The organism is Sphingomonas sp. ACRSK (assembly GCF_022346685.1).
Classification (GTDB): Bacteria; Pseudomonadota; Alphaproteobacteria; order Sphingomonadales; family Sphingomonadaceae; genus Sphingomonas; species Sphingomonas molluscorum.
On record NZ_JAKRNR010000005.1, the window covers coordinates 1 to 55,144 of the forward strand.

55 protein-coding genes, 1 other RNA gene and 1 pseudogene (1 of these 57 cut by a window edge) are annotated in these 55,144 nt (G+C 68.3%); 23 read left to right on the forward strand and 34 right to left on the reverse strand.

The annotated features are described in order from the left end of the window. Both argJ and MHZ35_RS03835 read left to right on the forward strand, forming a co-directional pair. A partial coding sequence (argJ, locus tag MHZ35_RS03830; protein WP_239434462.1) for a bifunctional glutamate N-acetyltransferase/amino-acid acetyltransferase ArgJ occupies positions 1–1,200 on the forward strand: 1,200 nt, incomplete at its 5' end. Positions 1,201–1,204: 4 nt separating this feature from the next. After that, positions 1,205–2,002: an inositol monophosphatase family protein gene (locus MHZ35_RS03835; protein WP_239434463.1), complete on the forward strand. Its 798-nt coding sequence runs from the start codon at positions 1,205–1,207 to the stop codon at positions 2,000–2,002. 33 nt (positions 2,003–2,035) lie between these two features. On the opposite strand, the gene trxA is transcribed toward MHZ35_RS03835, so the two are convergent. The 10 genes and pseudogenes from trxA to MHZ35_RS03885 all read right to left on the reverse strand — a co-directional run bounded on the left by trxA (position 2,036) and on the right by MHZ35_RS03885 (position 18,863). Then, complete coding sequence (gene trxA, locus MHZ35_RS03840; protein ID WP_125959739.1) at positions 2,036–2,356, reverse strand: thioredoxin TrxA; 321 nt, start codon at positions 2,354–2,356, stop codon at positions 2,036–2,038. A 51-nt stretch (positions 2,357–2,407) separates the two neighbouring features. Continuing rightward, positions 2,408–5,851 (reverse strand): double-strand break repair helicase AddA, encoded by a 3,444-nt coding sequence (gene addA / locus MHZ35_RS03845; RefSeq protein ID WP_239434464.1) that lies wholly within the window; start codon positions 5,849–5,851, stop codon positions 2,408–2,410. Further along, entirely contained in the window at positions 5,838–8,804 is a 2,967-nt protein-coding gene (addB, locus tag MHZ35_RS03850) for a double-strand break repair protein AddB (RefSeq protein WP_239434465.1), read from the reverse strand. Before addB ends, addA begins: the two co-directional genes overlap by 14 nt. After that, positions 8,797–9,558, reverse strand: coding sequence for a nucleotidyltransferase family protein (locus MHZ35_RS03855; RefSeq protein WP_125959742.1), 762 nt, complete (start codon positions 9,556–9,558; stop codon positions 8,797–8,799). The genes addB and MHZ35_RS03855 overlap by 8 nt, the downstream gene beginning before the upstream one ends. Further along, entirely contained in the window at positions 9,555–10,526 is a 972-nt protein-coding gene (locus tag MHZ35_RS03860; RefSeq protein ID WP_239434580.1) for an aminoglycoside phosphotransferase family protein, read from the reverse strand. Before MHZ35_RS03860 ends, MHZ35_RS03855 begins: the two co-directional genes overlap by 4 nt. 12 nt (positions 10,527–10,538) lie before the next feature. Beyond that, positions 10,539–10,976: pseudogene (gene tsaE / locus MHZ35_RS03865) on the reverse strand (tRNA (adenosine(37)-N6)-threonylcarbamoyltransferase complex ATPase subunit type 1 TsaE); the annotation flags it as partial. Continuing rightward, entirely contained in the window at positions 10,973–13,318 is a 2,346-nt protein-coding gene (locus MHZ35_RS03870; protein ID WP_239434466.1) for a sensor histidine kinase, read from the reverse strand. The gene MHZ35_RS03870 and the pseudogene tsaE, both read right to left, overlap by 4 nt. 195 nt (positions 13,319–13,513) lie before the next feature. Then, entirely contained in the window at positions 13,514–16,543 is a 3,030-nt protein-coding gene (locus MHZ35_RS03875; protein ID WP_239434467.1) for a TonB-dependent receptor plug domain-containing protein, read from the reverse strand. Between the two features lie 212 nt (positions 16,544–16,755). Beyond that, on the reverse strand, positions 16,756–18,198 hold the full coding sequence (ahcY, locus tag MHZ35_RS03880) for an adenosylhomocysteinase (protein WP_239434581.1): 1,443 nt from the start codon (positions 18,196–18,198) through the stop codon (positions 16,756–16,758). Between the two features lie 104 nt (positions 18,199–18,302). Next, positions 18,303–18,863, reverse strand: a complete 561-nt coding sequence (locus MHZ35_RS03885; RefSeq protein ID WP_239434468.1) for a YqgE/AlgH family protein — start codon at positions 18,861–18,863, stop codon at positions 18,303–18,305. A 111-nt stretch (positions 18,864–18,974) separates the two neighbouring features. Here MHZ35_RS03885 and MHZ35_RS03890 point away from each other — a divergent pair, with 111 nt between their 5' ends. From MHZ35_RS03890 to MHZ35_RS03900, 3 genes are all read left to right on the forward strand, one after another. Then, complete coding sequence (locus tag MHZ35_RS03890) at positions 18,975–19,457, forward strand: peroxiredoxin (protein WP_132882129.1); 483 nt, start codon at positions 18,975–18,977, stop codon at positions 19,455–19,457. Between the two features lie 136 nt (positions 19,458–19,593). Continuing rightward, the gene (locus tag MHZ35_RS03895; protein WP_239434469.1) at positions 19,594–19,968 is read left to right on the forward strand and encodes a hypothetical protein; all 375 of its coding nucleotides are present in this window, start codon (positions 19,594–19,596) and stop codon (positions 19,966–19,968) included. Positions 19,969–20,089: 121 nt separating this feature from the next. Further along, on the forward strand, positions 20,090–21,526 hold the full coding sequence (locus MHZ35_RS03900) for an AMP nucleosidase (RefSeq protein ID WP_125959749.1): 1,437 nt from the start codon (positions 20,090–20,092) through the stop codon (positions 21,524–21,526). A 249-nt stretch (positions 21,527–21,775) separates the two neighbouring features. On the opposite strand, the gene MHZ35_RS03905 is transcribed toward MHZ35_RS03900, so the two are convergent. From MHZ35_RS03905 to MHZ35_RS03915, 3 genes are read right to left on the reverse strand one after another with little or no spacing between them, the layout of a single operon-like run. Then, entirely contained in the window at positions 21,776–23,620 is a 1,845-nt protein-coding gene (locus MHZ35_RS03905; protein WP_239434470.1) for a M2 family metallopeptidase, read from the reverse strand. 56 nt (positions 23,621–23,676) lie between these two features. Beyond that, positions 23,677–24,438, reverse strand: coding sequence for an alpha/beta fold hydrolase (locus tag MHZ35_RS03910; RefSeq protein WP_239434471.1), 762 nt, complete (start codon positions 24,436–24,438; stop codon positions 23,677–23,679). Then, positions 24,419–24,862, reverse strand: a complete 444-nt coding sequence (locus MHZ35_RS03915; protein ID WP_239434472.1) for a GFA family protein — start codon at positions 24,860–24,862, stop codon at positions 24,419–24,421. Before MHZ35_RS03915 ends, MHZ35_RS03910 begins: the two co-directional genes overlap by 20 nt. Before the next feature lie 117 nt (positions 24,863–24,979). On the opposite strand from MHZ35_RS03915, the gene MHZ35_RS03920 reads away from it, so the two are divergent. Continuing rightward, the gene (locus tag MHZ35_RS03920) at positions 24,980–26,647 is read left to right on the forward strand and encodes a M28 family metallopeptidase (protein ID WP_239434473.1); all 1,668 of its coding nucleotides are present in this window, start codon (positions 24,980–24,982) and stop codon (positions 26,645–26,647) included. 148 nt (positions 26,648–26,795) lie between these two features. Next, positions 26,796–27,422 (forward strand): YitT family protein, encoded by a 627-nt coding sequence (locus MHZ35_RS03925; RefSeq protein ID WP_239434474.1) that lies wholly within the window; start codon positions 26,796–26,798, stop codon positions 27,420–27,422. Between the two features lie 42 nt (positions 27,423–27,464). Here MHZ35_RS03925 and MHZ35_RS03930 read toward each other — a convergent pair whose 3' ends face one another. The 4 genes from MHZ35_RS03930 to trmD form a co-directional block, all read right to left on the reverse strand. Beyond that, complete coding sequence (locus MHZ35_RS03930) at positions 27,465–28,493, reverse strand: aspartate-semialdehyde dehydrogenase (protein ID WP_239434475.1); 1,029 nt, start codon at positions 28,491–28,493, stop codon at positions 27,465–27,467. Positions 28,494–28,557: 64 nt separating this feature from the next. Next, positions 28,558–30,813 carry a S9 family peptidase gene (locus tag MHZ35_RS03935; RefSeq protein ID WP_446741011.1) on the reverse strand — a complete coding sequence of 752 codons (2,256 nt, stop codon included), beginning with the start codon at positions 30,811–30,813 and terminating at the stop codon, positions 28,558–28,560. Positions 30,814–31,016: 203 nt separating this feature from the next. After that, on the reverse strand, positions 31,017–31,403 hold the full coding sequence (rplS, locus tag MHZ35_RS03940) for a 50S ribosomal protein L19 (RefSeq protein ID WP_125959757.1): 387 nt from the start codon (positions 31,401–31,403) through the stop codon (positions 31,017–31,019). 1 nt (position 31,404) lies between these two features. After that, positions 31,405–32,136, reverse strand: a complete 732-nt coding sequence (trmD, locus tag MHZ35_RS03945; protein ID WP_239434477.1) for a tRNA (guanosine(37)-N1)-methyltransferase TrmD — start codon at positions 32,134–32,136, stop codon at positions 31,405–31,407. A 28-nt stretch (positions 32,137–32,164) separates the two neighbouring features. Here trmD and MHZ35_RS03950 point away from each other — a divergent pair, with 28 nt between their 5' ends. Further along, a complete protein-coding gene (locus MHZ35_RS03950; protein ID WP_239434478.1) occupies positions 32,165–33,094 on the forward strand; it encodes an NAD(P)/FAD-dependent oxidoreductase in 930 nt (309 codons plus the stop codon). On the opposite strand, the gene MHZ35_RS03955 is transcribed toward MHZ35_RS03950, so the two are convergent. The 6 genes from MHZ35_RS03955 to ffh all read right to left on the reverse strand — a co-directional run bounded on the left by MHZ35_RS03955 (position 33,091) and on the right by ffh (position 38,724). Continuing rightward, entirely contained in the window at positions 33,091–34,299 is a 1,209-nt protein-coding gene (locus MHZ35_RS03955; protein WP_239434479.1) for a sulfotransferase, read from the reverse strand. The genes MHZ35_RS03950 and MHZ35_RS03955 overlap by 4 nt on opposite strands. Before the next feature lie 163 nt (positions 34,300–34,462). Continuing rightward, on the reverse strand, positions 34,463–35,953 hold the full coding sequence (locus MHZ35_RS03960) for a phospholipid carrier-dependent glycosyltransferase (protein WP_239434480.1): 1,491 nt from the start codon (positions 35,951–35,953) through the stop codon (positions 34,463–34,465). Between the two features lie 87 nt (positions 35,954–36,040). Continuing rightward, a complete protein-coding gene (gene rimM / locus MHZ35_RS03965) occupies positions 36,041–36,502 on the reverse strand; it encodes a ribosome maturation factor RimM (RefSeq protein WP_239434481.1) in 462 nt (153 codons plus the stop codon). A gap of 31 nt (positions 36,503–36,533) precedes the next feature. Next, entirely contained in the window at positions 36,534–36,683 is a 150-nt protein-coding gene (locus MHZ35_RS03970; RefSeq protein WP_165889952.1) for a hypothetical protein, read from the reverse strand. A 74-nt stretch (positions 36,684–36,757) separates the two neighbouring features. Continuing rightward, on the reverse strand, positions 36,758–37,141 hold the full coding sequence (rpsP, locus tag MHZ35_RS03975; RefSeq protein WP_183947807.1) for a 30S ribosomal protein S16: 384 nt from the start codon (positions 37,139–37,141) through the stop codon (positions 36,758–36,760). 77 nt (positions 37,142–37,218) lie between these two features. Next, the gene (ffh, locus tag MHZ35_RS03980; protein WP_239434482.1) at positions 37,219–38,724 is read right to left on the reverse strand and encodes a signal recognition particle protein; all 1,506 of its coding nucleotides are present in this window, start codon (positions 38,722–38,724) and stop codon (positions 37,219–37,221) included. Positions 38,725–38,941: 217 nt separating this feature from the next. Here ffh and MHZ35_RS03985 point away from each other — a divergent pair, with 217 nt between their 5' ends. Then, positions 38,942–40,597, forward strand: coding sequence for a putative bifunctional diguanylate cyclase/phosphodiesterase (locus tag MHZ35_RS03985; protein WP_239434483.1), 1,656 nt, complete (start codon positions 38,942–38,944; stop codon positions 40,595–40,597). Here MHZ35_RS03985 and MHZ35_RS03990 read toward each other — a convergent pair. Next, positions 40,572–41,150: a DUF924 family protein gene (locus MHZ35_RS03990; protein WP_239434484.1), complete on the reverse strand. Its 579-nt coding sequence runs from the start codon at positions 41,148–41,150 to the stop codon at positions 40,572–40,574. The two genes, MHZ35_RS03985 and MHZ35_RS03990, sit on opposite strands and share 26 nt — an antisense overlap. Here MHZ35_RS03990 and mtaB point away from each other — a divergent pair. Genes mtaB through MHZ35_RS04005 form a run of 3 tightly spaced genes read left to right on the forward strand, consistent with a single transcriptional unit; the run spans position 41,149 to position 43,963 of the window. Continuing rightward, positions 41,149–42,396: a tRNA (N(6)-L-threonylcarbamoyladenosine(37)-C(2))-methylthiotransferase MtaB gene (gene mtaB, locus MHZ35_RS03995; protein WP_239434485.1), complete on the forward strand. Its 1,248-nt coding sequence runs from the start codon at positions 41,149–41,151 to the stop codon at positions 42,394–42,396. The genes MHZ35_RS03990 and mtaB overlap by 2 nt on opposite strands. Then, on the forward strand, positions 42,393–43,328 hold the full coding sequence (gene ftsY, locus MHZ35_RS04000) for a signal recognition particle-docking protein FtsY (protein WP_125959767.1): 936 nt from the start codon (positions 42,393–42,395) through the stop codon (positions 43,326–43,328). Before mtaB ends, ftsY begins: the two co-directional genes overlap by 4 nt. Further along, positions 43,325–43,963: a septation protein A gene (locus tag MHZ35_RS04005; RefSeq protein ID WP_239434486.1), complete on the forward strand. Its 639-nt coding sequence runs from the start codon at positions 43,325–43,327 to the stop codon at positions 43,961–43,963. The genes ftsY and MHZ35_RS04005 overlap by 4 nt, the downstream gene beginning before the upstream one ends. Before the next feature lie 66 nt (positions 43,964–44,029). Here MHZ35_RS04005 and MHZ35_RS04010 read toward each other — a convergent pair whose 3' ends face one another. From MHZ35_RS04010 to pspF, 5 genes are all read right to left on the reverse strand, one after another. Then, positions 44,030–44,167, reverse strand: coding sequence for a hypothetical protein (locus tag MHZ35_RS04010; RefSeq protein ID WP_239434487.1), 138 nt, complete (start codon positions 44,165–44,167; stop codon positions 44,030–44,032). After that, the gene (locus tag MHZ35_RS04015) at positions 44,164–44,367 is read right to left on the reverse strand and encodes a hypothetical protein (RefSeq protein ID WP_239434488.1); all 204 of its coding nucleotides are present in this window, start codon (positions 44,365–44,367) and stop codon (positions 44,164–44,166) included. Before MHZ35_RS04015 ends, MHZ35_RS04010 begins: the two co-directional genes overlap by 4 nt. Before the next feature lie 59 nt (positions 44,368–44,426). Then, entirely contained in the window at positions 44,427–44,639 is a 213-nt protein-coding gene (locus tag MHZ35_RS04020; RefSeq protein WP_239434489.1) for a cold-shock protein, read from the reverse strand. A gap of 241 nt (positions 44,640–44,880) precedes the next feature. Beyond that, positions 44,881–45,492 carry a superoxide dismutase gene (locus tag MHZ35_RS04025; RefSeq protein ID WP_239434490.1) on the reverse strand — a complete coding sequence of 204 codons (612 nt, stop codon included), beginning with the start codon at positions 45,490–45,492 and terminating at the stop codon, positions 44,881–44,883. A gap of 128 nt (positions 45,493–45,620) precedes the next feature. Beyond that, the gene (pspF, locus tag MHZ35_RS04030) at positions 45,621–46,658 is read right to left on the reverse strand and encodes a phage shock protein operon transcriptional activator (RefSeq protein WP_239434491.1); all 1,038 of its coding nucleotides are present in this window, start codon (positions 46,656–46,658) and stop codon (positions 45,621–45,623) included. 171 nt (positions 46,659–46,829) lie between these two features. Between pspF and MHZ35_RS04035 the strand changes: the two genes are divergently transcribed. The 9 genes from MHZ35_RS04035 (at position 46,830) to MHZ35_RS04075 (ending at position 50,055) form a co-directional block, all read left to right on the forward strand. Further along, complete coding sequence (locus tag MHZ35_RS04035; RefSeq protein WP_165889951.1) at positions 46,830–46,976, forward strand: hypothetical protein; 147 nt, start codon at positions 46,830–46,832, stop codon at positions 46,974–46,976. A gap of 73 nt (positions 46,977–47,049) precedes the next feature. Next, a complete protein-coding gene (pspA, locus tag MHZ35_RS04040; RefSeq protein ID WP_125959773.1) occupies positions 47,050–47,715 on the forward strand; it encodes a phage shock protein PspA in 666 nt (221 codons plus the stop codon). A 1-nt stretch (position 47,716) separates the two neighbouring features. Continuing rightward, positions 47,717–47,986 carry an envelope stress response membrane protein PspB gene (gene pspB, locus MHZ35_RS04045; RefSeq protein ID WP_239434492.1) on the forward strand — a complete coding sequence of 90 codons (270 nt, stop codon included), beginning with the start codon at positions 47,717–47,719 and terminating at the stop codon, positions 47,984–47,986. Position 47,987: 1 nt separating this feature from the next. Continuing rightward, positions 47,988–48,368 (forward strand): envelope stress response membrane protein PspC, encoded by a 381-nt coding sequence (gene pspC, locus MHZ35_RS04050; protein WP_125959775.1) that lies wholly within the window; start codon positions 47,988–47,990, stop codon positions 48,366–48,368. Between the two features lie 34 nt (positions 48,369–48,402). Then, on the forward strand, positions 48,403–48,693 hold the full coding sequence (locus MHZ35_RS04055; RefSeq protein ID WP_125959776.1) for a hypothetical protein: 291 nt from the start codon (positions 48,403–48,405) through the stop codon (positions 48,691–48,693). A 22-nt stretch (positions 48,694–48,715) separates the two neighbouring features. After that, positions 48,716–49,042: a hypothetical protein gene (locus MHZ35_RS04060; protein ID WP_125959777.1), complete on the forward strand. Its 327-nt coding sequence runs from the start codon at positions 48,716–48,718 to the stop codon at positions 49,040–49,042. 10 nt (positions 49,043–49,052) lie between these two features. Further along, positions 49,053–49,319, forward strand: coding sequence for a hypothetical protein (locus MHZ35_RS04065; protein ID WP_239434493.1), 267 nt, complete (start codon positions 49,053–49,055; stop codon positions 49,317–49,319). A 33-nt stretch (positions 49,320–49,352) separates the two neighbouring features. After that, the gene (locus MHZ35_RS04070; protein WP_125959779.1) at positions 49,353–49,592 is read left to right on the forward strand and encodes a hypothetical protein; all 240 of its coding nucleotides are present in this window, start codon (positions 49,353–49,355) and stop codon (positions 49,590–49,592) included. A gap of 52 nt (positions 49,593–49,644) precedes the next feature. Next, positions 49,645–50,055, forward strand: coding sequence for a SufE family protein (locus tag MHZ35_RS04075; RefSeq protein ID WP_132882104.1), 411 nt, complete (start codon positions 49,645–49,647; stop codon positions 50,053–50,055). A 12-nt stretch (positions 50,056–50,067) separates the two neighbouring features. Here MHZ35_RS04075 and MHZ35_RS04080 read toward each other — a convergent pair whose 3' ends face one another. From MHZ35_RS04080 to MHZ35_RS04090, 3 genes are all read right to left on the reverse strand, one after another. Then, entirely contained in the window at positions 50,068–51,165 is a 1,098-nt protein-coding gene (locus tag MHZ35_RS04080) for a hypothetical protein (RefSeq protein WP_239434494.1), read from the reverse strand. Between the two features lie 73 nt (positions 51,166–51,238). Continuing rightward, positions 51,239–51,568 carry a (2Fe-2S) ferredoxin domain-containing protein gene (locus MHZ35_RS04085; RefSeq protein ID WP_239434495.1) on the reverse strand — a complete coding sequence of 110 codons (330 nt, stop codon included), beginning with the start codon at positions 51,566–51,568 and terminating at the stop codon, positions 51,239–51,241. Then, on the reverse strand, positions 51,565–52,101 hold the full coding sequence (locus MHZ35_RS04090) for a J domain-containing protein (protein WP_129340341.1): 537 nt from the start codon (positions 52,099–52,101) through the stop codon (positions 51,565–51,567). The genes MHZ35_RS04085 and MHZ35_RS04090 overlap by 4 nt, the downstream gene beginning before the upstream one ends. A gap of 197 nt (positions 52,102–52,298) precedes the next feature. On the opposite strand from MHZ35_RS04090, the gene MHZ35_RS04095 reads away from it, so the two are divergent. Continuing rightward, positions 52,299–53,837 carry a SulP family inorganic anion transporter gene (locus MHZ35_RS04095; protein ID WP_239434496.1) on the forward strand — a complete coding sequence of 513 codons (1,539 nt, stop codon included), beginning with the start codon at positions 52,299–52,301 and terminating at the stop codon, positions 53,835–53,837. After that, positions 53,834–54,469 carry a carbonic anhydrase gene (locus tag MHZ35_RS04100; RefSeq protein WP_239434497.1) on the forward strand — a complete coding sequence of 212 codons (636 nt, stop codon included), beginning with the start codon at positions 53,834–53,836 and terminating at the stop codon, positions 54,467–54,469. The genes MHZ35_RS04095 and MHZ35_RS04100 overlap by 4 nt, the downstream gene beginning before the upstream one ends. Before the next feature lie 163 nt (positions 54,470–54,632). Here the strand turns inward: MHZ35_RS04100 and rnpB are convergent. Together rnpB and MHZ35_RS04110 are read right to left on the reverse strand one after the other, a co-directional pair. Next, positions 54,633–55,007, reverse strand: an RNA gene (rnpB, locus tag MHZ35_RS04105) — RNase P RNA component class A. 41 nt (positions 55,008–55,048) lie between these two features. Next, positions 55,049–55,144, reverse strand: the end of a protein-coding gene (locus tag MHZ35_RS04110; protein WP_239434498.1) for an N-acetylmuramoyl-L-alanine amidase. The gene runs 594 nt beyond the window's last position; the window shows 96 of its 690 coding nt (coding positions 595–690); its start codon lies beyond the right edge, outside the window; its stop codon occupies positions 55,049–55,051.

Sequence of the window (55,144 nt, forward strand, 5' to 3'; positions counted from 1 at the left end):
GCCGCCTTCCCCGCCCTGCCGCCGATCGCGGGTGTGACCCCGCGTGTCGCCCGCGCGCGCTACAAGGCATGGGATCGCTGCGACCTCACCTTCGTCACGCTGGAAGCCGGCACCTCCGTCGCCGGTGTGCTGACGCAGAGCCGCTGCCCGTCGCCCGAGGTCGAATGGTGCCGCAAGGCGCTGGTGCTCGGCCAGGCGCGCGCGCTGGTGGTGAATGCGGGCAACTCCAACGCCTTCACCGGCCACCGCGGCCGTGAGGCGGTGGAGGCCGTCGCCGCCCGCGCCGCCGCGCACCTCGGCTGCCAGCCCTCGGACGTGTTCGTCGCCTCCACCGGCGTGATCGGCGTGCCGCTGCCGATCGACAAGGCCGAGGCCGGACTCGACGCCGCCTTCGTCGCGGAGCCGTGCAGCTGGGAAGCCGCGGCCGAGACGATCATGACCACCGACACCTTCGCCAAGGCCGCGACCGCCACCGCGATCGTCGGCGGCCGCACGGTGACGCTGGTCGGGATCGTCAAGGGTTCGGGCATGATCGCGCCGGACATGGCGACCATGCTTGGCTTCGTCTTCACCGACGCGGCGGTCGATCCGGCCTTTCTCCAGTCGGCGCTTTCGGCGGCCAACACCAAGAGCTTCTCGTGCATCACGGTCGATGGCGACACCTCGACCAGCGACACGGTGCTGGCGTTCGCGACCGGCCAGGCCGGCAACACGCCGCTGGTGGATGCCGACAGCGACGGCGCCGATGCGTTCGCCGCCGCCCTCTTCGACGTCTGCCTGAGCCTCGCCCAGCAGGTCGTGCGCGACGGTGAGGGCGCGTCGAAGTTCATCCAGATCGATGTGGAGGGCGCCGAGAGCGACCGCAGCGCCCATCGCATTGCGATGAGCATCGCCAACTCGCCGCTGGTGAAGACCGCGATCGCCGGCGAGGACGCGAATTGGGGCCGCGTCGTCATGGCGGTCGGCAAGGCCGGCGAGCCGGCCGAGCGCGACAAGCTCTCGATCCGTTTCGGCACCACGCAGGTCGCGCGCGACGGCCTTGCCGTCACCGGCTACGACGAGGCACCGGTTGCCGAGCATCTGAAAGGCCAAACGGTGGAGATCGGCGTCGACCTCGGCCTCGGCGAGGGCCGCGCGACGGTTTGGACCTGCGATCTCACCCACGGCTATATCTCGATCAACGCCGACTATCGGAGCTGACCCCATGACCGACGCCCGCCACACCGCCGTCTGCACGTTGCTGCGCGAGGTGGCGGCGGCGGTCGTCCTGCCGCGCTTCCGCCACCTCGACGCCGCCGACATCGAGGAAAAGGCGAAGGACGACCTGGTCACCATCGCCGATCGCGAGGCGGAGGTGGAGCTTGCCCGCGGGCTCGCCGTCATCGATCCGGAAGCGCGCATCGTGGGCGAAGAGGCGTGCGCGGCAGACCCGACGCTGCTCGACACAGTGGGCAGCGGCCGCGTGTGGCTGATCGACCCCGTCGACGGCACCAACAATTTCGCGGCCGGCAAGACGCCGTTCGGGATGATGATCGCGCTGGTGGAAGATGGCGCCCCGCAGGCCGGCTGGCTCTACGATCCGGTGGCGGACCGCATGTGCCACGCCGTGCGCGGCGGCGGCGCCTTCATCGACGGAGAGCCGGTGACGGCGCGCGCGACGGGTGCGGCCGAGCCGGTTGCGGCGCTCGCGACCTACTTCATGTCGGACGAGGATCGCGCGGCGCTTACGGAACGCGTCGCCGGCAAGCTCACGCTGGTGGAGATCCCGCGCTGCGCTGCCGAGCAATATCCGCGGCTGGTGCTCGGCGAGAACGACCTCGCCCTGTTCCAGCGCACCCTGCCCTGGGACCACGCGGCGGGCGTCCTCTTCCTGGAGGAAGCCGGCGGGCGCGTCGCGCGCGCAGATGGCTCACCGTACCGCGTCGGCGACAATCGCCGGGGCATGCTCAGCGCCGCTTCGCCGGAGCTATGGGAACAGGCCGCGCCGCTGATATTCGGATAAAAGAAGGGCCGGCGTGTGCCGGCCCTCCTATGCTTAGAGCTCGCCCTGGAGCCAGCCCTTGATCTGGCCCTTGGGCGCGGCACCCACCTTGGTGGCGGTGGGCTGGCCGTTCTTGAACAGGATCATCGTCGGGATGCCGCGCACGCCGTACTTGCCGGGTGCATCGGGGTTCTCGTCGATGTTGAGCTTGGCGATGGTCACTTCCTCGCCGAGTTCCTCGGAGATTTCCTCGAGCGACGGGCCGATCATCTTGCACGGGCCGCACCATTCCGCCCAGAAGTCCACCAGCACCGGCTTGCCCGCATCGAGGACGTCGGCCTGGAAGCTGCTATCGGTGATCGCCTTGGTCGCCATTGTCGTAATCTCCTTTGTCGCTGCGTTACCTAGGTTCGGGCGGGCGCGGTCTCAACCGTCCGAGGCCAAGCTTTGCTCCCGAGCGGCCAAGCGCGGCTTGTGCTGGTCGAGCAGTTCGTCCGGCAGCTCGATCAGCCGCGGCACCGCCGTATAGAGCAGCGCCGCCTCGATCCTGCGGCCGGGAAAGATCACCGCCAGCGCCGCCGCATAGGCCGCCATCTGCCGCAGGTGATAGGTCGGCGCCTCCGCCGCCGTCTCCGGCGCGCGCCGCCCAGTCTTGAAGTCGACCACCAGCACGCGGTCCTCCTCGATCAGCAGCCGGTCGACCGTACCCGACACGACCGTGCCGCCGATCGTTGCCGCGATCGGCGCCTCCGCAAGCGCGTCCGGTCCGAACAGCGGTGCAAACCGCGGCACCTCCAGGATCGCGAGCGCATCGCGCACGATCCGCCGGCGCTCGGCCGCATCCTCGACCTGCGCCGCGCCCGCCAGCCAGCGGTCGCCGGCAGCGGCGCGCTCGGCGGGCGGCAGGCTCGGGAGCCGTTCGAACATCTGGTGGAGCAGGCGCCCGCGCTGTGCGGCGGCGCGCATCGCCGGGGTCGGCGGCGGATCGGCGACCTCGTCCTCGCCCAGCGACGACGGCGCCAACGGCCTCGGCGGACGCGCCTCCTCGGGCGCTGGCGCACGCAACCATGCGGGGTCCGGCTCGCCCACCGCGCCGACCGTCTTGGAGCCACCGCTGCGTTGCGGGATCGGCTTGACGGGGGTGCGGCCGCGGAACACGCGCGTGCCGTCCTCCTCGGTGCCCACCTCCAGAGCGTCGAGCGCAGCCGCGGCGGCGGCATGCCAGCTGAGCGGCGGCGCCACGCCTTGCGCACGCGATCCCGGCGCCCCCGCGATCACCAGCCGTTCCTCGGCGCGCGTGGCCGCGACGTAGAACAGCCGCCAATGCTCGGCGAGTTCCTTGGCATCCGCCTCGGCCAGTGCAGCGTCGAGCGGCCCGTCGCGCTCGCCTGCGCGCGGGCGGAACACCGGAAAGGCCGGACCGTCATACCCCTCGGGCGTCCACAGCAGCGTCTCGCGCCGGTTCTGGCTCGGATCGATGCAGGCATCCGCCAGGATGACCAGCGGCGCCTGCAATCCCTTGGCGCCATGCGCGGTCATCACCCGCACCGCGCCGCCGCCCTGCGACGGATCGCGCTTGATCTCCACGTCGCCTCGATCGAACCAGTCGAGGAAGCGTTGCAGCGACGGCGTCGAGACCTGCTCGAAGCTAAGCGCGGCGTTCAGCAGTTCCTCGATCGGATCGCGCGCCTCCTCGCCCAGCCGCAGCACCAGCTTGCGGCGTCCCTCCAGTGGGCCCGACAGCAATTCCTCGAGGAACCGGTACGGCGTCGCCACGTCGGCGCGTCGCAAGATCTGGTGGAGCGGCGCCAGCGCCTCTTCCGGCTGGGTCAGCCGCAGGTGCCGCCACAGGCTCCCACGCTCGCGCAACGCCGCCGTCATCAGCTGCTCCTGGCTCCAGCCGATCAGCGGAGATACCAGCAGATTGGCAAGCGAAAGGTCATCGTCCGGCTGGAGCGCGAACCGGATCGCGGACAACAGGTCCTGCACCGCCAGCGGCGCGTTCAGCCGCAGCCGGTCGATGCCCGCGACCGGCACCCCTTCCGCGTAAAGCCGCGCGACGATCAGCGAGGCGAGTTCGCCGCGGCGCTTGACCAGCACCATGACGTCACCCGCGCCGAGATTGCGCCCCTTGCTCTCCAGCGGCAGCGACCCGATCCATTCGCGGATCTGGCGCGCGATCCTGCCGGCGAGAGTGCGGGTGGCATCCGCGATCCACTGCTCCTCGCCCTCTTCCCCCTCGCCCCCTTCCTCGACGGTCGGCGCCCACAAGGTGACGGTGCCCGGCCCGGCCACGCGGCTGGCGTGCTGGAGCCGTTCCTCCATGTCGCCCATGCCCGGCTGCGGGAAGGCGTCGATCGCGGCATCGACGAACTCCAGCACCGACGCGGTCGAGCGGAAGCTTTCGGTCAGCGACAGCGTATCGAGCGGCTGCGCCTCGGTGTCATACTCGGGCGCGACCGCCGCGCGCTGGTCGAACAGCTGGTGTGCCGCCCGGAAATACACTGGGTCGGTGCCCTGGAAGCCGAAGATCGCCTGCTTGTAGTCGCCCACCACGAACAGCGTGCGCAGCCCGGCCACCCGCGCGCCTTCGCCCGCGAAGAACTCGTCCACCAGCGCGCGGACGATCGCCCATTGCTCGGGGTTGGTGTCCTGCGCCTCGTCGATCAGCACATGCTCGGTTGCAAGGTCGAGCTTGAAGCGCACCCACTCGCCGATGCCCGGCTGGGCGAACAGCGCCAGCGTGCGTGCGATCAGGTCGTTGAAGTCGACCGCGCCCGCCCGCCGCTTCGCCTCGGCATAAGCGGCGGCATAGCGGCGCCCGGCCTCCAGTGCTGCGGCGAGCAGGTCGGCATAGGCGGCGCGGCGGCGCATCGCGACCAGCTCGGCACAGCGGCTGCCGATCGCTTCCGCCGCCAGGTCATAGTCGGGCATCGCCGCCAGCACCTTGGCGGACGCCTTCTTCAGCGTGTCCTTCTGGGTGAAGAACTGGCCGTAAAGCGTGTCCAGCGCGTCGGCACGGGCGGCGGAATCGCCCGCCAGCCACGCTTCGATCGCGGCCGCCACCTTCAGGCCGGTGGCGGTGCCCCAGGCGCGGTTCGCCTCCATCAGGTCGCGAAGGGCATCGACGTCGAACGCGTCGTCGCAGCAGCCGTCGCAGATCGCGCTGTCGAGATCGCCGTGCGGCAGGTCGAACGCGTCGCGCAGAAAGCCGGCGAGATCGGCCGGCATCGCCGCCATCGCCTCCGGCCGGCGCGCGCATTCGGCCAAAAACGCCTCCGCCCGCCCCTCGCCCAGCCGCAGGCTGAGCGCGGCGATCGCATCGCCCAGCGTCACCCGCCCCTGCCGCTGCTCCTCCACCAGCATGGCCGCGAGCGCCTCGCGCGCCATCGCCGACTCCTCGCGTGCTTCCAGCGGACGAAAGCCCGGGACCAGCCCCGCCTCGACCGGAAAGGCCGACAGCAGCGTCTGGCAGAAGCTGTGGATCGTCTGGATGCGGATGCCGCCGCCCGGCGCATCGAGCACCCGTGCGAACAGCGTGCGGGCGCGGGCGATCAGCCCCTCGTCGTTCGGGTCCTCGCCCAGCGCGAACAGGTCCTTCCTCAGGTCCTGCTCGGGCAGCCGCACCCAGCGCGCGAGCCGCGCATTGACGCGCTCGGCCATTTCGGCGGCACCCGCCTTGGTGAAGGTCAGGCACAGGATCGCCGAAGGCTCGACCCCGCGCAGCAGCAGGCGGAACACGCGCGCGGTCAGCACCTGGGTCTTGCCAGTCCCGGCCGAGGCGGAGAGCCAGACGTGGCGGCTAGGATCGCTCGCGCGCGCTTGGTTGCCGCGCAGTTCGGGAAGCAGGCCGGCGCTACTCACGGCCATACCATTCGTCGCGGCGCATCAGCTGGTCATACTCGGCAAAGGGGGCGTACTCGGGCTTGAGCTTGGCGGTGAACGGCGCCTCGCCGGTCAGCCAGTTGGCGGCAGCCTCGGTAAAATGATGGAGCGCGAGCGCGACGAAGCGGTCGGTCGGCACCCGGTTATACTTGCCCGCCGGATCGACCGGCGTCGCGACATAGCCGAACGCCTCGCCCTTCTTGGCGAGCGACCAATATTCGAATGCGGTGGCGGTGCCGGCGATGTTCTCGAAGGCGCCTCGCTCGGCCATGATGCCGAGCAGCCCCAGCTGGAGGCTGAAGCCGTCGCGCACCGCGCGGGTCGAGGGCGGCTGGCCGGTCTTGTAGTCGACCACCGCGAGGTCGCCGTTCTCCAGCCGGTCGATCCGGTCGAACTTGCCGCGCAGCTCGACGCCGGCGAGGTCGATGGTGCCCTCGCCCTCCACGCCCAGAATGCGGCGGCCGCCGGCCATCTGCGCCGCGACCTGCCCCGCGATCCAGTCGACCGCCTCGCGCAGCCGCGGCACCCAGAGCGCGCGGAGCAGCGGATGGGTGCGCGGATCGGCGGCCAGCTGCTCGACGCGCGCGGCGAGCCTGGCCGGATCGAAGCCATCGTGGCGCGCCCATTCCTCGAGCACATTGTGTACCGCCGTGCCGCGCCACGCCGCGCTGGGATCGGCGTCGACCGGGTCGAGCGCCGCAAGCCGCAGCATCCGCCGCGCGTAAAAGGCGAAGGGGTCCGCCTTCAGCCGGTCGACCTCGGTCACCGAAATCTGACGCGGCCGCAGCGTCACCGGGGGGCACGGCGCCGGCCGCGACGCCGGCGCATAACCGCCGGGGTCGTCGATCGCGTGCGTCCAGCGGGCCAGCGCCTGGGCGCGCGTGAGCCCCCCGGACAGCGCCTCCAGCCGCAGCCAGAAACGCGAGGCGACCGTCGGCCCGCTCGCGTCGCGATGCGCGCGGGTCAGCAGCACCTCCTTTGCGCCCAGGCTGTTGGCGAGATCGTGCGCGGCGAGGCCAATGCGGCGTTCCAGACCCGGCAGGCCTAGCTCGGCGCGGATGCGCGGCGCCAGCCACGGATCGGGCGCGGGAAGCCCCGGCCACACGCCCTCGTTGAGCCCGCCCAGGATGGTGAGATCGGACGTCTGGAGCTGCGCCTCGAGCAGGCCGTAGATGGCAAGCCGGGGGTGTCCGCCATGCGGCGGTCGCACGGCAACCTCATCCATCAGCGTGCGCAGCATCGGGCCGATCGACTTCGGCTCCACCAGCGCAGGCCCGTGCACCGCCTCCTGCTCCAGCGTGTCGAGCAGCTCGGCAGCAGCCCGGCCTTCGGGACGCGACCAGAGCGCATCGCCACCCAGCGCCGTCGCCGTCGCCCGCAATGCTCCAAGCAGTTCCGGTAGCGGGCGTGCGCGCCCGGCATAGGCCTCGGCAAGTGGCGCCAGCAGCGGCCGGGTCTTCTCCCACCACGGTGCCGCCGCCCGCCGAAACGCACCCTCGCGCCCTTCCGCATCCGCCAGAAACGCGTCGAGGCCGGCGAGCCCCGGCGCCGGTCGCGGCCCCCGCAGCGCGCGGTCGAGCCGCCGCACGCCCTCCAGCCATTCCAGCCGTCCCTCCTCGGCACAAGCGAGCGGATGCTTGAGCAAGGCGAGCAGCGGCAGCGGCGCAAAGTCCTGTGCCGCCACATCGGCGAGCGCGAGCAGCATCGTACCCGGCGGCAGTACCGACAGCGGCTGGCCGGCGGTGTCGTCGACGGTGATCCCCCAGCGCGCGCAATGCGCCGACACGCGGCGCGCAAGCGCGCGGTCGGGCGTCACCAGCGCCGCGGTCCTGCCCTCTGTCTCCAGCGCCTGGCGCAGCGCGATGGCGATCGCCTGCGCTTCCTCGGCCGGGGTCGGCACGTCCAGCGCTTGCACGCCTGCCAGGCTCCGGCGTTCGGCCGGCAGGTCGATCCAGTCATGGGTGCGCTCGGCCGGGGCCAGCGCGCTCTCGATCGTGCGGCTGCGCGCGGGGCGCGCGTCATGCTCGCTGCCGGCCCGCCACGTCTCGAACTCGCGCCGGCCTACCCCCATCCGATCGAGCAGCAGCTTCAGCTGGAATTGCGGGTGGGTCTCCAGCGAGCGCCGGCGACGGCCGGTGACCGGGTCCGGCTCGTGCGGGCCGAGCAGATCCCACTCAGCATCGTACATGTCGATGGCGAGGCCGGAGAGCACGACGCTCCCCTGCGGAAGCTCGGCGACGGCGCGCAACAGCCGGGCGATCACCGGCGAGGCGCTGGCGATGCCGGCGGCACAAACGAAGCTCGGCGGCGGCGTCGCCCGCCAGCGCGCGATCAGCCGGTCGAGCAGGCGCCTGCGCCGCACCGCCAGGTCGATGCGGCCGAGCGCCGCCAGTTCCTCGGGCCAGCGAACCAGCACCGTCTCGAACATCGCGAGCGAACGCTCCCAATGCGTCTGGAGCGGTTCGTCGAACGAGATCCGCTTGAGCGCGTCGGGCTCGACTTCCTCCACCAGCAGCTGGTCGAGCGTGCGGGCGAGGTCGCCGGCAAGCCGCACAGCTTCGGCCGCATCCACCGGGCGCCCGGCGCGCGCCCGCTCCTCCGCCACCAGCCGCGACAGGATCATGCGGCGCGCGAGCGGCGCGACCGCAGGCGGGATCGGATCGAGATCGTCCGCAGGGTCGGCGAACGGCCCCACCGCCTCGTCGATTTCCGGGTCGCCGACCGCCACCAGCCGCGGCATCAGCAGGCCGCCGTTGCTCGCGCGCACGAAGGCATCGGTGATCGCGCGCTTGGCCCGGTTGTTGGGCAACAGCACGAAGCCGCGCGCCAACGCCATCGGGTCGCGCCCGTACTGGCGCAGCAGACCGTTCGCGAGCGCGTCGGCGAACGCCCGGTGCGGCGGAATGGAGAAAAGCCGAAGCCGCGGGGCCTCAGCCATCGGCGAGCGCCGCCTCGGTCTCCTTGATCGCTCCCGGCGTGCCGACGTCGAACCACAGCCCCTCATGGACCAGGCCCCACAGGCGGCCAGCCTCCAGCGCGCGCTCCCAGAAGAGGTTCGTGGAGAACGGCCCTTCCGGCCAGTCGGCGATCACCCGCGGCGACAGGATCTGCACGCCGGTGAAGACGAACGGCGCAAGCCGCCCCGGCTGCCGGCGACGGGTGATGCGCCCGGTCGGATCGAGATGGAAGTCGCCATGGCCGCTATGGCTTGCCGCGCGGGCAAGCGGCACCAGCAGCAGCAGCGCGTCCATTCGCGCATCGTCCCACGCCTCGGCCAGCAGGCGAATGGCGTCTACGGGCCCGTCGACCCACAGATTGTCGCTGTTCACGCAAACGAACGGCTTGTCGCCGATCAGCTCGCGCGCCTGGACCAGGCCGCCGCCGGTTTCCATCAGCTGGGCACGCTCGTCGGAGACGAGCACTTCCATGTCCTTCACCCGCGCGCGCAGGTGCGCCTCCAGCACGTCGGCCAGATAGTGGACGTTCACCACCGCGCGCTTGACGCCGGCCGCGCGCAGCCGGTCGAAGACGTGGTCGATCAACGGCTTGCCCGCGACACTCACCAACGGCTTGGGCCGGGTGGCGGTCAGCGGCCGCATGCGCTTGCCGAGGCCCGCGGCCATCACCATCGCGGTCTCCGGCACCGCCACGTCCGGGTTCGGGCGCAGCGACAGCGTCATGGCCTTGCTCATGCGCGCACCTGCATCGGATCGCCCCGCAGCTCGGCGGGGATGTTGGCGTCGAACCAGGCTGCGACCGGCGCCAGCACCGGCTGGGCGAGATCCCGCTCCAGATACCGCCAGACGCGCGGGCAGAGCGCCGCGTAGCGCGGCTTGCCATCGCGCTGCCACAGCCGCGCGAAGATGCCGACGATCTTGGCGTTCCGCTGAGCGCCCAGCACGTGATAGGCGTCGAGGAAGTCCTCCCCCACTCCGGTGGTACGGCGGTACCGATCGAGCATCGCCTCTTCCAGCGCGGGTGCTACGTCGCGCCGCGCGTCCTGGAGCAGCGAGACGAGGTCATACGCCGGATGCCCCGCGAGCGCGTCCTGGAAATCGAGCAGCCCCAGCGTCTCCGCCTCGCCCTCGATCAGCATCAGGTTCTCGGCGTGATAGTCGCGCAGCACCGTCACCGCCTCGCCGCCGTCAACGGTGTCAAGCACGGCCTCCCAGGCGGCACGATAGCCCGGCACGTCGACCTCCAGGCCGATCGCGGGGCAATACCATTCCGGCAGCAGCATCACTTCGCGCAGATAGACGCTGCGGTCATAAGCCGGCACCGGCGCCGCCGGGTGGTCGCGCAGGCGGATCAGCACGTCGACCGCGTCCCCGTAGAGCCGCAGCTCGCTCTCGGGCGCGGCGTCCGCGGTCTCCCGCAACCGCGCGTCGCCGAAGTCCTCCAGCAGCACCAGCCCCTCGGCCGGGTCCTCGGCCAGGATCGCCGGCGCGCGAAAGCCGCGCTCCGTCAGCCAGCGAGCGAGTTCCACGAAGGGGCGCTGGTCCTCCAGCTTGGGCGGCGAGTCCATCAGCACGGCGCTGCGGCCGGCATCCAGCGCACGGAAGTAGCGGCGGAAGGACGCGTCACCGGCGAGCGGGACCACCTCGGCCCCTCCCCATCCATGTGCTGCGAGAAAGGCGGGCGCCGCGGCGGGCGGGTTCATGTCAGCGGCCATTCGTGCTTTCCATGACGGCGGCACCTTCGCTGTCAAGCGGCGGGTGCCATCCGCTTCGGGGGTAAGGGTGAGCCAGAGCGCGTCTTCCCAGGCGCTGTCCGGCAGCCGCTCGGGCCATTCGACCACCAGCAGCGCGTCGAGCCGCGCCTCGTCCAGGCCAAGCTCCTCGGCCTCGTCGGCATGCTCGATGCGATACAGGTCGACGTGGAGCACGGGAAAGCGCGTCTCCGGCGGCTCATAGGGCTGGACGATCGCGAAGCTGGGTGACGGCGCCTCCTCCATCAGCCCCAGCGCCGCAAGCAGCCCGCGCGCGATGCTGGTCTTGCCGGCTCCCAGCGGCCCGGACAGCGCAATCGCGTCGCCGGGGGTGGCGACCCGCGCGAGCGCGGCGCCGAACGCATGAGCCTCTTCGGGGCTATGCAGCAGCACGTCGTTCATCCTCGCGGCACCTCGATCGTGACCAGCGTGCCCGCACCCTGTTCCGACACCAGCGCGATGGTGCCGCCGTGCGCCTCGACGATGCGCCGTGCGAGCGGCAGCCCCAGCCCTAGGGCGCGCTCGCCCCGGCGCAGGGCACCACCCGGCGCGAACCGGTCGAGCGCATGCGCGGCCGTGTTCGCGTCCATCCCGGGACCGTCATCCGATACGATGATGCGGGCCGCCTCGGCATCGCCGTCCGCGTGCAGCAGCACCCGTCCCCGATCGCGGGTGCCGGCGATCGCGTGGTCGAGCAGGTGGGCGATCGCCTGGCCGATGCGCCGGGCATCGCCGACGATGCTCCCGACGGACGGGTCCACCTCCACCACCAGTTCGATCCGCTTGGCGGCGGCGGCCGGCAGCATGTCCGCGGCCATCGCCTTGGCAAGCGGGGCGAGGTCGACCTCCGCGCGTTGCAGCGGCGCACCTTCGCTAGCGGTCAAGTCGAGCACGTCGTCGATCAGTTCACCGAGCCGGTCGACGGATTCCAGGATCGCGCCGGTATAGCGCGCACCGTCTTCGCTGAGCGCGCCGGCATAGCCGCCGTGCAGCATCTCGGTGAAGCCCTTGATCGACGTGAGCGGCGTGCGCAGCTCGTAGCTCATCGCCGCCAGGAACGCCGTCTTGGTGCGGTCCCCCGCCTCCAAGGCCTCGTTGCGATCGCGCAGGGCCTGCTCGATGCGTCGGCTGTCGGAGATGTCGAGCATCGTCAGCAGTGCATTACCGTCCGGCAGCGGCACGGCGCCGAACTGATAGTGCCGCCCGTCCGCCATCGCGAAATGACCGCTGCGCTGGATGCGCTGGACGGTGGCAAAGCGGATCAGTTCGGGGATCAGCACCGCGCGCGACGGGTTGGCCAGCATCGGCGCCGCCTGCTCCGCCAGCACGTCCACGCGCGGATGGTCGTTGAGGAACGCTTCCTCCAGGCCCCACAGCTGCCGGAACTTGCTGTTCCACAGCTGCAGCCGCCCGTCGGCCGAAAAGACGCCGAGCGCCTCGAACAGATTGTCGAACGTGGCGGTGCGCACCCGCAGCAGCGTGTCGCGCGCGCTCGCCAGCTGCACCTGCTCGGTGCGATCCTCGAAGATCAGCAGCAGGCCGCCTTCCGGCATCGGCTGGGCGACGACGCGTAGATAGGTGCCGCCCGGCAGGTGCCAGGGCTCCTCCACCGCCTCCGCCGCGCGGAACCACGCGCGCCGCTCCTGCTTCCAGCCGGGGAAGTCGCGTACTTCCGGCAGGCGCTTCGCCTCGCGCATGCGTTCGAGCACGCGGTCGAACTCGGGACGATCGGCGAGCCACTCGCCGCGCATCCCGAAGATGCGGCGGAATGGCTGGTTGCAGAACTCCAGCGACCGGTCGGCGGAGAATTGCACCACGCCTGCCGAGAGCCGATCGAGCACCGCGCGCTGCGCAAGGCGGAAGCGCTTCATGCCCGCCCGCATCTCCTCGACGTCATGGATGTCGACCGCGAAGCCAGCGATGCCCCCCTCTGGCAGCGGCACGTCGTGGACGCGCAGCATGCGCCGCGCGCCGCCGATCGTCGCCGGCATGACGCTTGCCTGCGGTTGGCCCGTGTCTCGCGCGATCAACGCACTGCCGAGCGGCCCGCCCATGCCGTCGCCGTCGACCAGTTCCGCCTGACGGGCCAGCACTTCGCGGGCGTCGAACGCATCCACCGCGCGCACATAGGCGCTGTTGACCATCGCCAGCCGGAGATCGCCGTCGCGATACCACATCGGCATCGGCGCCGCCTCGATCAGCCCCGATAGCGCATCGAAGCCGCTGCGATATTCCTCGATCTCGCGCGACAGCGTGCCGATCTCGGTCTGGAACTCGGTCGCGTCGAAGAACCAGACGAGCGCACCACCGTGCGGCTCCAGAGACGCAGGTGCGCGCTCGCCGCTCGCCGTCAGCGTCCGGGCCGCACCGCGCGCGCGGACCTCGATCCGGAACGGCCGCGCGGCGCGTTGCGCACCGCCGATCTCGCGCAACAGCGCCTCGGCACTGGCGGGATCGAGCCCCTCGTCCATCCCCGTCAGGTCGGCAAGCGTCTGCGGCATCGCCGACAGCCCCAGCCATTGGGCGAGCTGCGGCGGCATCTCCACGCGACCGTCGGCGCGCACCAGCATCGCCTGCGCGGGCGAGGCCTGCACCAGCGTCGCGTCGATGCCCGCCGCCGCGATTCCGGCACGCGCGCGCCTGCGCAGCCACAGCCCGGCGCCAAGCGCCCAAACCGCCCCCACCAGCACCAGCGCCAGGACCGCCCCGGCCAGGATCGCCGAGACGGGGTTCAGAATGATCATCGCCGCGTTCGTCCCCGCGGCCGTGCGAATGCCCTCATCGCCGGCGGTTTAGGCGATCTCGTCGCCCAGCGCCATTCGCACCGCAGCACGGGCGCGTCGCTTTGTCGCCCGGCCCACGGACACTCACCACAAGAAAGAGGGGGCGGCGCCATCGGCACCGCCCCACTCCTGCACGTCATCCTGTACGGATCGCCGTTACCGATCGCCGAACTTCACGCGGGCACCGGCAAAGATATACCGTCCGACGGACGAAACCGGGTAGCTGCTCGTCGCGAGCTCAGGCTTCTGGCCGAACACGTTGTTCACACCACCATAGAACTGGAACGAGTCCCCTACGTCGACGCTGGCGTAGATATCGTGCTGCCACAGTTCCTTCAGGTACAGATACTCGGGAGCCACCACATCGGGGTTGCTCTGGGTCACCAGGTTGGTGAAGCGCAGGGTCTTGTCGAACCAGGTCAGACCATAGTTGAGCGTCACCGGCCCCATCGACCAGGTGAGATCACCATTGAACGTGTACTTTGGCGCTAAGGTCTCGCCGCAGCTATTGGTTGCGTCGGCACCCGGAGTTCCGAAGAACTCCAGCTTGTCCAGATAATTGGCAACTACCCGCAGATTGAACCGGCCGAAGGATCCCGTGTCGAATTGATAGTTGGCGTTGATGTCGAGACCGGCAGTCTGGAACCGTGCCACGTTCTGCGGCAACACCGTGAACGAAGTGATGTTGCCGCGATCCGCCGTGCCCGTGTCCACGTTGGTTCGGGTGATGAGATCGCAGAACTGGTTGTCGGTCGTCGGCTGGTCGACGCACAACTGGGCTAGCTCCGTGGCCGTTACGGTGTTGATCGCACCCTTGAGCTTGATGTCGTACCAGTCGGCACGGAACGACAGGCCGGGAATGAAGCGCGGCTGTACGACAAAGCCCGCAGTCCACGCCCGCGACTTTTCGGCATCCAGATCGGGATTGCCGCCTGAGAACCCTGGGATGTTGCTGGAACGCGCATCCACATAGTTCGCAGGGTCCGTAACGCCCAAGCCGCTCAACAAAGCCTGGCAGTTCGCCGCCCGATACTGGGTGCCGTTCTGGATCTCGGCCCGGTCACAAGGGTCCGTGATGAAGTCGAAGGTCTGCGACAGACCGCCAAACAGTTCGCCGATGTTCGGCGCACGGACCGCCTTGGAGTATGTCCCGTTGAAGGTGATGTCCCGCACCGGCGCCCAGCTGGCGTTGGCCTTCCAGGTCGTCGTCGAACCGATCGTGGAGTAGTCCGAAAAGCGGATGGCGGCGCCGAGTTCCAGGCGGTGGAAGAACGGGCGGTCGCGCAGCAGCGGCACGTTCAGCTCCGCAAAGGCTTCCTTGACGTCGAACTCGCCTTCTTCACGCCCAAGGGCATTGGTGAAGGTCAGCCCCTGCGCCGCCAGTTCGTCCGGCACGAAGCGGCTCTCTTCCTTGCGGTACTCGCCACCCAGCGCGAAGCCGATCGGGCCACCCGGGAGCTCGAAGTACTTGCCGAAGTCACCCGCCAGGCTGGCGGTGACAACATGCTGGCGCAGTCGCGAGCGATCGCGCGTGTTCGCCCGCACGAAGTCCAAGGCAGCCTGGCTGGGCGCACCGTCACCGAACAGGTTCAGCGGCACGCACTCGCCGGGTGCAAACGTCGCCGGCGCGCCAGTGTAGCGGTCCGTGTACGGCTGGTTGGGCAGCCAGCTCGGATCCAGGTTGACCCGGCAGGTGATCTGTCCATCCGGTCCGCGCACGGCGTCGATCGCCGCCAGGAAACGATCGTCAAACACGTCGTTCACGTAATCAGACGTGATCTTGCTCTGGCCGAAGGTGTACGACACTTCATAGTTGGCGTGGGAACTCAGGTCCCCGCGCGCGCCGACGACCGTGCGGATCGTCTCACGCGTGATGCTCTCGCCGCGCTGGCCAATATCAAAGTTGTCGCGGGTGACGAGCACGCCGTCGCCGCCAGCAAGGGCCCCTGGCAGGAACGCGTTGTCGCCTTCCTGAAGCAGATAGTAGTCGAAGGAGGGCTGACCCAGCGAGAACGCCTTGTTGTTGGCGTATTTGCCCTCGAGGAACAGCTCGAGCGCCGGCGACACTTCGAACCGCGCGATGGCGTTCACCACGTGACGCTTGATGTCGGGCAGCAAGTCGTTCTGGTAATCAGCGACACGCGTGCCACTGCCACCGGTCGAATAGCCAGGCTGCACGACGGTACCGACGTCGAACGGCACCAGTTGGCCCCGACCATTGACCAGCAGGTCCGGCACGCCGTCGAAGTCGACGTCAATGGCGCCCTCACGCGCAGTATCATTGTACCGGATGTCGGTCGTGGGGACGCGGTCCGGAATGCCGTTGCTCGCCCCGCCGGTGTAGCCGGACTGGAACTCGGGATCTGCCGGGTTTCGATAGAATCCGGTCAGAGCTGCGCCGCGGAGGTTCTTGCGGTCCCGCGACTCCAGGCGGCTTTCTTCTCCATATTCGTACGCCACTGCGATGTTGCCGCGACCGTCGGCAAAGTTCTTGCCGGCCGTCACACTGAATAGACGCTTGCCGGCATCGCCGTACTCGGAAATGCCGGCCTGCGCCCGCGCCGTGATGCCTTCGAAGTTCTTCTTCAGGACAAAGTTGACGACGCCCGTGACCGCATCAGCACCGTAGATCGCCGACTCACCACCGGTTAGGATGTCGATGCGCTCGACCAGGTCGTTAGGGATGGTGTTGATGTCGATCGCCTGCGTACCGGGAACAGTCGCCACCTGCCGACGACCATCGATCAGCACTAGCGTGCGCTGCGTGCCGAGGTTGCGCAGGTTGAGCAGGTTCAGCCCCGTATACCCGATGCCGGCGCCCGACCCCGAGTTGTCTGCCGAGGTAGAGGAGCCCTGGAGCGCAGGAAGTCCCGTCAGGAAGTCGGTGAGGTTGGTCGTGCCGGACTGCTGCAGCGTCGCCGCACCAATGGTGACCACGGGACTCGGCGATTCGAAATCAGGACGACGGATGCGGCTGCCCGTTACGACGATGTCACCCGGGGCGTTGTCCGCGCCGTCCGCACCGCGCGTCTCTGCCTGCGCTTCCGGAACGCTGGGTATCGGGAGATTGTCCGTCTGACCGCCAGGGGCGGCATTCTGCGCGGCGGCACCAGGCGCCATGAACAACCCCATCAGCATAGCACCGTACGCGACGGTGGCACGAAAGCTGGAATGAGACTGGCGCATGTGGATCCCCCAATAAACAATATGCTTTCTGGCGGACACAAGTTGTGGCTCTGTTTTTCAAGCCTTTTAATCGGCTTACGTGATAGTTGGCGGCACTTGTTGCCGATCGGCAACAGCCCGACAGGCGCAACCTTGTTGAAATTGCATGAGAAAGGGCGAGGCGCCTGTCGGCACCCCGCCCTTTCATGCCTTCCGCAGTGCGGCGGCGTTGCTTAGTAGCGGTAGTGGTCCGGCTTGAACGGGCCTTCGACCGGCACGCCGATGTAGTCGGCCTGCTTCTGGCTAAGCTTGGACAGCTTCACGCCCAGCTTCTCCAGGTGCAGCGCCGCAACCTTTTCGTCGAGGTGCTTGGGCAGGACGTACACTTCGTTCTTGTATTCGTCCGACTTGGTCCAAAGCTCGATCTGCGCCAGCACCTGGTTGGTGAAGGACGAGGACATCACGAACGACGGGTGGCCGGTCGCGCAGCCCAGGTTCACCAGGCGGCCCTTGGCGAGGACGATGATCTTCTTGCCGTCGGCGAACTCGACCTCGTCGACCTGCGGCTTGATCTCGGTCCACTTCAGGTTGTTGAGGCCCGCGATCTGGATCTCGCTGTCGAAGTGGCCGATGTTGCACACGATCGCCATGTTCTTCATCGCGCGCATGTGGTCGAGCGTGATGACGTCGGCGTTGCCGGTCGCGGTCACGAAGATGTCAGCGCGGGTGGCCGCGTCCTCCATCGTCACGACCTCATAGCCTTCCATCGCCGCCTGCAGCGCGCAGATCGGGTCGACTTCGGTCACCAGCACGCGCGCGCCGCCGTTGCGCAGCGACGCGGCCGAGCCCTTGCCCACGTCGCCGAAGCCGGCGACGCATGCGACCTTGCCGGCGAGCATGACGTCGGTGGCGCGACGGATCGCGTCGACCAGCGACTCCTTGCAGCCATAGAGGTTGTCGAACTTCGACTTGGTCACCGAGTCGTTGACGTTGATCGCCGGGAACGGGAGCTTGCCCTGCTTGGCGAGCTCATAGAGGCGGTGGACGCCGGTGGTGGTCTCTTCCGACACGCCCTTGATGTTCTGGACGGTCTTGGTGAGGTAGCCCGGACGCTCCTTCAGGAAGCGCTGCAGCGTGGCGACGAAGATCTCTTCCTCTTCGTTGCTCGGCGTGAACAGCGTCTCGCCCGCCTCGACGCGCGCGCCCCACAGCGCGAACATGGTCGCGTCGCCGCCGTCGTCCAGGATCATGTTGCAGGTGGTGTCCTGACCCCAGTCGAAGATGCGGGTCACGTAATCCCAATATTCTTCCAGAGTCTCGCCCTTCACCGCGAACACCGGAATGCCCGACGCGGCGATCGCGGCGGCGGCATGGTCCTGGGTCGAGAAGATGTTGCACGACGCCCAGCGCAGCTCGGCGCCGAGCTTCGCCAGCGTCTCGATCAGCACGGCCGTCTGGATCGTCATGTGCAGCGAGCCGGTGATGCGCGCGCCCTTCAGCGGCTGCGACGCGCCGAATTCCTCGACCAGCGACATGAGGCCGGGCATCTCGGTCTCGGCGATCTCGATTTCCTTGCGGCCGAAGCCGGCGAGGCTGATGTCCTTGATGACATAATCCTGGGTGTCGAGCACGGTGGCCACGAAGTATCTCCTGTCGAACCGGTGCGCGCCCAACATGGCGCGCGGCATGCCGCGCCAGTAGCCGAGCCCCCGCGCGGGCGCAATCAGCTATATAAAGAGTTCTTTATATGTCGCGTCCGAAGCGGTGCCGAACCGGGCGCTCAAGCGGTACCGGTCGCCGACACCAGCAGGCGCGGATCGATGCCGGCGGCAACGAAGCAACGCTCCCACCGCTCCCCCGCCGGCACATCGTACAGGAGGTCGGTTTCCGAAGGCGTGTTGAACCAGCCGTGGCGCGACAGCTCGCCTTCGAGCTGCCCCGATTCCCAGCCGGCGAAGCCCAGCGCCACCAGGAACCGCTCCGGCCCCGTTCCTTCCGCGATCGCGCGCAGCACGTCGATCGTGCCGGAGAGCGACCAGCGCCCCGCGACGTCGATCGTGTCCTGCCCGCCCCAATCCTTGCTGTGGAGCACGAAGCCGCGGCGGGGCTCCACGGGGCCGCCGACATGGACCGGCAGGTCCGCCACCAGGTCCGTCCGCAGCTCGAACTGGCGCAGCAGGTCGTGCAGGCCCAGCCCGTCCACGGTTTCGCCGACGCCAACCCCCATCGCGCCCTTTTCATCATGGGCGCAGATCGCGATCACCGCATGTTCGAACCGCGGGTCGCCGATGCCGGGCATCGCCAACAGGAACTGACCGACCAGAAACGCTGCTTTATCCATAGGTTGGAAACATAGCGCCGGGTCCGCCGTTCCGCCACTGCTTGAAAAGCCCCTCCGACGCACCCTAGCTACGCGCGCGCATCCGGCCGGGCGCGCAACAGGGAGAATTTCATGACCATCCAAGTGGGCGACCGCCTGCCCGACGCCACTTTTGCCAAGGTAACGGCCGACGGCCCCGAGCAGGTCGACACCGCCAGCTTCTTCCAGGGCCGTCGCGTCGCCCTGTTCTCGGTGCCCGGCGCCTTCACCCCCACCTGCTCCGCGCGCCACCTGCCGGGATTCGTCGAGAAGGCGGCCGAGATCCGCGCCAAAGGCATCGACGAGATCGCCTGCACCGCCGTCAACGACGCCTTCGTGATGAAGGCCTGGGGCGACGCCAACGGAGTGGGCGACAAGGTGACGATGCTCGCCGATGGCAACGGCGCCTTCGCTCGCGCCGTCGGGCTGGAACTCGACGGGTCGAAGTTCGGCATGGGCACGCGCGCGCAGCGCTATGCCATGGTGATCAACGACGGCGTGGTCGAGGCGCTTCACGTCGAGCAACCCGGCGAGTTCCGGGTAAGCTCGGCCGAGCATTTGCTGGAGACGCTGTGAGGCCGGCACTGCTTCGCTGACGCGTGGCACGGGAACGGCGGAGCAGCCGTTCCCGCACCTCCCCACCGGAACCGCCGCAAGGGCCACGAGTTGGTTTCTCGTTACGCGACCACATTGACCGATGGGAGGCACCCCGATGAACGCAACCACGTCGACCAACACGAACGGCACCACCGAGGCCGAGAAGACCAGCTTCGCCGACAAGGCGCACGTGCAGCTCGACAAGAGCAAGGAAGCGATCGCTGATGCCGCCGGTCGCAGCAAGGAAGCGATCAGCGGCGCTGCCAAGAGCACCACGGCCGCGGTCAAGAAGAAGCCCGGCACCACCGCTGCGATCGTCGCAGGTGCGGCCGCAGCCATTGCCGGCGCAGCGTTCGGTGCGTCCAAGCTGATCGACAAGAAGAAGACCGGCGCAAAGACCAAGTCGGCGAGCGGCACCGGCAGCACCTCGGGCGGGAAGTCGGCTTCCAGCAAGAGCGGCAGCACCGCCAGCAAGTCCAACAGCAAATAAGCCCGCGGGCGGCGAAGCCGCGTCCCGCGCGCCGCCGGTGCCTGCCAGGGCACCGGCGGTCTTTGCCTCCGTCCTTGCGCCTGGGCTTGCGCGCTGGCGCCGAACGCTTTAGCGGCAGAGGATGACGCAAGCTTCAGACATCGTCGATCGCCTGGATCGACTCTACAATGCCTCCGTGGATCGGCTGCGGAGCGCCCTCGACACCTATCTTCGCGATCGTACGCCGCCGCCGAGCTCCTCCCGGCTGGACGGCACCTTCGCCTATCCCGAGCTTCGGCTGAGCTATCGCGGCGGCGGCGACCTGCCGACGCCGATGCGCTCGTTCGCCCGCCTGAACGTGCCCGGCGAGTACCGCATCACGGTGACCAAGCCGGCGATGTTCTCCGACTATCTCCAGGAACAGCTGTCGCTGATCATGGAGAGCCACGACGTCGAGGTGAGCGTCGCGCAAAGCCGGCAGGAAATCCCCTTCGCCTATGTGCTCGACGCCGGCCACGCGCTGAGCCTCGACCAGGTGACCGCCGCCGAACTCGCGCGGCACTTCCCGGCGACCGAACTCGCGCATATCGGCGACGAGATCGCCGACGGCCTCTGGATCCACGAGGACGGGAACCGCCCGCTCGCGCTATTCGACGCGCTGCGCACCGACTTCTCGCTCGCGCGGCTACGCCACTATACCGGCACCCCGCCCGAGCACATCCAGCGCTACGTGCTGTTCACCAACTACCACCGCTATGTCGACGAATTCGTCCGCTGGGCCTGCTCTCAGCTCGGTGAAGGCAGCCGCTACACCGGGGTGTCCGGCGCCGGCGGGCTGATGATGTCCGCGGGCGACGACGTCGACAAGCTGGTGACGGACAGCGCCTGGCGGCGGCACCAGATGCCCGCCTATCACCTGATGGCGCCGGATCGCAGCGGCATCACGCTGGTCAACATTGGCGTTGGCCCGTCCAACGCAAAGACGATCTGCGATCACCTGGCCGTGATGCGGCCGGAGGCATGGCTGATGATCGGCCATTGCGGCGGCCTGCGCCCCAGCCAGCGGATCGGCGACTATGTGCTGGCCCACGCCTATCTGCGCGACGACCACATCCTCGACGACGTGCTGCCGCCCGAAATCCCGGTTCCGGCGATCGCCGAAGTGCAGCAGGCGCTCGCCCGCGCCGCGGAGACGGTGTCCGGCCAGTCGGGCGACGAGCTCAAGCGGCGGCTACGCACCGGCACCATCGTCACCACCGACGACCGCAACTGGGAGCTGCAATTCTCCCGCTCGGCGCTGCGTTTCTCGCTCAGCCGCGCGGTCGGCATCGACATGGAGTCGGCGACCATCGCGGCGCAGGGCTATCGCTTCCGCGTCCCCTACGGCACGCTGCTGTGCGTCTCCGACAAGCCGCTCCACGGTGAGCTGAAGCTGCCCGGCCAGGCCAACCGCTTCTACGAACGCGCGATCAACGAGCACATGCGGATCGGCATCGAGACTTGCGAGGAACTGCGGCGCGAAGGCAACCGCCTCCACAGCCGCAAGCTGCGCGCGTTCAACGAACCGCCGTTCCGGTAAGGGGCAACGACGTTTCGCAACCCCGTTCGTCCTGAGTAGCCACTGAGCGAAGTCGAAGTGGCGTATCGAAGGACCGTCCCAGGTGCTTCGATACGGGGCTGCGACAAGCTCAGCCCCTACTCAGCACAAACGGGGTCATTTGCGGCCATCCCGCTCTAGCGAGGGGCTTTCGCCAGTCACCGCGCGCATTCACAGTAGCGCATGTCAGCGACGAAGAACGGGGGCGGCAGCGTCGCCGCCCCCCTCAGCTCACCACCCCTTGGGCTTGCCCTTGTTCTGCTGGTCGAGCCACGTCTTGAGCGGCGCGAAATAGTCGACCATCGCCTTGCCGCTCATCTCGCGGGTGCCGGTGAACGCCTGCAGCGCCTCCGGCCAGGGCTTGGACGCGCCCATCTCCAGCATCTTGTTCAGCCGTGCGCCGACCTCCTTGTTGCCGAAGAAGGAGCAGCGGTGCAGCGGGCCCTTCCAGCCGGCCTGGTCGCACGCCGCCTTGTAGAACTGGAACTGGAGGATGCGCGCCAGGAAGTAGCGCGCGTACGGGGTGTTGCCGGGGATGTGGTACTTGCCGCCCGGATCGAAGCGGCTCTCGTCGCGCGCCACCGGCGGTACGATGCCCTGGTACTGGAGGCGCAGCGCGTCCCAGCCCTTCTGGTAGCCGCCGGTCGGGATCTGGCCGGAGAAGACACCCCAGCGCCACTTGTCCATCAGCAGGCCGAACGGCAGGAACGCGACCTTGTCCATGGCCTGGCGGAGCAGCAGGCCGATGTCCTTCTCGGCGCCCGGCACCTGCGCGCGATCGAGCAGGTTGATGTTCACCAGATAGTCCGGCGTGATCGACAGCGCGACGAAGTCGCCGATCGCCTCGTGGAAGCCGTCGTTGGCGCCGTTCATGTAGAGGAACGGCTGCCGGTTGTAGGCGCGCTGGTAGTAGTTGTGCCCAAGCTCGTGGTGGATCGTGACGAAGTCGTCCGAATTCACCTTGGTGCACATCTTGATGCGAATGTCGTCCTTGCTGTCGATGTCCCAGGCGGAGGCGTGGCAGATCACCTCGCGGTCCGCCGGCTTCACGATCTGCGAACGCTGCCAGAAGGTCTCTGGCAAGGGCGCGAAGCCGAGCGAGGAGTAGAAGCCCTCGCCCGCCTTCACCATCTTCACCGGGTCGTAGTTCTTGGCCTTCAGCAGGTCGCCGATGTCGTAGCCGAGGTCCCCCGTGCCCGCGGGGGCGACCACGTCATAGATGTTGCCCCATTCCTGCGCCCACATGTTGCCGAGCAGGTCGGCGCGGATCGGCCCGGTCTTCGCCTGGACGGCGTCGCCGTACTTCTCGTTGAGCTTCCAGCGGACATAGGTGTGGAGCGACAGGTAGAGCGGCTCGACCTCCTTCCACAGCTTGTCGGCCATCTGCGCGAACTGCTCGGGCGGCATGTCGTAGCCCGAACGCCACATCGCGCCGACGTCGGAGAAGCCGAGCTCCTTGGCGCCCTCATTGGCGATGCCCACCATCTGGGCATAGTCCTTGCGCATCGGCGCGCCGACATTGTCGTGCCAGCTGACCCACATCTCCTTGAGCTCATTGGGGTCGCGGCTGCTGCCCATCGCCGCCTCGATGTCCGATCCGTTGATCGGCTGGCCACCCTTGGTGCCCCGGCCCTTGCCGTAGGAGGATGCCATGCGGGTGCTGATGTCGGACAGCTGCTGGGCGGCACCCGGCCGGGTCGGGGCGGGCAGCGTGAGGCCGTTCTTCAGGATGTCGAGCTTGCGGCGGGTGTCGTAGGACAGGCCCTTCACGCCGTCGAACTTCGCCGCCTCGAGTGCGTAGCGCACGCCCATCTCGGTGCCGATCGCGCCGGACTTCGCGGCCAGCGCATCGGTGTCGTCGGTGATGTAGGTCGCGTTCACCCAGGCGATGCGCGAGGCATCGAGCGAATAGTCGGCAAACTCCTTCTCGGCGCGCGCGACCAGCGCGTCGGCATCGGCGGCTGTCGGAGCGGCAGTGCTGGCGGCCGGTGCAGCGGGTGCGGCTTGCGCGAACGGCGGTGCGGCAGCGGCAAGCGAGAGGGCGACGGCAAGCGTCGAGGCAGCGGTACGGAACATGGAACCCCCGGGTACGGAACGAATGCGCGCAACCTGCGCGCCCGCCCCGCCCGCGGTCAAGCGCCCAGGAAGTCCGCGATCGCCTCGCCCAGCTCCGGCTTGGTCACCGCGCTCATGTGCCCGCCCGGGACTTCGCGCAGCGTGGCGTTCGGCAGCAAGTCCGCGAGCGCGGCATGGCTGCCGTTGTCGCTGTCCTCCTCGCCCGCGACCACCAGCGTCGGCTGCCGGATCGCGGCGATTTCCTCGCGAGACGTATCCACGAAGGTGTCGAGGATGCCGAGCAGCGCGATCGGGTCGCCCTTGGTGGTCTTCAGGAAAGCCTCGGCCAGCCACTCGGGGGTCCCGCGTTCGTGCTTGCCGAGATTGGTGAGGATATTGCGGAAGTGATCGGCCCGGCCGCTGGTGCCGGTCAGCCCCTCAAGTCCCATGCCCGCGACCACCAGCTTGGCCGGTGCAGCACCACGCGCGACCATCCGCACCGCGGTGCGCCCGCCAAGCGAATAGCCGGCGAGATCATAGTCGCTGAGGCCAAGGTGCCGGACCAGCGCCTCGCCGTCCTGCGCGAGCGCGTCCGCCGGATAGGCGGCAGCGTCGTGCGGACGGGCGCTGTGTCCATGCGCACGCAGGTCCGGCATGATGACCCGATAACCCTTGGCCGCGATCTTGGCGGCGTGTCCGTAGCGGATCCAGTTGGTATAGGCGTCGCTGAAATAGCCGTGGATCAGCAGCAGCGGACGGCCCTCGCCGCCCTCATGCCAGGCGATCTCGGTGCCGTCGAAGCTCTGGAAGCGGTGCGTCTCAGTCGGGAAGTCTGCCAACGATTTTCATCCACCTGTCGCGCGTGTTCGGGTTCTCGTCGGCGCGATATTCGGGGAGGCCGCGCGTGTCGAGCCATTGCGGGTGCCAGCTCTCCACCCCGAAATGATGACGCGGCTGGAAGCGGCCCGGAGAATCGAAGCTGCCGACGGTCAGGTCCAGGTTCTCGCTGTCCGGGAACTCGAACGTCAGCGGCGTGCCGCATTCCCGGCAGAAGCCGCGGCTGGCGATCGGGGAAGAGGCATAGCGATCGGGCTCCTGCTCCCACACCACTTCCGCCTTCCGGACGTTCTTGAACGCAATCGAGACGCCGCCGGTCGCGCGCTGGCACATGCGGCAGTGGCACAGATAGGCATCGTCGTCGTGGATGGCGACGCTGTAGCGCACCCGCCCGCACTGGCACCCGCCGGAAACCGTCTCGCGCATCGCGCTTCTCCTGCACCCGTTTGCTGGACCACCTCGACATTGTGCGCCGCTTGGGCATCAATGTCGAAGGGGCGTCCGCCCCTGCCATTCGTCGCTTCGCCAGGAGTCGTTCCGCCCATGCCCTTCCGTTCCACACGCCCTTCCCTGCGTCTCCTTGCACTCGCCGCGCTTGTCGGCACGTCCACCGCAGCAATCGCCGCCCCCGCCAAGAAGCCCAGCTTCGACGTCGCGCGCGTCTCCAACGACATCAAGACGCTGTCGAGCGATGAATATGAGGGTCGCGGCCCCGCCACCCGCGCCGAGACCAAGACGATCGAGTACATCGCCGCGCAGTTCAAGGCGGCGGGGCTGAAGCCGGCCGGCGACAAGGGAAGCTGGTTCCAGGACGTGCCGCTGCTGCGCTCCGACATCGTCGGCACGCCCAGCCTGGCGATGGCGATCGGCGGCGCGAACAAGCCGCTGACCCAGGGCAACGAGATCGCGGTGCGCGCCGCCTCGACCGGCCAGACCTCGGTCCAGCTGAACGCGGCACCGCTGGTGTTCGTCGGCTATGGCGTGAAGGCGCCGGAGCGGAATTGGGACGACTTCAAGGGGGTAGATCTCAAGGGCAAGATCATGGTCGTGCTCGTCAACGACCCCGCTTTCGAGGGCGGCGAAGGCGACTTCGGCGGCCGGCTGATGACCTATTACGGCCGCTGGACCTACAAGTACGAGGAAGCGGCGCGCCAGGGCGCGGCAGGCGTGCTGGTGATCCACGAAAGCGAACCCGCCTCCTACGGCTGGGCGACGGTCAAGAACTCGAACACCAACACCATGTTCGACATCGTCCGCGCGAACCCCGCGGCTGCCCACACGCCGATGGAAGGCTGGATCCAGAAGGATCTGGCCGCCGAATTGTTCAAGGCGTCCGGCACCGACTTCGAGGGGGCGAAGGCCGCGGCGCGCAAGGCGAACTTCCGTCCCATGCCGCTCAAGGCGACGATGACCGCCAGCTATCAGGTGAAGCCAGAGATCATCACCTCGCACAACGTAGCCGGCATCCTGCCCGGCAGCCGCCACCCGGACGAGACCGTGATCTACTCAGCGCACTGGGATCACCTGGGCATCGGCGCCCCGGATGCGAAGGGCGACACCATCTACAACGGCGCGCTCGACAATGCGTCGGGCACCGCCGCGCTGATGGAACTCGCCCGCGCTTACGGCAAGGGACCGAAGCCCGACCGGTCGATCCTGTTCCTGGCGGTGACGGCGGAGGAAAAGGGGCTGCTCGGCTCCGAATATTACGCCGACAACCCGCTCCGGCCGCTCGCCACCACGGTGGGCGCGATCAACATGGACGGTCCGTTCGCGGTCGAGAAGACGACCGACTTCAGCATTTCGGGTGCGGCCAAGCTCGACCTGCTGACCATGCTGACCGAGGAAGCCGCCAAGTTCGGCCGCCACTACACGGCCGAGGCGCGGCCGGAAGCGGGCAGCTTCTATCGCTCGGACCATTTCCCCTTCGCCAAGCGTGGCGTGCCCGCCATCTCCTATGACGCGGGCCAGGAGCTGGTGAACGGCGGTGCCGCGCGCGGCAAGGAGTTGAGCGACCTCTATACCCGCGACCGGTACCATCAGCCTGCGGACGAATATGATGCCAGCTGGAACACCAGCAGCTGGGAAGGCGACCTCACCCTGCTCTACAATCTCGGCGATCGCCTGGCGAACGGGCGGGTCTGGCCGAACTGGTCCGCCGACAGCGAGTTCCGCGCCACCCGTGAGGAGACCGCGTCCCAGCGCAAGTAAGACCGTGATCGGGAGCGGCTGGGCCCCGCTCCCACCGGCTCCGGTGGCACGTCCCATGGACGCAGCGCCAAGCCGGCGATAGGAGCCCGTCAAAACAAGCGCATCAGGGGAGGCATGTCCTGCCGAGGCCCCCTTTTCGGAGCCCTTGATGACGTCTGCCCGCCGCCCCTCTCCTCACGACGGCATTCCGCACAGCAGTGCGGAGGATCTCTATGCGATGTTCGTCGGCTGCACGCTGCTGGTGCTGGGGCTGGTGTTTCTGAAAGCGGCGGGGCTGGTGACGGGCGGCATCGCGGGGATCGCGCTGCTCGTCTCCTACCTCGTGCCGCTTCCGCCGGGCGTGCTGTTCACGATCATCAACCTGCCCTTCTTCGCCTTCGCCTGGAAGGTGATGGGCGCGCGCTTCACGCTGCGCTCGATCGCGGTGAACGCGGGCATCGCGCTGTTCTCGGCGATCCGGCCCTATGCCTTCGAAGTCGGCACCGTGCACCCGTTGTTCGCGGCGCTGGTCGGCGGAACCGTGATCGGCATGGGGATCCTGTCGCTCGCGCGCCATGACGCCGCCGTCGGCGGGACCGGTGTGCTGACGCTGTGGCTGCAACGCGAACGCGGCTGGAACGCGGGGCGCACCCAGATCGCACTCGACGTGGTGATCCTCGCGCTGGCTATCCCGGTGGTGTCAGGCCAGCAACTCGGCTGGTCGATCCTCAGCGCCGCGGCGATCAGCGGCATCCTGATCGCCTGGCACCGGCCGGGCCGCTACACCGGCTATTGAGCGGCGTGGCCGCCCCGGCGCGGAGCCGGAGCGGCCAGAGCGTCAGGCGGCCTTCTTGAGGTGCCGGCGGCCGAGCAGCTCGGCGATCTGCACCGCGTTCAGCGCGGCACCTTTGCGCAGGTTGTCGCTGACGCACCACAGCGCCAGGCCGTTCTCGACGGTCGAGTCCTCGCGCACGCGGCTGATATAGGTCGCGAACTCGCCGACGCATTCGATCGGCGTGATGTAGCCGCCGTCCTCGCGCTTATCGACCAGCATGACGCCGGGAGCCTCGCGCAGGATGTTCTGCGCTTCCTCGGCCGAGATCTCGTTCTCGAACTCGATGTTGATCGCTTCCGAGTGGCCGACGAACACCGGCACGCGCACGCAGGTGGCGACGACCTTGACCTTGGGATCCAGGATCTTCTTGGTCTCTACGACCATCTTCCACTCTTCCTTGGTCGAGCCGTCGTCCAGGAAGCTGTCGATGTGCGGGATCACGTTGAAGGCGATCTGCTTGGTGAACTTCTTCGCCTCGGCCGGATCGCCGACAAAGATGTTGCGGCTCTGCTCGAACAGCTCGTCCATGCCCGCCTTCCCCGCGCCGGAGACCGACTGGTAGGTCGCGACGACGACGCGCTTGATCTTGGCGGCATCGTGCAGCGGCTTCAATGCCACCACCATCTGCGCGGTCGAGCAGTTCGGGTTGGCGATGATGTTCTTCGCGCGATAGCCGTCGATCGCCTCCGGGTTCACCTCCGGCACGATCAGCGGCACGTCCGGGTCCATGCGGTACAGCGACGAATTGTCGATCACGGTGCAGCCGGCGGCAGCGAATTTGGGCGCGTAGACCTTGGTCGCTTCGGAGCCGATCGCGAACAGCGCCATGTCCCAGCCGGTGGGATCGAAATGCTCGATGTTCTGGATCTTGTACTGCTTGCCGGTCTCGCCGAAGTCGACCGTGTCGCCGACCGACCGCGACGAGGCGAGCACCGCCAGTTCGTCGATCGGAAACTCGCGCTCCGCCAGGATGTTGAGCATCTCCCGCCCGACATTCCCGGTCGCGCCTGCGACCACCACCCGATAGCCCATCACTTACTCCACTCGCATTGTCGCCGCGGCGCTAGACTGTCTCCAGCCCCGCGGCAACCAAGCGTTACTTTGCTGCCGCGTTCTGCGGCTTTGGCGCAACAACATTGCGATCCAGGAACGACAGGATCGTCTTCCACAGGTGCTCACTGACCCCCGGTCCGCCCACCCGATGGGTGTTGCCGGGATAGAACATCATCTCGAACGGCGTGGCCGTCCGCTGCATCTCCGCCGCGAACAGCGTCGAGTTGTCGAGGAACACGTTGTCGTCCGCCATGCCGTGGATCAGCAGCAGCGGATCGCGGATCTTCGACGCCTCCGTCACCACGCCGGACGACGCATAGCTCTGCGGATCGGTGCGCGGATCGCCCAGGTACCGCTCCGTATAATGCGTGTCGTAGAGGCCCCAGTCGGTGACCGGCGCGCCCGCAACGGCCGCCGCGTACACGCCGGGCGTCTTCTCCAGCATCTTGAGCGACAGATAGCCGCCATAGGACCAGCCATAGGTCGCGATCTTGGCCGGATCCACGAACGGCAGCGTCTTGAGGTAGTTGGCGCCCGCCAGCTGGTCCTCGACCTCGACGGTGCCCATCGCGTGATACAGCTGGTTCTCGAACGCCGTGCCCCGGTTGTACGAGCCGCGATTGTCGATCTGGAAGAAGATCCACCCCTGATCGACCAGATACTGCGGCAACGCGCCCTGCCAGCCGCGCGTCACCTGCTGGCCGGTGCCGGGGCCGCCATAATGCTGGAAGAACACGGGATATTTCTTGCCCGGTTCCAGCGGCGGCGTGATCATCTCCCAGTGCAGGGTCGAGCCGTCCGCGGCCTTGATCGTCCCGAACTGCGTCTGGCGATGGCTGGCGGCGAACGGATAATAGGGGTGGTCCGGCCCGATCGCGTTCTCGTTGATCCAGGCGACGCGCTTACCCGTGACGTCCGCCAGATAGACCTGCGCCGGCTGGCTCGGGCTGGAGCGCGTGATCAGGAAGCGGCTCGCCGCCCCGTCCATGGTGGCGCCATTCCACCAGCCCTTCTCCGTCAGCCGGGTAATGTTGCCCGGCCGCTTGAGGTCGAGCGCATACAGATGCTGCTCGAGCACGTCGTCCTTGTTGCCGGTGAAGAACAGCCGGCCCTTGGCCTCGTCGAAGCCGACCAGCGACTGGACCACCCAGGGCCCCTTGGTCAGCTGCGTCCACTTGCCCGCCTTCCAGCGGTAGAGATGGCCGAAACCGTCGCGCTCGGAACGCCAGATGAGGCTGCCGTCCTTCATCACGCGATAGGCGTCGGACAGGTTGATCCAGCTGCGCTCGCCGGCCGTCTCGGTGAACAGCACGGTCGACTTGCCGGTGACGGGGTCCACCCGCAGCATGTCGAGCCGCTTCTGATCCCGGGTCTGGCGCTGGACCAGCATCGCCGAGCCGTCCGGCAGCCAGTCGACGCGCGCGAGATAGATGTCGGGGTCGCTCCCCAGGTCGACCTTCACGCGCCCTGAGCCGTCCGGCTTCATGACATAGAGGTCGACCAACGCGTTGGGCGTGCCTGCCGCAGGGTAGCGCTGGTCATAGACCTTGGTGCCGGTGGCGCCGATCGCGGCGCGGCTGAACACCTTCACCGGCGCCTCGTCGAACCGCTCGACCGCGATGTAGCGTTCGTCGGGAGACCACCAATAGCCGGTGTTGCGGTGCATTTCCTCCTGCGCCACGAACTCGGCCTCGCCGAAGTGGACGGTGCCCGCGCCCTCGGTCGTCACCGCCTGCGCCGCGCCGCCGGCGAGCGGCTGCACGAACAGGTTCTGGTCGCGCACGAAGCTGACGAAGCGGCCCTTGGGGCTCACCAGCGGGTTGAGCTCGCCCGCCTGGGTCTCGGTGAGGCGGCGGACCTGGCCGTCGAGGGTTGCCAGGAACAGGTCGCCGTCCAGCGGCACCAGGATCGACTGTCCGTCGGGTGCGAAGTCGTATGCGACGATACCGCGCGACCCGGCGATGCGCGCACGCTCGCGCTGCATCTTCTCGGCCTCGGACAGTTCGGCACCCGATCCCACCTTCTTGGAATCGACCAGCATCCGCCATTCGCCGGTGGTCGCATCCATCGCCCACAGGTCGAAGCGTTCCTTTTCGTCCGCACGGTTGCGCAGCACCGTCACATAGCGGCCGTCGGGCGAGATCTGCAGGTTGCGCGGCGCGGTGCCGTTGAGGTCGGGGCTGCCGAACACGCGCGCGAGCGTCAGCGTCTGCTGCGCGTCCTGCGCTGCCTGCGTCACCGCCGCCGGCTGTGGCGATCGGGCCAGATCAGTGGCCATGGCAGCGGTTCCGCTCGTCATCATGGCAACGCCCAACACCCATCTCAACATCCCGTCGCGTCTCCGTGGAACACGCCTGCGGACGCAGGCGACGGCCGCGTTATCGCGGCGCAGGAGCCCCGGGTAAAGCGCTGGTTCGCCTTCAGGAACAGCGCGCACGCAAAAGGGGCGCGGAAGGCTGTCGCCCTCCACGCCCCCAAAACGGACCCGATGGGTGCCGGCCGTTACTCGGCGGCAGCAGCCGTCGGGCGCGGGTCGCGACGCTCGGCGATACGCGCCGACTTGCCGGTGCGGCCACGCAGATAATAGAGCTTCGCACGACGCACCACGCCGCGGCGAACCACCTCGACCGAGTCGATGTTCGGCGAGTACAGCGGGAAGACGCGCTCGACGCCCTCACCGAAGCTGATCTTGCGGACCGTGAACGACGAGCCCATGCCCTTGTTCGAGCGCGCGATGCACACGCCCTCGTAGTTCTGGACGCGGGTGCGCTCGCCTTCGACGACCTTCACGCCGACGCGCAGCGTGTCGCCCGCACGGAATTCCGGAATCTTCTTCGCCTCGTTGAACTTGGCGATCTGCTCGGCTTCGAGCGTCTGGATGAGGTTCATGTCAGTCTTCCTCGTCATGTTGCCGCGCGCCAGAGGGAGGTCGGACCCGAGCGCCCTCATGGCGCTCCCACAGATCCGGCCTCCGTAGCCGTGTATCGACCTCGGACCTGTGCTTTCGCCAGGCCGCGATCTTCGCATGATCCCCCGATCGCAGCACTTCGGGGATCGTGCGCCCTTCCCATGTCACTGGTCGGGTATATTGCGGGTATTCGAGCAGCCCCGTTTCGAAGCTCTCGTCATCCCCGCTTGAAGCGGTGCCCATTACGCCTGGAAGCAGCCGAATGCAAGCATCGAGCAGGACCAGCGCGCCCATCTCGCCACCCGACAGCACATAGTCGCCGATCGACACCAGCTCGATGTCGCGCGCCTCGAACAGGCGCTCGTCATAGCCCTCGAACCGGCCGCACAGCACGGTGACGCCCGGCCCTTGCGCCAGTTCCCGCACCCGCTGCTGGTCGAGCGGACGGCCGCGCGGGCTCATCGCGATTACGGGCCGCTCGTCGGCGACGCTGTCGAGGGCGGCGGCAAGCACATCGGCGCGCATCACCATCCCCGCCCCGCCGCCAGCCGGCGTGTCGTCCACCGAGCGGTGCTTGTCGGTCGCAAAGTCGCGGATCTGCACCGTCTCGAGCGACCAGCGGCCCTCGCGCAGCGCCCGGCCGGCAAGCGAAGTGCCGAGCGGGCCGGGAAACATCTCCGGGTAAAGCGTTAGGACGGTTGCGGCAAAGGACATGCCCGCCCCATTGACCGATGGAGACAGGATGACAAGTTCCGAGACGCAGCGCGACGACTGCATCATCATCGGCGCAGGCCCCGCCGGCCTCACCGCCGCCATCTACCTGGCGCGCTTCCACCTCTCGATCCGGCTGTTCGACTGCGGCTCCAGCCGCGCGGCGATGATCCCGTGCACGCGCAACCACGCCGGTTATCCCGAGGGGATCAAGGGCACCGATCTGCTCCGGCTGATGTACGCCCAGGCCAAGCGCTACGGCGCCCACCGCGAGCTTGCGGAGGTCACCGGCCTCACCCGCGACGAGGACGGGTTCGTCGTGCGGATCGGCGATCGGATCGCGCGCGCCCGCACGGTGCTGCTGGCGACCGGGGTGGTGAACCACCGGCCCAAGAGCCTGCCGAACGACGTTCACGATGCCGCGCTCGCGCGCGGACTGCTGCGCTACTGCCCGATCTGTGACGGCTATGAGGTGACAGACAAGCGCGTCGGCGTGATCGGCACCGGCGATCACGGCATGCGCGAGGCGCTGTTCCTGCGCGGCTATACCCGGGACGTGACGCTGATCGCGCCGGAAGCCGAGCATGGGCTGGACGACGCCTGCGCGGCAAAGCTCGACGCCGCCGGCATCCAGCGTGTGGATGGGCCCTGCGGCGGCTTCGCGATCGAGGGCGACCAGCTGGCGCTCGACACCGCTGGCGGGCGGATGGCGTTCGACAGCGTCTATCCCGCGCTCGGCTCCCGCATCCGCTCGCACCTGGCGGTGGAGGCAGGCGCGCGGGCGAGCGAGGACGGCTGCCTGGAGGTCGACGACCACCAGCGCACCTCCATCCCGGGCCTGTTCGCGGCGGGCGACGTGGTGAAGGGCCTGGATCAGATCAGCCACGCCATGGGCGAAGCCGGCGTCGCCGCCACCACCATCCGCAACACCCTGAGCGAGCAGTCGCCGCTTTGGCGCTAACCCAGGGCGTGCAGCTTCTCCGGCGCGGCGCCCTCCGCACCGCGCACCGCCCGTTCGACTTCGGCCTCGCTCAGGCCGAAGTCGCCGAGCGCATAGCGGTGGCCCGCCAGCCGGCGGTGCCGCCCCTGGTCGAGGTAGCGCTGCATCCGGCTTCGCACTTCTTTCGTCAGCGGCAGGTCGAGCATGCGATAGACCCGCTGCATCTCCCGCTCCCAGTCCTCGGCGATCGCATCGAAGCCGACGTCCACCTGCGGCACGTCCGCCGCCGCGCGCGCCGCCCGCATCCGCCGCTCCCGCAACGACACCTTGCGCACCCACTCCGCCCCGATCCAGTGCCGATCGACGTGGTCCGACTGCACACGCATCTGGCTGTGTACCAGCGATGCCGAGGACGCGACCACAGCCGATGCCGGCCGGTCGAGGCAGACGAGCCGCGCGTCCGGGAAGGCCGCCAGCAATGATTCCAGATCCTGCGCGAACTGGGGGAGCTTGAGCACCCACGGCCGGTCCTCCCGCCCCTTCCGGAGCCATGCCACCGTCTGCAACAGTCGCTTGAACTCGGCATAGACCGGTCGGGTGTCCATCGCCTCGCTAGCGGCCGCGAAGCTCGGGATGCGCCACTGCGCCTCGAACGCCGCGCCGAAGATCGACACGTTGTGCAGCCCGATCTCCTCGTCCGCCGCCTTCAGGGCGGTCGGATGGATGATGCGGAACTCGGGGTTCAGCCATTCCGCACAGCGCAGGCCGATCCATGCCCGCACCCGCCGGTCGTCGAGCCAGCGGCGCCGCGCGATCGGCACCGGGTTCCAGCTTTCGAAGAAGCGGGTGTGCGCCAACCGGGGATCGCAGGCGAGCAGCCGCTGCATGCGCGTGCTCCCCGAGCGCATCTGCCCCAGCACGATGATCGGCCGGGGAATAGGTTGGTCGAGGATTTCCGGATGCCGCCGCCAGAGCGCATGGACGCGCGCCCGATCGGCAAGGGCTGCGACCAGTTGGCCATAGGCGATCACCGTCCCGAGCGGCGACAGCGCCGCCTCCTCCCGCAGTGCCCCGGTCAGCCGCTCCAGCCGGTCCTCCCACCCGCTGCCGCTTCCCAGCTCCTGCAGGCCGGTTCGCGCGCGCGCGGCGGCAATCAGGTGGTCCGGCTCCAAGACGGGCCGCGAAAGCCAGCCGCGGCTCCATGCCTTTTCCAGCAGCGCGCTCACGCGGGCGTTGCGGCGGTGCTGCGCGGAAGGGGCGACGAGTTCCAAGCGATAGACCTCCGGCAGCCAAGATCGAGAGCCCTCGCTGGCAAGCAGGAAGAACCCGCCCGAAAGCGTTGAGTGCCACGCCGCTTTTAAGGGCTGGGTCGCCCGTGGATAGCCCGCGTCATCCGCGCCGTTGCGCGTGCCGCGTCCGCAGGTAGAGCGACAGGATGCCGGAGGGCGACTGCATCCGGCGATAGGCATTGCGTTCCGCCCAGCCGCGAAGCGGGGCGTCCAGCCCGCCGGGCGCCGCGGGGGTCGAGCGCACCTCGCCGCCGGTCACGATCGCCGGCGGCGGCGCGCTGCTCAGCACCCGGTCCAGGCTCTCGCGCGTGACCATGTGCATCCGCTGCTCCTCGGCCGGCGTTGCCAGCCCGCGCATGCGGAACAGGAACGGTCCCATGGCGAAGCGGGGGTCGATGTCGAGCTTGCCGCCCGCAAACCGCTCCGGCGACAGGCTGACCGCCTTGCCCGGCATGCCGCTGTCGTCCAGATGCTCCCCCAGCCAGTCGCCGTCCGCCACCGCGAACAGGATCGGCGAGCCGCCCCGCAGCGCCGCGATCGACTCGCTGGTCGTCCGCCAAAGCCCCAGAACCAGGGTTGCGGCCAGCACCAGCCGCAGGCTCCTGCGCGGTGCGATCGGCCCATGGATCGCGCCAAACCGCACGAACAGCGGCGGCAGGATCGGAATGACATATTGGCGGAAGCTGGGCTGCGGCAGCATCGCCGCGATGCAGCCGGCGATGATCAGCCAGTCGAGCGCGACGCCATGACGATCCCCGCCGTGGCGGAACCGCCGCCAGAGCACCAGCGCGAGCACCACCAGCGCAGGTCCCTGGACCAGGAACCAGGCGAGCCGGCCGAGCGTCGTCGGGAACTCCAGCATGTGCGCCTGCTCGTTGAGCATCCGCCATTGCTGCGGCGCGACCAGCGAATATTCGAAGACGCCGAACAGGAAGCTCTCCGGCGCGATCGCCAGCAGCACCAGCGTCGGCACCACGCCGACTGCGCCGCCCAGCGCATAGGCCGTGGCGCTACGGAAGCGGTCGCGACGCCCCTCGTACAGCATCACCGCAAACAGCACGCCCGCCGGCACGATGTAACTGATCTTGACCGACACGGCCGCGCCGAAGGCGAGCCCGGCCAGGAAGACGCGCCGGTTCGGGCGGATCCGCAGCTGCGTGTCGACCAGCAGCCAAATGCCCAGCGCCTCGAAGAACACCGGCAGCGCGTCGTTGCGCGCGACGCCGCCGGCAAAGATCATCGCGTCGCACAATGCCAGCATGACGGCGGCGGCGAAGGCCCGCCGCGGCGTTCCCCCCGCCGCCTTTGCCGCCAGGTAGACGAACACGATCGCCCCGGCGGCGGCCGCCGCATTGGCGAGCCGCAGCGCAAGAAACAGCCAGCCTTCCTCGACAAAGGCGAACGGCGCGAGAAGAAAAGGTTGCAGCGGCGTCTGCAGGTACATGAAGTCGCGGAACGGCAGCCCGTAGCGCATCAGCTCCACGGCCGCGACATATTGGCTCTCGTCGCGGTTCAGCGGCAGCACCAGTGCAGCGAGTACGAACAGCGTCAGGGCTGCCAGGAGCAGCAACGGAGCAGGCTTGCGAAACATCGCGGGCGGCCTAGCCAGCGGCCGCAGGGGCGGCAAGCGACGAATTATGACAATCTTGCAACAGCTTGCCGGGTCGTCACGCGTGTCTCAGACCTCGATGAAGGCTGTCGTGATCACCAGTCGCTCGCCATTCCATTCCGGAACCGCGTCGGCCCGCATCGGGACCATGAAGCGCTTGCCCGTCGGACGCTCAATCTCCAGCACGTCGCCCGCACCGAAGTTCTCGACGGCAACCACGGTGCCGAGCGGTTCGTTTGTATCGGAGACCGCGGCGAGCCCGATCAGGTCCGCGTGATAATATTCGCCTTCCTCCAGCGGAGGCAGGCTGTCGCGCGGCACCCACAGCTGTGTACCGCGCAACGCTTCGGCCGCGTCGCGCGAGGAGACCTCGGCAAAGCGGGCGATGGCGCCATTGTTGCCCGGCCGAACCGACCGGAGCGTCAGGGCCCCGCCGTTCAGCACGGTGTGCGCGGCCAGGTCTTCGGCGAAGACCTTGAGCCGCACCTCACCCGCGATGCCATGGGCGCCGATCGCGACGGCGAGCACCACGCGGCGCTCGCCGTCGGCTGCCGGTTCCGCCTCAGGCGTCGGGAGATCCGTCGCCGCCGCCGGGGGCGTCGTCGGCACCCTCCGCGGGATCGGGCGTCGAGACGCCGGTGTTCGCACCGGTGTCCGGGGACGACGAGTCGTCATGGTCGTTGGCGCCGTGCTGTTCGGGGTCGATGGTCATCGTGCCGCTCCTTCTGCCGACCCGCCCCTTGCAGGCGGGTTCGGCAGAAGAAACGCACGAATGCCCGTTTGGGCTCAGGCCTCGGCGGTCTCGGCCGGTGCCTCGGCCGCGGCAGCCGCCTCGGCAGCCTTGGCCGCACGCTCTTCAGCGCGCTCGGTGGCCTTTTCGCCCGGCTTGCCCTTGTTCGGGTTGTTGCGCGCGGTGCGCTCCTTGACGCCGGCTGCGTCCAGGAAGCGGAGGACCCGGTCGGTCGGCTGCGCGCCGACGCTCAGCCAGTGCTTCGCACGCTCGGTGTCGAGCACCACGCGCTTCTCGTCGTCCTTGGCGAGCAGCGGGTTGTAGGTGCCGACCTTCTCGATGAACTTGCCGTCGCGCGGGCTGCGGGCGTCCGCGATCACGATCCGGTAATAGGGGCGCTTCTTGGAGCCGCCGCGCGACAGACGCATGCTGATTGCCATGGGATTTCCTTCTTCTTTCTACTCGTGGCCGCGGCAGTCGCCGGGCCGTTGGGTTGCTGATTGCCCCGTCGGAGCACTCACTTCTTCTTGATCAGGTTCTCGAAGCCGGGGGGCAGTTGCATGCCGCCCATGCCGCCACCGGGAAGGCCGGGAAGACCGCCGCTGCCGCCGGCCTTGCCCATCATGTCGCCAAGCTCGGCGCCGCCGAGCGCATTGCCCAGGCCGGCCATGCCGCCGCCCGGTCCGCCCTTGCCCAGCATCGCCATCATGCCCTTCAGACCGCCCATCTTTTTGAGCTTCTTCATGGCAGTCGACATTTCCTGATGCATTTTCAGGAGCTTGTTGACGTCCTGCACCGTGGTGCCCGAACCCTTGGCCACGCGGATCTTGCGCTTGGCGTTGAGCAGCTCGGGCTTGGCGCGCTCCTTCACCGTCATGGACGTGATCATCGCGTCCATGCGCAGCAGGATCTTTTCGTCGACGGCACCGGAGGCCATCGCCGCCTGGGCCTTTTTCATGCCCGGAATCATGCCGGCCAGCGCACCAAGGCCGCCCATGCGGCGCATCTGCTGGAGCTGCGCACGCAGGTCGTTCATGTCGAACTGACCCTTGGCCATCCGGTTGGCGATGCGCTCGGCATCCTCCGCCTGGATGCTCTCGGCGGCGCGCTCGACCAGCGACACCACGTCGCCCATGCCGAGGATGCGGCCGGCGAGGCGCTTGGGATGGAACGGCTCGATCGCGTCCAGCTTTTCGCCGACGCCTGCGAACTTGATCGGCTTGCCGGTGACCGCGCGCATCGAGAGCGCCGCACCGCCGCGCGCATCGCCGTCCATGCGGGTCAGGATCACGCCGGTGAGCGGCACCTGCTCGGAAAAGCTGGTCGCGACGTTGACCGCGTCCTGGCCGGTGAGCGAGTCGACCACCAGCAGCGTCTCATTCGGACGGGCGATGTCGGACACCGCCTTCATCTCGTCCATCAGCGCCTGGTCGACGTGCAGGCGGCCCGCGGTGTCGAGCATCAGCACGTCGAAGCCCTGGAGCTTCGCCGCCTGCAGCGCACGCCGTGCAATGTCGACCGGCTGCTGGCCCGCGACGATCGGCAGCGTCGCCACCTCGACTTGCTGGCCCAGCACCGCCAGCTGCTCCTGCGCGGCCGGACGGTTGACGTCGAGCGACGCCATCAGGACCTTCTTGCGCTCGCGACCCGACAGAAGCTTTGCGAGCTTGGCCGTCGTGGTGGTCTTGCCCGAGCCCTGGAGGCCCACCAGCATCACCACCGCCGGCGGTGTGACTGCGATGTCGAGCTCGGCCGTGTCCGGCCCCAGCATGTCGACCAGCGTGTCGTGGACGATCTTGACGACCTGCTGCCCCGGCGTGACCGAACGCAGCACGTCCTGGCCGATCGCGGCCTCGGTAGCCTTGTCGACGAAGGAGCGCGCGACCGGAAGCGCGACGTCGGCCTCCAGCAGCGCCACGCGCACTTCGCGCATGGCGGTACGCACGTCGGCTTCGGTCAGCGCACCACGGCCCCGCAGGCGATCGAAGACGCCTCCCAGCCGGTCGCTCAAGCTATCGAACACGTACCTGCTCCACTTCCACATCCTCCGTCCGGCGCCCAAGCAAAACACGCCGGCGGACGAAACCTCGTCGGCCGGCGTCGCCCGTGGGCGTTCGCATGGATGCCGTCCCATTGAGGAACGACGGTGGCCCGATAGCGGATTGCGCCGAACTGGGCAAGTCATGCGCAGGACCAGCAGGATTTAACCCGATCTACATACCTGTGGCGGACAAGGAGTCATGCGCTCGCGGCTTCCTCTCGGCACGATCTTCGGCATCGATCGTTCAGGCAGGTTGCGTCCTTCCTCGGACGCCTTGCTGTTGGGGATCGGCATCGCCTCGCTGCTGCTCCTGGTCGGGATCGGCAGCACGCTTCTCGCCAGCACGCTCGGCGTTTGGCTGGGGGGCGGACCGCCGCCGCAGCGGCTGCTCGTCGTGGCGCTGCTGCTCAACCTCGCGCTGATGCTGCTCGGCTGGAATCGCCACCAGGCGCAGCGCGCGGCCGCACAGGCCCAGGAGGCCGCCGAAGAACACGCCCGCGCGCTGGCAGCCCCCGACCCGCTGGCGATCCTGCTGGATCGCAAGGACTTCGCCTCCGAGGGCGCCGCCCTGATCGAGCGCGTCGGCCGGACGCGCGGCGCGGTTGCGCTGCTGCTGGTCGACCTCGATCATTTCAAGGCGATCAACGACATGCACGGCCAGCCGGCGGGGGACGTCGTGCTTCGGCACGCGGCGACCGCGCTGATCGAGACGATGCCGCCCGGCAGCCGCATCGCGCGCATGGGGGGCGACTCCTTTGCCTGCGCGGTGTCGATCGCCCCTGCCCAGCCGGCGCAGGTCCAGCGGCTCGCCGAACGCCTGCTGGCGCGGCTCTCGCAGCCGGTCGACGTCGGGGGCGTGCGCTGCCAGGTCACCGCCTCTGTCGGGGTTGCTTGCTCGGGCGCGGACTGCCCGTCGATCAAGGCGCTGATGCGCGCGGCCGACATCGCGCTCTATACGGCCAAGCGGAACGGCCGCGACCGCTTCGCCTGGTTCGATCGCTCGATGGAGCGCGAGCTGCACAGTCGGAACGACCTCGAAGAGGCGCTGCGGACCGCCATCCCCCAGGGTCAGATCCTCCCCTTCTTCGAACAGCAGATGGACCTCGTTACCGGCGACCTCGACGGGTTCGAGGTACTGCCCCGCTGGCAGCACCCGGCGCGCGGCTTGCTGGAGGGTGAGTCGTTCCTGCCGCTCGCGGAGGATACCGGCCTCGTCGCCGACCTGTCCTTGTCGCTGATGCGCCAGGCGTTCGACGCCGCCCGCGACTGGGACCCGTCGCTCTGCCTCTCGGTCAATCTTTCGCGCTGCCAGCTGCGGGACGCCTGGCTCGCGCAGAAGATCCTGAAGCTCCTCACCGAAACCGGCTTCCCGGCGCACCGTCTCCAGGTGGAAATCACCGAGAGCGCGCTGTTCGACAACCTACCGCTGGCGCAATCGATCATCGGCAGCCTGAAGAACCAGGGCGTGCGGGTCGCGTTGGACGATTTCGGCACCGGCTATTCCAGCCTGGCCCATCTGCGCGCGCTGCCGCTCGATCGGATCAAGATCGATGCCAGCCTCGTCCAGTCCATGGCCGACAGTGCGGACGCCACCGCCATCGTCAACGCGATCGCGCGGCTGGGAGAGAGCCTGAACCTGCCCGTGACCGCCCAAGGCGTGCCGACCGAAGCCGTCGAGACGCGCCTGCGCGGGATCGGCTGCGCCAAGGCACAGGGGCTGCGCTACGGCCCGCCGCTTTCCACCGCGGGCGTACGCCGGATGCTCGCCGAGCGTCGCCAGCTTGTCGCGCGCCCTGCTCCGGACGCGCCCGTTCAACTCCCGCTCGACGTTACCAACCAGCGCCTGGTTGGCTGAGATAGGTCAGCTCCTCCGGGGTCGAGTCGCGGCCCAGCGCAGCGTTGCGCGACGGAAAGCGACCGAAGCGCTCGATCACCTCCGCATGGGCCTGCGCAAACGCCAGGTTCGTCTCCAGCCCCGCCTCGGAAAAGCAGCGTAAGGCGAAGCGCTGCACGCCGCGGTCCTCCGAATGCATCAGCGGCATGTAGAGAAAGGCCCGGCACCGCGGCTCGAATGTCGACGCATAGCCCGCTGCGATGCCCGACAGCGCCAGTTCCAGCCCGAGCGGATCGGCCGCGAATGCCGCTGCCGAGCCGCGGTAAAGGTTGCGCGAGAACTGGTCGACCAGCAGGATCGCCGCCAGCAACCGCTCGGGCGTGTCGCGCCATCCTTCGGCGTCCGTCGCGACCACCGCATCCCGCAGGGCGCCGAACCGCTCGCGAATGGCCGCATCCAGCGCCTCATCCTTGGCGAAATGCTGCTCCGGCGAGAGCTCCTCGAACCAGAAGTGCAGCACGGCATCCGCCGCGCGTTGGACTTCGCTTGGGTCCGCCCCTAGATCAGCCGCCATGCCGCCCCCTTCTTCCGTGTTGCCCGAGGTAATTTCGCTCGGCTGCCGGCTCAACATCGCCGAAAGCGAAACGATCCGCACGCTGCTGGGGTGCCGGGATGCGGTGGTCGTCAACAGCTGCGCCGTGACCAACGAGGCCGTCGCCGGCACCCGCCGCGCGATCCGCCGTGCGCGACGCGAACGGCCGGACGCGGAACTGATCGTCACTGGTTGCGCCGCGCAGATCGATCCGCTGGGCTTCGCCGCCATGCCGGAGGTCGATCGCGTGATCGGCAACGCGGACAAGCTGCTGCCCGAGGCCTGGGCCGGTCAGGAGCCGGTGCGCGTGTCGGACTGGGATGCCGTGCGCAGCAATGCGCCGCACCTCGCCCCCGCCTTTGCCGCGCACGTCCGCGCGTTCGTGGAGGTGCAGAACGGCTGCGACCATCGCTGCACCTTCTGCGCCATCCCCTTCGGCCGCGGCCCTGCCCGCTCCGCGCCGGCCGGTGCGGTGGTGGCGCGAGTCGCCGAGGTCGTCGCCGCCGGACACCGCGAGGTGGTGCTGACCGGCGTGGATCTCACCAGCTACGGTCACGACCTGCCCGGCCAGCCGAGCCTGGGCCAATTGGTCGAGCGCATCCTCACCCATGTGCCCGCACTCGAGCGGCTGCGGCTGTCGTCGCTCGATTCGATCGAGATCGACGACCGGCTGATGGCGCTGCTCACCGGCGAGCCGCGGGTGCTGCCGCACGTCCACCTCTCGCTCCAGGCCGGCAACGACCTGATCCTCAAGCGGATGAAGCGCCGCCATCTGCGCGCCGACGCCGTAGCGATGGTCGCACGGTTGAAGGCCGCGCGCCCGGAGATCGCGATCGGGGCGGACCTGATCGCAGGCTTCCCGACGGAGGATGACGCGATGTTCGCGGATACACTGACGCTGCTCGACGATTGCGACATCGTCCATGCGCACATCTTTCCCTTTTCGCCGCGCGCAGGGACGCCGGCTGCGCGCATGCCACAGGTGAACCCGGCCGTGGCGCGGGAGCGCGCGGCCACACTTCGCGCCCGTGCGGCAGAGCGCCGTACGGAATGGCTGCGCCGGCACGTCGGCACGCGGCAACGTGTTCTGGTGGAACGACCCGGCGACCGCGGACATGCGGAAGCCTTTGCGGAAGTAGGATTGGATCGAACAATGCAGGCAGGGACCATCGCCGACGTGGCAATCATCGCCGTCGAGCAGGACCGGCTGGTGGGAGTGGCGGCATGAGCGCATCGTGGCACGAACGGCTGCTCGGGGGCTTTCGCAAGACCTCCGACCGGCTGATGGGGAATCTAGCCGGCCTCTCGGCCGCGCGGCTCGACGAGGAAACCCTGGACGAGATCGAGGAGGCGCTGATCGCCTCCGATCTGGGGCCGGAGACCGCCGCGCGCGTCCGCGCCCGGCTCGCCGAGGGCCAGTATGAGCGCAACATGGAGGAGCTCGGCATCCGCCTGGTGGTGGCCGAGGAGGTCGAGCGCTCGCTCGCCAAGGTCGCGAAGCCCCTGGAGATCGAGGCGTTTCCGCGCCCGCAGGTCATCCTGGTGATCGGCGTCAACGGATCGGGCAAGACCACCACCATCGCCAAGCTCGCCAAGACTCTGGTCGACCAGGATTACGGCGTGATGCTCGCCGCCGGCGACACCTTCCGCGCCGCCGCGATCGGCCAGCTGCGCACCTGGGCCGAGCGGATCGGCGTGCCGATCGTCTCGGGTGCCGAGGGCGGCGACGCCGCGGGCATCGTCTATGAGGCGGTGAAGCAGGCGACCGCCACCGGCATCGACGTGCTGATCGTGGACACGGCCGGCCGCCTCCAGAACAAGCGCGAGCTGATGGACGAGCTGGCCAAGATCCGCCGCGTGCTCGGCCGCCTCAACCCGGAGGCGCCGCACGACGTGGTGCTGGTGCTCGACGCCACCACCGGTCAGAACGCGCTCAACCAGATCGAGGTGTTCAAGGAGACCGCGGGCGTCACCGGCCTCGTCATGACCAAGCTCGACGGCACCGCCCGGGGCGGCGTGCTGGTCGCGGCGGCCGAGCGCTACGGCCTGCCGATCCACGCGATCGGCGTCGGGGAGACTGCCGACGACCTGCGCGGGTTCGACGCCAATGAAGTGGCCCGCATCATCGCCGGGGTAGACCAGGGGAGGAACCTGCGATGAGCACGACCGCTCCCGCAAAGGAGGCGACCCCCGGGCTGCGCATGGCGCTCGACTACGGGCCGCTGGCCGTGTTCTTCGCCGCCAACCTGCTTGCCGGCAAGCTGCACCTGCCCAACATGGTCGACAGCCTGGCGCGCGTACTGATCGCGACGGCCGCCTTCATGGTGGCGACCTTCGTCGCCATCCTGGTGTCGCACATCAAGACCGGTCGCATCTCGCCGATGCTATGGATCACCGGTGGGCTGGTGCTCGTGTTCGGTGGGCTCACGCTCTGGTTCCGCGACGACACCTTCATCAAGGTGAAGCCGACGATCGTCTATGCGATGTTCTCGGCCATCCTGGGCTTCGGTCTCGCCACCGGCCGGCCGCTGCTCCAGTCGCTGCTGGAGGGCGCCTATCCGGGCCTTTCGGCCGAGGGCTGGCGCAAGCTGACGATCAACTGGACCGGCTTCTTCGCCGCCATGGCGGTGCTCAACGAACTGGTCTGGCGCAACACCAGCTGGGACTTCTGGGTTGGTTTCAAGCTTTGGGGTGCGGTGCCGCTGACGCTGCTGTTCGCGATCGCCAACGTGCCGATGCTGCTGCGCCATGGTCTCACGACGGAAAAGGAAGCGCCGGTTCCGCCCGAGGGCTGAGCCGCGGCGCTGCCCCCTTCCTCCGGAAACACAAAAGGCGCGCCAGCGATGGCGCGCCTTTTAGGTTCATCCGAGCACTTCGCGAACCGCAGCACGGGCGATCGCCTGCATCTGGCGATCCGCTGCCGACAAACGGCGGGCCGGTACGGCGGCGGCTTCGGGGATGGGGAAACTGGGGGTGTTCTGGTTGGTAAAAAACTTCACTCGGTATCCTGAAAATGGACGGAAGCCGTCGTGGCAGTCTCGCGTTCGGCGCGGAGCCGGTCCACGCGCTCCTGCCGCTCGGCCATTGCGGTCCAGGCAGCCTCTGCGCGAAGGCAGCGGTCGCGGACCATGTCCAGCGTCGCCGCCTCTGCATCTGCGTGGGCCTGGGCGGCGTACTCTCGATAGCTCAGCTGTGCCACGTACGGTTCTCCCGTAGAAGACGGCGGCGCCGGACGGCGCCGCCGGGTCGCCGTCCGACTTAGTCGGCCGGCTGAAGGTTCACCGCAGCCATCTTGCCGCGGCGATCCTCTTCCAGCTCGTACGAGACGCGCTGGTTCTGGTTGAGGGTGATCATGCCGGCCCGCTCGACCGCCGTGATGTGGACAAAGGCGTCCTGGCCGCCCGTATCCGGCGCGATGAAGCCATAGCCCTTGTCGGCGTTGAAGAACTTGACGGTGCCGAGAATGCTCATGGGGTATTCCTTCTTATCGGCGCGCCCGCGTGTCGGGAGCGCTTGCGCTCAAACACAGGGAAAGAAGGAAAAACGAGCCGCAAAGCACCGAAAACCGTCAATATGCGACTGTAGCTGCACCTATATGGCAGAGCCGGGCAAAATTAACAAGGATGGACCCCCAGATATTTCCTGAAGCGGTCGAGATTTCTCCCTGCGCCGTAAAAACAAAGGGCGGGAAGTTTCCTTCCCGCCCTATGGTTCATGCCTTGGCCGCTTCGTAGCGCTGGTTTGCCACGTCCCAGTCGACGACATTCCACCAGGCCTTCAGATATTCCGGCCGGGCGTTGCGATAGGTGATGTAATAGGCGTGTTCCCACACGTCGTTGCCCAGGATCGGCGTGCCCTTCACCGGCGCCACGTCCATCAGGGGGTTGTCCTGGTTCGGGGTCGAGGTGATGGCGAGCTCACCGTCCTCGCCCACGATCAGCCAGGCCCAGCCGGAACCGAACTGGTTCGCACCGGCGGTGTTGAACTGCTCCTTGAAGGCGTCGACCGAGCCGAACTTGGCGTCGATCGCCTCCTTCAATGCGCCGGTCGGCTGCGAGCCGCCGCCCTTCATCGTCTTCCAGAAGAAGTCGTGGTTCCAATAGCCGCCGCCGTTGTTGCGCAGCTTGGCGGGCGCGCCCGACATGTCGGCCAGGATCTGCTCGATCGTCTTGCCCTCAAGGCTCGGATCCTCGCCGATCGCTTCGTTCAGCTTGTCGGTATAGGCCTTGTGATGCTTGTCGTGGTGGAGCGTCATCGTTTCCTTATCGATGGTCGGCTCCAGCGCGTCATAGGCGTAGGGCAGCGGCGGAAGTTCGAAAGCCATGACGGTTCCTCCTTGATGGATTTTGCGATGTCGAACGCGGGCGCGACCGGATGGCTCCGGTCGTTACGGTCGCGTTCTAGGTAAGCTGCGGTGCGCCGTGCGCAACCTCCGATCGGTGCATCGGCACCTCATCCGCCGCCCTGCCCCAGCAGATTGTGCCGGCGCAGCGCGTGGCGCAGCTGGTCGTAGCTCAGCCCCAGCGCCTCGGCCGTGGTGCGCTGGTTGAAGCGGTTCTCGGCAAGCGCGCGCGACAGCAGCTCGCGCTCGAAGCGGTTGACCCGCGTCTTGAAGTCGGCGGGCTCGAAGTCCTGCTCCACCGGCACCTCGGTCGTCGATGGAGGCCCCGGCTCGGCCACGGCAGGCGCCACCGATGCGGGTGCCTGGCCACGCGGACGATAAGGCGATGCGAAGGGGTCGATCTCGATGCCGTCGATCGGCCCCGGACGTTCCCAGCGATAGACGGCGCGCTCCACCACATTGCGCAGCTCGCGCACGTTCCCGGGCCAGGGATGGCTGGTGAGCGCATCGAGCGCGGCGGGGCCGAATCCCGGCCACACCTCGCGCCCGATCTCCGCCGCCATGCGGCGCCCGAAGAACTCGGCGAGCACCGGGATGTCGCCGGCGCGTGCGCGCAGCGGCGGCAGCGTCACCACTTCGAACGAAAGCCGGTCGAGCAGGTCGGCACGGAAGGTTCCCGCCGCCACACGATCGGGCAGATGCTCGTTGGTCGCCGCCACGATCCGCACATCGACATGAACCGGCCGGGAGGAGCCGATCCGCGTCACCTCGCCATATTCAACCGCCCGCAGCAACCGGTCCTGCGCCGCCATCGACAGCGTCCCCAGCTCGTCCAGGAACAAGGTACCGCGATCGGCTTCCTCGAACCGGCCGGCGCGCGCCTTGGTGGCGCCGGTGAAGGCGCCGGCCTCGTGCCCGAACAGCTCGGCCTCGATCAGCGTCTCCGGCAGCGCCGCGCAGTTCATTACCACCAGCGGCTGGTCCCAGCGGGGCGACAGGCGATGGAGGCGCTCGGCCACCAGCTCCTTGCCGGTGCCGCGCTCGCCGATCACCAGCACCGGGCGGTCCAGCGCCGCGGCGCGGCTAGCCCGTTCCAGCGTGTCGAGGAAGGCCGTCGACTGGCCGATGACTTGGGTCGTGCGCTCCATGCCGGAAGCTTGGCGCAGTTTCCCAACTGTTAGCAACGGCTTTGTTGCGGGAAGACGACGACACCCTCGAGAACGGCGAATTTCCGCGGTTTCTGAAAACTGGCACGGGTCCTGCAATGCATTGGACAAGCCCAGCAATCGGGCAGCACAACAGGTTCAGGGAGCACCACGATGACGACCTACAACGCAACGAGCCTCAGCCGGACCCTCGCCAGCCTGATCGGCGCCTTGGTCCTCAGCACGGTGACGCTGGCGGCAACGACCAGCACCGGCCCGGCCCCGGCCTTCGCAGTATCCGCCGGCCACGCGATCGCGTGACCGACGGCGGGCCGGGGCCGGATGTTGCCCCCTCGCCCCGGCCCAACCGGAACACACACAGGAGTTTGAATCGATGGGTATCTTTTCCCGCACCCGAGACATCATCGCCGCCAACGTCACCGATCTGCTCGACAAGGCGGAAGATCCCTCCAAGATGATCCGCATGATCATCCTTGAGATGGAGGAGACGCTGGTCGAGGTTCGGGCATCCGCCGCGCGCACCATCGCCGATCAGAAGGAGATGCGTCGCCACATCGCCAAGCTGCAGGGTCTGCAGGAAAGCTGGACCGAAAAGGCCGAGCTCGCCCTGTCCAAGAACCGCGAGGATCTGGCGAAGGCAGCGCTGATCGAGCGCAAGAAGGCCGCCGACATGGTCGAGCAGCTCTCGGGCGAAATCCGCGTCCTCGACGACTCGCTGCGCGGCTCGGAAGAAGACATCGCCAAGCTGCAGAACAAGCTGCGCGAGGCGCGTACCCGCCAGAACGCGATCATGACGCGGCTCGAAAGCGCCAACAACCGCAGCCGCCTGCGCGAGATGTATGCCGGCTCCAAGACCAACGAGGCGTTCAGCCGCTTCGAGGTGCTGGAACGCCGCGCCGATCTGGCCGAAGGCCGCGCCGACGCGCTGGGCATGGGCCAGGTGAAGACGCTGGAGGAAGAGATCGCCGAGCTCCAGTCCGCCGAAAAGATCGACGCCGAGCTCGCCGCCCTCAAGGCGCGCATGAACAAGGAGGGCTGAGATGGACGACTTCCTCTCCGTCGCGGTGCCGATCGTCACGCTGTTCATCGGACTGCCGTGGCTGATCCTGCACTACATCACGCGGTGGAAGCAGGCGCCGACCCTGACCGGCGAGGACGAGAAGCTGCTCGACGAGATGCACTTCACGGCCCGCCGGCTGGAGGAACGCCTCCAGACGGTCGAACGCATCGTCGCCGCCGATAACCCCGACTTCCGCCCCGCCGCGCCCGCACCTGCGGACCGCGAGATCGACTTTTCCCGGAGGAACTGAGATGACCGCGCAACGCACCAAATTCTACCTCGACAAGCAGAATGCGAAATGGTCGGGCGTGTGCTCCGGCATCGCGGACTACACCGGTGTCGAGGCCATGTGGATCCGCATCGGCGCCGTCCTGCTGACGCTGGCCGGCGGCTTCCCCTGGACCCTCATCGCCTATGGGATGATCGCCTGGATGGCGCCCAAGAAGCCGGTCGGCCTCTACGACAGCGAGGAGGATGCGAAGTTCTGGCAGGGCGTGCGCTCCAACCCGAAGCGCTCGACCGCGGAGATCCGCTCCACGTTCCGCGACATCGACCGGCGGCTGGCCGACATCGAGATGTTCTACACCAGCCGCAACACGCGCCTGGCCGACGAGATCGACAGCCTGCGCTGAGCGATCCCCGGGGGGCAAACAGGGAGGAAGTATCATGAGCTGGAGTGGACCGGGTTTCGTCATCGCCCTGATCGCGATCTCGACCTTCGGATTGGTGCTCAACAACTGGATCCGTGCCCGCCACGGCTATCCGGTGGAGAACGAGTGGTCGGGCGTCAGCCGCAAGGAGGACCCCGAAGCCGAGCGCAAGATCGCGCTGCTTTCCAGCGAGAACGAGCGCCTGACCGGCAAGATCGGCCGGCTCGAAGAGCGGATCGCCGTGCTCGAGCGCATCGCCACCGATCCCGCCGCCCGCACAGCGCGCGAAATCGACGCGCTGCGCTGAGCCCGACGAGAGGAGATCTGAGATGAGCCCAGAAAAATACGCGCTGCTCCAAGGCCTCTTCCCCCTGATCGTGACCATCGTCGCGGTTGCGGTCACCGGATGGGTCATCACCACCTGGATGCGCATCAAGCATGGCTATCCGCTCGATGGCGCCTGGGGGCAGGCCGTCTATCCGCAGAAAAGCGACGAGACCATCGAGCGGGTGCGCCTGCTGAGCCAGGAAAACGCCCAGCTCCGTGCCGAGCTCGGATCGGTCAAGGACCGCCTCGCCACGGTGGAGCGCATCGTCACCGACAGCGGCGCCCTGCTCTCCCGTGAGATCGACCAGCTGCGCGACCGCGCGAACTGAAGGACCGACCATGAGCCCTATTCTGATCCCGATCCTTGCGCTGATGATCCCGATCGTCGCGATCATCGGCAAGACCTTCGTGAAGCCCTGGCTCGACCACCGCGAGCGGGCGCTGGAAGTCGAAGCCAACAAGCTCGCCGAAAAAGCCGCGCAATATGCGGCGCAGACGGAGCGTTTGGAGCAGCGGGTGCGCGTGCTGGAACGCATCGTCACCGACCGCGGCCTCGACCTTTCCGACGAGATCGAGCGGCTGCGCGACCAGCCGCCGCTCAACTGACCACCCACGTCCACGCCCCATCGGAGCAGCGACATGACGGACCCGAACCTCACCCTCGTCCTCGCCACCAGCGGCCTCGCCGCCGTGGCCATGGTCACCGCCGCAATGCTTGCGGGCTGGCGCGGCTGGCTGGCGCTCAAGCGGCAGGAACTCGCCCGGGTCGAAAGCGGCGAAGCGCCCAGCTTCGGCCACGCCGGCACCCGCATCGAACTCGCCGACCTCAAGGAGCGCATCCGCAAGCTGGAAGCGATCGCCGCCGGGGTCGACCTCTGATGCAGCCGCGGCGGCCTTTTGCCGGCCGCCGCCAGCTGCTACCGGGCTGCGCATGCAGTCCCTCGACGACATCCTCGATGAATATGGCTTCCTCGATCCGGACGACCGCTATCGCCTGCTGATCGATCTGGGCCGCGCGCTGGAGCCCATGCCCGACGCGCTGAAGACCGATGCCACGCTGGTGCGGGGCTGCTCGGCTTCGGTGTGGGTCTACCCCACCCGGCGCGAGGACGGGACGCTCCACTTCCTGGCCGACAGCAACGCCGCCATCACCAAGGGGATCATCGCGCTGGTCCTCTCGGCGGTGCAGGACCAGAGCCCGGCCGCGATTCTCGCGACCGACGTTCCCGCGGCCCTCGCCCCCTTCGACCTGTCGAAGCAGCTGAGCTCCAATCGGACCCAGGGCATCCCCAACATGATCGCCCTGATCCGGCACGAGGCCGAGCGCTACGCGGCGGGCTGAAGCGGCCCTCCTTCAGGCGCCGCTCTTCCCCTCGGGCTTCACCGACAACTCGGACCAGGGCAGCACCGCCCAGTCGGGGCCGTCGCAGGCGCGCATCACGCGGGCGAAGCTCGCGCCCAACCACAGACCCTCCGGCGTCAGCCGCCAAGCCGGGAAGTTCCAGACGTCCGGATCCGTATAGTCGCATTCCTCGCCATCCGGGTCGGCGGGCTGCATCTCCTGTGGGTGGTAGCGCTGGAGAAGCTTCACCACCGCGGGGGCAAAGGTCTGCGCGCGATAGCCATACCAGCGGTCGCTATCCTCGGGCGGGGTCGGTGCCGGACCGAACCGCAGCACCGCGTCCAGCTTCAGCTCCCGGCCCGTGTGCGCGTCGAAGCTGTGCCCGGCGGTCCCGAAGTCCGGATGGGCGGCACCCGCGCACGACCAGCTCGTCTGCCAACCATAGCTGACATAGTCGCGTCCCAGCCACGGCTTGCCCTCGACCCCGCCGTCCACCCCGGGTTCGCCGCCGATGTCGGCGCAGCTCAGCCAACGGCTGACCTCGCGCCATTGGTCTTGCGCAAGGAGCGCGTTCATCGCCGCCATCGGCTGCGCGGCATAGCCGCTCTCCAGGCGGAAGAGGCGGACGCCGCTCTTCGGCTCACGGTACCAGCGGACAGGCTTGCCATCGACCTGCTCGACGGCCTCGGGCTGCAGCGTCAGCCCGGACAGTTGCAGCCGCTCGTGCAGCGAAAGCTCCGGCGGCAGATCGGCAGGAAGGTCCCGCGCAGCGGTGACGCGCGCCAGCCGAACCGGAAAGCGGCGCTTGGCCGCGGTGGTCAGCGTGCCCACAAGGCCGCTGCCTTCCTCGCGCAGTTCCAGGCGATCCTGCGTTGCCCGCGCCTCCAGCGTCAGCACGTCGCCCCGGCGCTCGCCTTCAAGGGCCAGGTCCAGCCGGCTCGACCGGTAGAAGTAGCTGCCCCAGGCGGCTTCTCCCTTGCCGTCTTCCTCCAGGCTGAGGACGATCCTGCTGCGCCCGACGGTCCCCTCGAAGCTCCGTGTGCGATCGCTCTGCGCCGCGGCAGGTGCGACGGCCGCGAGGAATGCCGTCAGGAAAAGGAAGATGCGCAAGGCTAGGTCCGCAAAAGAGGGCACGCCGATACTGCCCAGGCGGCATGCACCGTCAAGCAACGAAGCGGGCCGTTCAATCGCGGTCCGGGTCTCGGGCCTTCTGCTCCGACAGCCCCAGGTCCTGCGCCAGCCCGTCGAGGTCGGCGCCCGGGCTCACCAGCAGCCACTCGCCCGGCCTCGCCGCATCGATCACCGTCACGGCATGCTTGGGGCACACGCCCAGGCAGCGCGTCTCGACGATCCCTGCGCGCGCCTTCGGCCCATTCTTCAACCCCAGGCGCTTGCGCAGCGCCTTGGTCAGCGGCTGGTCACCGTCCGGTCCGAAGCCGCCATCGAGCTTGCGCGAGCATTTGCCGCACACCAGCACCGCCCGCGACCAGCGCGCGCGGACCGCCGGCTTCACGCCGGCTTCCACTGCCGCCGCTCCTCGGCGACCCGCAGCACCTCATAGGCCGCCTGGATCGCCTGGAAGCGGACGGCGGCTTCCTTGTCGCCGGGGCGCACGTCGGGGTGGCTGGACTTGGCGAGGCGGCGCCAGGCACTCCGCACGGCTTCGAAGTCGGCATCGACCTCCAGCCCGAGCACTTCCAGCGCGCGCATCTCGTCGCGGGAACGGGTGCCGTCCCCGGAGCCGCCCCACGCGTAGTGCGAGGCATTGGCATAGCCGTTGGCGGTGCGCTGCTCGCTCGCCTCCCGCCGCTTCGCCTCTTCCTCGTCCAGCCCTTCGAAGTAGTTCCAGTTGCGGTTGTACTCGGCCGCGTGCGTCTCACAGAAATACCACCGGTCGGGGTTGTTGGGAGACTTGGGCGCAGGCCGGTCGCCGGGGGCTTCACAGCCGTGCCGGTCGCAAAGGCGCACGCGCGTAGCCTGGCGCTCGGCTTCGTAACCGCGCCAGCGGGGAAATCCCCAATCGTTGGATCGACTTGAGCGGACCATCGCCTTCCAGATAGCCCCCCTGCCGCGCGGCACAACCCAGCGCCATGGGAAACAAAACGTAATTATTTCCCGCTGCCGCCCCGGCCCGGTCGTGTTTTATATGCTGTGCCGCATGCGTCCCCGACGCTTTTACCCGATCAAGAGAAGGTACCGCGGTGTCCTTGGCCTCTAAATTCGCGACAAGCTGGCGGCAGGACGTGCCGGCCTCGATCGTGGTGGCGCTCGTCGCGCTGCCCCTCTGCCTGGGGGTCGCACTGGCGTCCGGCGCGCCCCTGTTCTCGGGCCTGATCTCGGGCATCGTGGGCGGCATCGTCATCGGCATGCTCAGCAAGTCGCCCCTGTCGGTCAGCGGCCCGGCAGCCGGCCTGACGGTGATCGTGCTCGACGCGATCCAGCGCCTGCCGAGCTATGAGGCGTTCCTGCTGGCCGTGGTGCTGGCAGGCTGCATCCAGCTGCTCTTCTCGGTCTCGCGCGGCGGCATTCTCAGCGAGTTCGTCCCCTCGTCCGTCATCACCGGCATGCTCGCCGCGATCGGCCTGATCCTGATCCTCAAGCAGTTCCCGCACGCGATCGGCTATGACGCCGATCCGGAAGGCAGCTTCTCGTTCTGGCAAGGCGATGGCGAGAACACCTTCTCCGCGATCGGCCGCGTGCTGCGCGAGCAGATCGTGTGGGGCGCTGCGATCATCGCCGCGATCTCGCTCGCCTTCCTGTTCTGGTGGGACCATGCCAAGCCCAAGGAAGGCCCGCTGCGCTTCCTGCCCGGTCCGCTGGTCGTGGTCGTCGGCGCGGTGCTGATCAACGCCCTGTTCGGGATGGTCGCGCCGAACCTTCAGGTCCAGCCGTCGCACCTGGTGAGCGTGCCCGTGGCCGCAGGCCTCGGCGAGTTCATCGGCCTGTTCACGACCCCGGACTTCGGCCAGATCAGCAACACGGCCGTGTGGAGCACCGCCGTCACGCTCGCGATCGTGGCCAGCCTCGAGTCGCTGCTGTCGGTGAAGGCGATCGACGAGATCGACCCCAAGCGCCGCACCACCGACAAGAACCGCGAGCTGTTCGCGCAGGGCAGCGGCAACATCGTGGCCGGCCTGATCGGCGGCCTGCCGGTCACCTCGGTGATCGTCCGCAGCTCGGCCAACGTCGACGCCAACGCCAACAGCCAGCTCTCCACCATCCTGCACGGCTGCTGGCTGCTGCTGAGCGTGCTGCTGATCCCCGCGATTCTCAACCTGATCCCGCTGTCGGCACTCGCCGCGGTGCTGATCGCAACCGGCTACAAGCTCACCAAGCCGTCGCTGTTCACCAAGCGCTTCAAGCAGGGCTGGACCCAGTTCGTGCCGTTCGTCGTGACGGTCGGCGCGATCCTGTTCACCGATCTGCTGGAAGGCATCGTGATCGGCCTGGTCGTGGGCTTCGTCTTCGTGATCGGCCGCAACTTCCGTCCGGCGATCATCTTCGTCCAGGACGGCGACAGCTGCATGATCCGCGCCCGCCGCAACCTCTATTTCATCCACAAGTACGAGCTGCAGAAGGAGCTCGCGAAGGTTCCGGACAACACCCACGTCCTGATCGACCTGTCGGCCACCAGCTACGTCGACATCGACAACATCGACATCATCAACGCGTTCGTCCGCAACGCGCAGTTCCGCAACATCGGCGTGATCGTCCGTGGCGACGTCGGCGAGCAGACGGCGTCCAAGATCCAGGCGCCGCGCAAGGAGGTCGTCTTCGCATGAGAGAGTACAAGCACCTGCTCCTCGCCAACAAGGCATGGGCAGCCGAGCGGCTGGAAGAGCGCCCCGACTATTTTGAGCGCCAGATCGCCGGCCAGCAGCCGGAGTTCCTGTGGATCGGCTGTTCCGACAGCCGGGTCGCAGCGGGGCAGCTGACCAACACACCGCCGGGCGGCATGTTCATCCACCGCAACGTCGCTAATCTGGTGAACGAGGACGACATCAACCTGATGTCCGTGCTCGAATATGCGGTCACCGTGCTGAAGGTCCGGCACATCATCATCTGCGGCCATCACGGCTGCGGCGGCATCAACGCGGCGCTGGAAGGTGGCGCCACCGGCTTCCTCGGCAAGTGGCTGCGCAACGCCGAACAGGTCTATCGCGACCATCAGGACGAAATCGATTCGCTGCCGGAAAGCCAGCGGGCGAACCGCCTGGTCGAGCTGAACGTCCGCGACCAGCTCGTGCGTCTCGCGCGCACCTCGATCGTGCAGGACGCGTTCGCCGCGGGGCAGACGCTCTACCTCCACGGCTGGGTCTATGACCTGCGCGACGGCCTCATCAAGCCGATGATGGAGATCGATTCGACGACGCCGCTCGGCGAAGTGCCGCGGCCCCAGCCGGTCCTCGTCTGACCCACTCCAACCCCCTCCCGGGTGCAACCCCTCCTGCACCCGGCGCGTCGGTCCGTCCTGCCTATCGTCCCTGGGTATCGTGGCGGACCGGCGCAACCCATCTCGCCCGATCGGGTGCCGCCTTCGCGCACCGTCACGGCAAGGATCCTGCGCTGGGCGGGAACGCGTCAGAGGGTCTGTAAGCCGGGTTCTGTCCACCCGCGCAAGGCGGGATAGGCGACCATTCCTCTAGGACGACGCTCGCGCGCCGCCTCCAGCAACCAACCCGGACGACGGGCCGGAACGAGGCCCATGTGCCGTCCCTATTCGGTCTTGCTCCCGGTGGGGTTTGCCATGCCGTTCCTGTTACCAGGCCCGCGGTGCGCTTTTACCGCACCCTTTCACCGTGACGTGGCCGAAGCCGTCGCCGTCTGCTCTCTGTGGCACTTTCCCTGGGGTCGCCCCCGCCGGGCGTTACCCGGCACCGTCGTTTCCGTGGAGCCCGGACTTTCCTCGCCCCCGTTCTTGCAAACGGGGCCGCGGCCGCCCGACCCTCTGACGCGGTCCGCCTAGCGCAGCTTGGCCGCGGGGGAAAGCCGCTCAGTCGTCGCCCTGCGGCTTGGGCAGCAAGAGGGCCAGCAGGAGCGAGCGGCATTCGCCGTCGATGACTCCGTCCACCATCTCCGGCCGGAAGCG

Excerpts from the sequence above, each read along its gene's own strand:
- MHZ35_RS03835 (WP_239434463.1), top strand. The coding sequence starts at position 1,205 with ATGACCGACGCCCGCCACACCGCCGTCTGCACGTTGCTGCGCGAGGTG.
- trxA (WP_125959739.1), bottom strand. The coding sequence starts at position 2,356 with ATGGCGACCAAGGCGATCACCGATAGCAGCTTCCAGGCCGACGTCCTC.
- addA (WP_239434464.1), bottom strand. The coding sequence starts at position 5,851 with ATGGCCGTGAGTAGCGCCGGCCTGCTTCCCGAACTGCGCGGCAACCAA.
- addB (WP_239434465.1), bottom strand. The coding sequence starts at position 8,804 with ATGGCTGAGGCCCCGCGGCTTCGGCTTTTCTCCATTCCGCCGCACCGG.
- MHZ35_RS03855 (WP_125959742.1), bottom strand. The coding sequence starts at position 9,558 with ATGAGCAAGGCCATGACGCTGTCGCTGCGCCCGAACCCGGACGTGGCG.
- MHZ35_RS03860 (WP_239434580.1), bottom strand. The coding sequence starts at position 10,526 with ATGAACCCGCCCGCCGCGGCGCCCGCCTTTCTCGCAGCACATGGATGG.
- MHZ35_RS03870 (WP_239434466.1), bottom strand. The coding sequence starts at position 13,318 with ATGATCATTCTGAACCCCGTCTCGGCGATCCTGGCCGGGGCGGTCCTG.
- MHZ35_RS03875 (WP_239434467.1), bottom strand. The coding sequence starts at position 16,543 with ATGCGCCAGTCTCATTCCAGCTTTCGTGCCACCGTCGCGTACGGTGCT.
- ahcY (WP_239434581.1), bottom strand. The coding sequence starts at position 18,198 with ATGTTGGGCGCGCACCGGTTCGACAGGAGATACTTCGTGGCCACCGTG.
- MHZ35_RS03885 (WP_239434468.1), bottom strand. The coding sequence starts at position 18,863 with ATGGATAAAGCAGCGTTTCTGGTCGGTCAGTTCCTGTTGGCGATGCCC.
- MHZ35_RS03890 (WP_132882129.1), top strand. The coding sequence starts at position 18,975 with ATGACCATCCAAGTGGGCGACCGCCTGCCCGACGCCACTTTTGCCAAG.
- MHZ35_RS03895 (WP_239434469.1), top strand. The coding sequence starts at position 19,594 with ATGAACGCAACCACGTCGACCAACACGAACGGCACCACCGAGGCCGAG.
- MHZ35_RS03900 (WP_125959749.1), top strand. The coding sequence starts at position 20,090 with ATGACGCAAGCTTCAGACATCGTCGATCGCCTGGATCGACTCTACAAT.
- MHZ35_RS03905 (WP_239434470.1), bottom strand. The coding sequence starts at position 23,620 with ATGTTCCGTACCGCTGCCTCGACGCTTGCCGTCGCCCTCTCGCTTGCC.
- MHZ35_RS03915 (WP_239434472.1), bottom strand. The coding sequence starts at position 24,862 with ATGCGCGAGACGGTTTCCGGCGGGTGCCAGTGCGGGCGGGTGCGCTAC.
- MHZ35_RS03920 (WP_239434473.1), top strand. The coding sequence starts at position 24,980 with ATGCCCTTCCGTTCCACACGCCCTTCCCTGCGTCTCCTTGCACTCGCC.
- MHZ35_RS03925 (WP_239434474.1), top strand. The coding sequence starts at position 26,796 with ATGACGTCTGCCCGCCGCCCCTCTCCTCACGACGGCATTCCGCACAGC.
- MHZ35_RS03930 (WP_239434475.1), bottom strand. The coding sequence starts at position 28,493 with ATGGGCTATCGGGTGGTGGTCGCAGGCGCGACCGGGAATGTCGGGCGG.
- MHZ35_RS03935 (WP_446741011.1), bottom strand. The coding sequence starts at position 30,813 with ATGACGAGCGGAACCGCTGCCATGGCCACTGATCTGGCCCGATCGCCA.
- rplS (WP_125959757.1), bottom strand. The coding sequence starts at position 31,403 with ATGAACCTCATCCAGACGCTCGAAGCCGAGCAGATCGCCAAGTTCAAC.
- trmD (WP_239434477.1), bottom strand. The coding sequence starts at position 32,136 with ATGTCCTTTGCCGCAACCGTCCTAACGCTTTACCCGGAGATGTTTCCC.
- MHZ35_RS03950 (WP_239434478.1), top strand. The coding sequence starts at position 32,165 with ATGACAAGTTCCGAGACGCAGCGCGACGACTGCATCATCATCGGCGCA.
- MHZ35_RS03960 (WP_239434480.1), bottom strand. The coding sequence starts at position 35,953 with ATGTTTCGCAAGCCTGCTCCGTTGCTGCTCCTGGCAGCCCTGACGCTG.
- MHZ35_RS03970 (WP_165889952.1), bottom strand. The coding sequence starts at position 36,683 with ATGACCATCGACCCCGAACAGCACGGCGCCAACGACCATGACGACTCG.
- rpsP (WP_183947807.1), bottom strand. The coding sequence starts at position 37,141 with ATGGCAATCAGCATGCGTCTGTCGCGCGGCGGCTCCAAGAAGCGCCCC.
- MHZ35_RS03985 (WP_239434483.1), top strand. The coding sequence starts at position 38,942 with ATGCGCTCGCGGCTTCCTCTCGGCACGATCTTCGGCATCGATCGTTCA.
- mtaB (WP_239434485.1), top strand. The coding sequence starts at position 41,149 with ATGCCGCCCCCTTCTTCCGTGTTGCCCGAGGTAATTTCGCTCGGCTGC.
- MHZ35_RS03990 (WP_239434484.1), bottom strand. The coding sequence starts at position 41,150 with ATGGCGGCTGATCTAGGGGCGGACCCAAGCGAAGTCCAACGCGCGGCG.
- ftsY (WP_125959767.1), top strand. The coding sequence starts at position 42,393 with ATGAGCGCATCGTGGCACGAACGGCTGCTCGGGGGCTTTCGCAAGACC.
- MHZ35_RS04005 (WP_239434486.1), top strand. The coding sequence starts at position 43,325 with ATGAGCACGACCGCTCCCGCAAAGGAGGCGACCCCCGGGCTGCGCATG.
- MHZ35_RS04020 (WP_239434489.1), bottom strand. The coding sequence starts at position 44,639 with ATGAGCATTCTCGGCACCGTCAAGTTCTTCAACGCCGACAAGGGCTAT.
- MHZ35_RS04025 (WP_239434490.1), bottom strand. The coding sequence starts at position 45,492 with ATGGCTTTCGAACTTCCGCCGCTGCCCTACGCCTATGACGCGCTGGAG.
- pspF (WP_239434491.1), bottom strand. The coding sequence starts at position 46,658 with ATGGAGCGCACGACCCAAGTCATCGGCCAGTCGACGGCCTTCCTCGAC.
- MHZ35_RS04035 (WP_165889951.1), top strand. The coding sequence starts at position 46,830 with ATGACGACCTACAACGCAACGAGCCTCAGCCGGACCCTCGCCAGCCTG.
- pspA (WP_125959773.1), top strand. The coding sequence starts at position 47,050 with ATGGGTATCTTTTCCCGCACCCGAGACATCATCGCCGCCAACGTCACC.
- pspB (WP_239434492.1), top strand. The coding sequence starts at position 47,717 with ATGGACGACTTCCTCTCCGTCGCGGTGCCGATCGTCACGCTGTTCATC.
- pspC (WP_125959775.1), top strand. The coding sequence starts at position 47,988 with ATGACCGCGCAACGCACCAAATTCTACCTCGACAAGCAGAATGCGAAA.
- MHZ35_RS04055 (WP_125959776.1), top strand. The coding sequence starts at position 48,403 with ATGAGCTGGAGTGGACCGGGTTTCGTCATCGCCCTGATCGCGATCTCG.
- MHZ35_RS04060 (WP_125959777.1), top strand. The coding sequence starts at position 48,716 with ATGAGCCCAGAAAAATACGCGCTGCTCCAAGGCCTCTTCCCCCTGATC.
- MHZ35_RS04065 (WP_239434493.1), top strand. The coding sequence starts at position 49,053 with ATGAGCCCTATTCTGATCCCGATCCTTGCGCTGATGATCCCGATCGTC.
- MHZ35_RS04070 (WP_125959779.1), top strand. The coding sequence starts at position 49,353 with ATGACGGACCCGAACCTCACCCTCGTCCTCGCCACCAGCGGCCTCGCC.
- MHZ35_RS04075 (WP_132882104.1), top strand. The coding sequence starts at position 49,645 with ATGCAGTCCCTCGACGACATCCTCGATGAATATGGCTTCCTCGATCCG.
- MHZ35_RS04090 (WP_129340341.1), bottom strand. The coding sequence starts at position 52,101 with ATGGTCCGCTCAAGTCGATCCAACGATTGGGGATTTCCCCGCTGGCGC.
- MHZ35_RS04100 (WP_239434497.1), top strand. The coding sequence starts at position 53,834 with ATGAGAGAGTACAAGCACCTGCTCCTCGCCAACAAGGCATGGGCAGCC.